Annotated in this window: 54 protein-coding genes (2 of these 54 cut by a window edge); 25 read left to right on the forward strand and 29 right to left on the reverse strand. The window is 62.9% G+C overall.

What is annotated here, in order from left to right:
- The 5 genes from IGS55_RS04440 to IGS55_RS04460 form a co-directional block, all read left to right on the forward strand.
- On the forward strand, positions 1-468 hold the 3' portion of the coding sequence (locus tag IGS55_RS04440) for an ATP-binding response regulator (RefSeq protein ID WP_230518537.1). The gene continues 1050 nt to the left of window position 1, outside the view; 468 of the gene's 1518 nt are visible here — the last part of the coding sequence; the start codon falls outside the window, past its left edge; the stop codon is at positions 466-468.
- 71 nt (positions 469-539) lie between these two features.
- Complete coding sequence (locus tag IGS55_RS04445) at positions 540-1661, forward strand: metallophosphoesterase (protein WP_230518538.1); 1122 nt, start codon at positions 540-542, stop codon at positions 1659-1661.
- Positions 1662-1829: 168 nt separating this feature from the next.
- Entirely contained in the window at positions 1830-2984 is a 1155-nt protein-coding gene (locus IGS55_RS04450; RefSeq protein WP_230518539.1) for an SIR2 family protein, read from the forward strand.
- Complete coding sequence (locus IGS55_RS04455; RefSeq protein WP_230518540.1) at positions 2981-4768, forward strand: ATP-binding protein; 1788 nt, start codon at positions 2981-2983, stop codon at positions 4766-4768. Before IGS55_RS04450 ends, IGS55_RS04455 begins: the two co-directional genes overlap by 4 nt.
- A gap of 26 nt (positions 4769-4794) precedes the next feature.
- Positions 4795-5727, forward strand: coding sequence for a hypothetical protein (locus IGS55_RS04460; protein WP_230518541.1), 933 nt, complete (start codon positions 4795-4797; stop codon positions 5725-5727).
- Positions 5728-5860: 133 nt separating this feature from the next.
- Here IGS55_RS04460 and IGS55_RS04465 read toward each other — a convergent pair whose 3' ends face one another.
- Positions 5861-6784 (reverse strand): LysR family transcriptional regulator, encoded by a 924-nt coding sequence (locus IGS55_RS04465; protein ID WP_230518542.1) that lies wholly within the window; start codon positions 6782-6784, stop codon positions 5861-5863.
- Between the two features lie 123 nt (positions 6785-6907).
- Here IGS55_RS04465 and IGS55_RS04470 point away from each other — a divergent pair, with 123 nt between their 5' ends.
- A complete protein-coding gene (locus tag IGS55_RS04470; protein ID WP_230518543.1) occupies positions 6908-7669 on the forward strand; it encodes an SDR family oxidoreductase in 762 nt (253 codons plus the stop codon).
- Here the strand turns inward: IGS55_RS04470 and IGS55_RS04475 are convergent.
- The 9 genes from IGS55_RS04475 to IGS55_RS04515 form a co-directional block, all read right to left on the reverse strand.
- Positions 7597-8586 carry an NAD(P)/FAD-dependent oxidoreductase gene (locus tag IGS55_RS04475; RefSeq protein WP_230518544.1) on the reverse strand — a complete coding sequence of 330 codons (990 nt, stop codon included), beginning with the start codon at positions 8584-8586 and terminating at the stop codon, positions 7597-7599. The two genes, IGS55_RS04470 and IGS55_RS04475, sit on opposite strands and share 73 nt — an antisense overlap.
- Positions 8573-9025, reverse strand: coding sequence for an RrF2 family transcriptional regulator (locus tag IGS55_RS04480; RefSeq protein WP_230518545.1), 453 nt, complete (start codon positions 9023-9025; stop codon positions 8573-8575). The genes IGS55_RS04475 and IGS55_RS04480 overlap by 14 nt, the downstream gene beginning before the upstream one ends.
- A gap of 113 nt (positions 9026-9138) precedes the next feature.
- A complete protein-coding gene (locus IGS55_RS04485) occupies positions 9139-10536 on the reverse strand; it encodes a c-type cytochrome (protein WP_230518546.1) in 1398 nt (465 codons plus the stop codon).
- The gene (locus IGS55_RS04490; RefSeq protein ID WP_230518547.1) at positions 10533-12143 is read right to left on the reverse strand and encodes a GMC family oxidoreductase; all 1611 of its coding nucleotides are present in this window, start codon (positions 12141-12143) and stop codon (positions 10533-10535) included. Before IGS55_RS04490 ends, IGS55_RS04485 begins: the two co-directional genes overlap by 4 nt.
- Positions 12144-12152: 9 nt before the next feature.
- Complete coding sequence (locus tag IGS55_RS04495) at positions 12153-12677, reverse strand: sorbitol dehydrogenase family protein (RefSeq protein WP_230518548.1); 525 nt, start codon at positions 12675-12677, stop codon at positions 12153-12155.
- Between the two features lie 28 nt (positions 12678-12705).
- Positions 12706-13872, reverse strand: a complete 1167-nt coding sequence (locus IGS55_RS04500) for a porin (RefSeq protein WP_230518549.1) — start codon at positions 13870-13872, stop codon at positions 12706-12708.
- 314 nt (positions 13873-14186) lie between these two features.
- A complete protein-coding gene (gene hpaR / locus IGS55_RS04505; protein WP_223278727.1) occupies positions 14187-14642 on the reverse strand; it encodes a homoprotocatechuate degradation operon regulator HpaR in 456 nt (151 codons plus the stop codon).
- Between the two features lie 102 nt (positions 14643-14744).
- Positions 14745-16553: a DUF885 domain-containing protein gene (locus IGS55_RS04510; RefSeq protein WP_230518550.1), complete on the reverse strand. Its 1809-nt coding sequence runs from the start codon at positions 16551-16553 to the stop codon at positions 14745-14747.
- A 66-nt stretch (positions 16554-16619) separates the two neighbouring features.
- The gene (locus IGS55_RS04515; RefSeq protein WP_230518551.1) at positions 16620-17669 is read right to left on the reverse strand and encodes a LacI family DNA-binding transcriptional regulator; all 1050 of its coding nucleotides are present in this window, start codon (positions 17667-17669) and stop codon (positions 16620-16622) included.
- A 103-nt stretch (positions 17670-17772) separates the two neighbouring features.
- Here IGS55_RS04515 and IGS55_RS04520 point away from each other — a divergent pair, with 103 nt between their 5' ends.
- The gene (locus IGS55_RS04520; RefSeq protein ID WP_230518552.1) at positions 17773-18960 is read left to right on the forward strand and encodes a phytanoyl-CoA dioxygenase family protein; all 1188 of its coding nucleotides are present in this window, start codon (positions 17773-17775) and stop codon (positions 18958-18960) included.
- A gap of 32 nt (positions 18961-18992) precedes the next feature.
- Positions 18993-20111: a Gfo/Idh/MocA family protein gene (locus tag IGS55_RS04525; protein ID WP_230518553.1), complete on the forward strand. Its 1119-nt coding sequence runs from the start codon at positions 18993-18995 to the stop codon at positions 20109-20111.
- Positions 20112-20118: 7 nt separating this feature from the next.
- On the opposite strand, the gene IGS55_RS04530 is transcribed toward IGS55_RS04525, so the two are convergent.
- Positions 20119-22125 carry a glycoside hydrolase family 3 protein gene (locus IGS55_RS04530; RefSeq protein ID WP_230518554.1) on the reverse strand — a complete coding sequence of 669 codons (2007 nt, stop codon included), beginning with the start codon at positions 22123-22125 and terminating at the stop codon, positions 20119-20121.
- Between the two features lie 217 nt (positions 22126-22342).
- Here IGS55_RS04530 and IGS55_RS04535 point away from each other — a divergent pair, with 217 nt between their 5' ends.
- On the forward strand, positions 22343-23380 hold the full coding sequence (locus IGS55_RS04535; protein WP_230518555.1) for a helix-turn-helix transcriptional regulator: 1038 nt from the start codon (positions 22343-22345) through the stop codon (positions 23378-23380).
- 185 nt (positions 23381-23565) lie between these two features.
- Here IGS55_RS04535 and IGS55_RS04540 read toward each other — a convergent pair whose 3' ends face one another.
- The 3 genes from IGS55_RS04540 to IGS55_RS04550 form a co-directional block, all read right to left on the reverse strand.
- Positions 23566-26628 (reverse strand): efflux RND transporter permease subunit, encoded by a 3063-nt coding sequence (locus tag IGS55_RS04540; RefSeq protein WP_230518556.1) that lies wholly within the window; start codon positions 26626-26628, stop codon positions 23566-23568.
- Positions 26625-27731 carry an efflux RND transporter periplasmic adaptor subunit gene (locus tag IGS55_RS04545; protein ID WP_230518557.1) on the reverse strand — a complete coding sequence of 369 codons (1107 nt, stop codon included), beginning with the start codon at positions 27729-27731 and terminating at the stop codon, positions 26625-26627. The genes IGS55_RS04540 and IGS55_RS04545 overlap by 4 nt, the downstream gene beginning before the upstream one ends.
- Before the next feature lie 83 nt (positions 27732-27814).
- Complete coding sequence (locus IGS55_RS04550) at positions 27815-28435, reverse strand: TetR/AcrR family transcriptional regulator (RefSeq protein WP_230518558.1); 621 nt, start codon at positions 28433-28435, stop codon at positions 27815-27817.
- 93 nt (positions 28436-28528) lie between these two features.
- Here IGS55_RS04550 and IGS55_RS04555 point away from each other — a divergent pair, with 93 nt between their 5' ends.
- Together IGS55_RS04555 and IGS55_RS04560 are read left to right on the forward strand one after the other, a co-directional pair.
- Entirely contained in the window at positions 28529-29998 is a 1470-nt protein-coding gene (locus IGS55_RS04555) for an efflux transporter outer membrane subunit (protein WP_230518559.1), read from the forward strand.
- Positions 29999-30112: 114 nt separating this feature from the next.
- Complete coding sequence (locus IGS55_RS04560) at positions 30113-30568, forward strand: GNAT family N-acetyltransferase (protein ID WP_230518560.1); 456 nt, start codon at positions 30113-30115, stop codon at positions 30566-30568.
- Here the strand turns inward: IGS55_RS04560 and IGS55_RS04565 are convergent.
- Entirely contained in the window at positions 30556-30960 is a 405-nt protein-coding gene (locus tag IGS55_RS04565; RefSeq protein ID WP_139090021.1) for a winged helix-turn-helix transcriptional regulator, read from the reverse strand. The two genes, IGS55_RS04560 and IGS55_RS04565, sit on opposite strands and share 13 nt — an antisense overlap.
- A 163-nt stretch (positions 30961-31123) precedes the next feature.
- Here IGS55_RS04565 and IGS55_RS04570 point away from each other — a divergent pair, with 163 nt between their 5' ends.
- The 3 genes from IGS55_RS04570 (at position 31124) to IGS55_RS04580 (ending at position 32743) form a co-directional block, all read left to right on the forward strand.
- On the forward strand, positions 31124-31696 hold the full coding sequence (locus tag IGS55_RS04570) for an FMN-dependent NADH-azoreductase (protein ID WP_230518561.1): 573 nt from the start codon (positions 31124-31126) through the stop codon (positions 31694-31696).
- Positions 31697-31804: 108 nt separating this feature from the next.
- Positions 31805-32092 (forward strand): putative quinol monooxygenase, encoded by a 288-nt coding sequence (locus tag IGS55_RS04575; protein ID WP_034755675.1) that lies wholly within the window; start codon positions 31805-31807, stop codon positions 32090-32092.
- Positions 32093-32170: 78 nt separating this feature from the next.
- Positions 32171-32743 carry a hypothetical protein gene (locus IGS55_RS04580; RefSeq protein WP_230518562.1) on the forward strand — a complete coding sequence of 191 codons (573 nt, stop codon included), beginning with the start codon at positions 32171-32173 and terminating at the stop codon, positions 32741-32743.
- A 71-nt stretch (positions 32744-32814) separates the two neighbouring features.
- Here the strand turns inward: IGS55_RS04580 and IGS55_RS04585 are convergent, their stop codons facing one another.
- Positions 32815-33060, reverse strand: a complete 246-nt coding sequence (locus IGS55_RS04585; protein WP_230518563.1) for a hypothetical protein — start codon at positions 33058-33060, stop codon at positions 32815-32817.
- A 73-nt stretch (positions 33061-33133) separates the two neighbouring features.
- The gene (locus tag IGS55_RS04590; RefSeq protein ID WP_329958187.1) at positions 33134-33376 is read right to left on the reverse strand and encodes a sigma-70 family RNA polymerase sigma factor; all 243 of its coding nucleotides are present in this window, start codon (positions 33374-33376) and stop codon (positions 33134-33136) included.
- Between the two features lie 767 nt (positions 33377-34143).
- On the opposite strand from IGS55_RS04590, the gene IGS55_RS04595 reads away from it, so the two are divergent.
- Entirely contained in the window at positions 34144-34314 is a 171-nt protein-coding gene (locus IGS55_RS04595) for a hypothetical protein (RefSeq protein ID WP_175444525.1), read from the forward strand.
- 78 nt (positions 34315-34392) lie between these two features.
- Here the strand turns inward: IGS55_RS04595 and IGS55_RS04600 are convergent, their stop codons facing one another.
- The 6 genes from IGS55_RS04600 to alkB form a co-directional block, all read right to left on the reverse strand.
- Positions 34393-36852, reverse strand: coding sequence for a penicillin-binding protein 1A (locus tag IGS55_RS04600; RefSeq protein ID WP_442908137.1), 2460 nt, complete (start codon positions 36850-36852; stop codon positions 34393-34395).
- A gap of 74 nt (positions 36853-36926) precedes the next feature.
- Positions 36927-37322: a hypothetical protein gene (locus IGS55_RS04605; RefSeq protein WP_230518566.1), complete on the reverse strand. Its 396-nt coding sequence runs from the start codon at positions 37320-37322 to the stop codon at positions 36927-36929.
- On the reverse strand, positions 37319-38137 hold the full coding sequence (blaOXA, locus tag IGS55_RS04610) for a class D beta-lactamase (RefSeq protein WP_230518567.1): 819 nt from the start codon (positions 38135-38137) through the stop codon (positions 37319-37321). Before blaOXA ends, IGS55_RS04605 begins: the two co-directional genes overlap by 4 nt.
- A gap of 87 nt (positions 38138-38224) precedes the next feature.
- Positions 38225-38392, reverse strand: a complete 168-nt coding sequence (locus IGS55_RS04615) for a hypothetical protein (protein ID WP_230518568.1) — start codon at positions 38390-38392, stop codon at positions 38225-38227.
- A 33-nt stretch (positions 38393-38425) separates the two neighbouring features.
- On the reverse strand, positions 38426-39337 hold the full coding sequence (gene folE2, locus IGS55_RS04620; RefSeq protein ID WP_230518569.1) for a GTP cyclohydrolase FolE2: 912 nt from the start codon (positions 39335-39337) through the stop codon (positions 38426-38428).
- A 91-nt stretch (positions 39338-39428) separates the two neighbouring features.
- The gene (gene alkB, locus IGS55_RS04625; protein ID WP_230518570.1) at positions 39429-40091 is read right to left on the reverse strand and encodes a DNA oxidative demethylase AlkB; all 663 of its coding nucleotides are present in this window, start codon (positions 40089-40091) and stop codon (positions 39429-39431) included.
- A gap of 83 nt (positions 40092-40174) precedes the next feature.
- Here alkB and IGS55_RS04630 point away from each other — a divergent pair, with 83 nt between their 5' ends.
- Positions 40175-40645, forward strand: coding sequence for a heme-degrading domain-containing protein (locus tag IGS55_RS04630; RefSeq protein WP_230518571.1), 471 nt, complete (start codon positions 40175-40177; stop codon positions 40643-40645).
- Here the strand turns inward: IGS55_RS04630 and IGS55_RS04635 are convergent.
- The 3 genes from IGS55_RS04635 to IGS55_RS04645 are packed head-to-tail and all read right to left on the reverse strand — an operon-like array spanning position 40642 to position 42804.
- The gene (locus IGS55_RS04635) at positions 40642-41334 is read right to left on the reverse strand and encodes an aspartate/glutamate racemase family protein (RefSeq protein ID WP_230518572.1); all 693 of its coding nucleotides are present in this window, start codon (positions 41332-41334) and stop codon (positions 40642-40644) included. The genes IGS55_RS04630 and IGS55_RS04635 overlap by 4 nt on opposite strands.
- Before the next feature lie 14 nt (positions 41335-41348).
- Positions 41349-42095, reverse strand: a complete 747-nt coding sequence (locus IGS55_RS04640) for an SDR family NAD(P)-dependent oxidoreductase (protein WP_230518573.1) — start codon at positions 42093-42095, stop codon at positions 41349-41351.
- Positions 42079-42804, reverse strand: a complete 726-nt coding sequence (locus IGS55_RS04645; protein ID WP_230518574.1) for a GntR family transcriptional regulator — start codon at positions 42802-42804, stop codon at positions 42079-42081. The genes IGS55_RS04640 and IGS55_RS04645 overlap by 17 nt, the downstream gene beginning before the upstream one ends.
- A gap of 134 nt (positions 42805-42938) precedes the next feature.
- Here IGS55_RS04645 and IGS55_RS04650 point away from each other — a divergent pair, with 134 nt between their 5' ends.
- Positions 42939-43394, forward strand: coding sequence for an acyl-CoA thioesterase (locus IGS55_RS04650; protein WP_230518575.1), 456 nt, complete (start codon positions 42939-42941; stop codon positions 43392-43394).
- A 139-nt stretch (positions 43395-43533) separates the two neighbouring features.
- Positions 43534-44898, forward strand: a complete 1365-nt coding sequence (locus IGS55_RS04655; protein ID WP_230518576.1) for an amino acid permease — start codon at positions 43534-43536, stop codon at positions 44896-44898.
- 78 nt (positions 44899-44976) lie between these two features.
- Here the strand turns inward: IGS55_RS04655 and IGS55_RS04660 are convergent, their stop codons facing one another.
- Positions 44977-46584, reverse strand: coding sequence for a hypothetical protein (locus IGS55_RS04660; RefSeq protein WP_230518577.1), 1608 nt, complete (start codon positions 46582-46584; stop codon positions 44977-44979).
- 410 nt (positions 46585-46994) lie between these two features.
- Between IGS55_RS04660 and IGS55_RS04665 the strand changes: the two genes are divergently transcribed.
- The 6 genes from IGS55_RS04665 to IGS55_RS04690 all read left to right on the forward strand — a co-directional run bounded on the left by IGS55_RS04665 (position 46995) and on the right by IGS55_RS04690 (position 52994).
- Positions 46995-48710 carry a methyl-accepting chemotaxis protein gene (locus tag IGS55_RS04665; RefSeq protein WP_230518578.1) on the forward strand — a complete coding sequence of 572 codons (1716 nt, stop codon included), beginning with the start codon at positions 46995-46997 and terminating at the stop codon, positions 48708-48710.
- Between the two features lie 24 nt (positions 48711-48734).
- Entirely contained in the window at positions 48735-49364 is a 630-nt protein-coding gene (gene cysC, locus IGS55_RS04670; RefSeq protein ID WP_230518579.1) for an adenylyl-sulfate kinase, read from the forward strand.
- 34 nt (positions 49365-49398) lie between these two features.
- Positions 49399-50514 carry a sulfotransferase family protein gene (locus IGS55_RS04675; RefSeq protein ID WP_230518580.1) on the forward strand — a complete coding sequence of 372 codons (1116 nt, stop codon included), beginning with the start codon at positions 49399-49401 and terminating at the stop codon, positions 50512-50514.
- Between the two features lie 193 nt (positions 50515-50707).
- Positions 50708-52048, forward strand: a complete 1341-nt coding sequence (locus IGS55_RS04680) for a sensor domain-containing protein (protein WP_230518581.1) — start codon at positions 50708-50710, stop codon at positions 52046-52048.
- Positions 52049-52095: 47 nt separating this feature from the next.
- Entirely contained in the window at positions 52096-52482 is a 387-nt protein-coding gene (locus IGS55_RS04685) for a hypothetical protein (RefSeq protein WP_230518582.1), read from the forward strand.
- A gap of 68 nt (positions 52483-52550) precedes the next feature.
- The gene (locus IGS55_RS04690) at positions 52551-52994 is read left to right on the forward strand and encodes a DUF411 domain-containing protein (protein WP_230518583.1); all 444 of its coding nucleotides are present in this window, start codon (positions 52551-52553) and stop codon (positions 52992-52994) included.
- Positions 52995-53086: 92 nt separating this feature from the next.
- Here the strand turns inward: IGS55_RS04690 and IGS55_RS04695 are convergent, their stop codons facing one another.
- Together IGS55_RS04695 and IGS55_RS04700 are read right to left on the reverse strand one after the other, a co-directional pair.
- Complete coding sequence (locus IGS55_RS04695; RefSeq protein WP_230518584.1) at positions 53087-55318, reverse strand: NADP-dependent isocitrate dehydrogenase; 2232 nt, start codon at positions 55316-55318, stop codon at positions 53087-53089.
- Positions 55319-55633: 315 nt separating this feature from the next.
- Positions 55634-55864, reverse strand: a complete 231-nt coding sequence (locus tag IGS55_RS04700; protein WP_128143027.1) for a hypothetical protein — start codon at positions 55862-55864, stop codon at positions 55634-55636.
- A 332-nt stretch (positions 55865-56196) separates the two neighbouring features.
- Here IGS55_RS04700 and IGS55_RS04705 point away from each other — a divergent pair, with 332 nt between their 5' ends.
- On the forward strand, positions 56197-56602 hold the 5' end (the start) of the coding sequence (locus IGS55_RS04705; protein WP_230518585.1) for an FAD-dependent oxidoreductase. Its footprint extends 902 nt past the window's final position; the window shows 406 of its 1308 coding nt (coding positions 1-406); its start codon is at positions 56197-56199; its stop codon lies off the right edge, out of view.

Here is a 56602-nt window from a genome sequence, read left to right on the forward strand (position 1 = left end):
AGCCCCGGCGTGGGGCTGGGCAGCACCTTCGAAGTGATCCTGCCCCTCGACGCCAACGTGCCAGCACCCGCCGCCGCGCCGGCGCCGGAGGCGGCCAGCGGCGGCAGCCAGCGCATCCTCGTCGTCGACGACAACTGCGATGCGGCCGACACCCTGGCCGAACTGCTGGAAATGTACGGCCACACGGTGCGCACTGCCTACACGGGGGCGCAGGCGACCGAGCGCACCCTGGAATTCAAGCCCGACATCGTCTTTCTCGACATCGGCCTGCCCGACATGAGCGGCTACGACGTGGCCGGTAAACTGCGCCAGCTGCCGATACCGCAGCAATTCCAGCTCGTGGCGCTGACCGGCTATGGCCAGGAACACGACCGCCAGGCGGCCCTGCAGGCCGGGTTCAACGAGCACTTCGCCAAGCCTGTCGATTTCGGCAAGCTGGCCATGCTGGGATTGCATATCGCACCGTGAGCGCGGTGGCGGCTGCGTGTTGCCAGGGGGTCCGCTATAATCGGCGGCCGCCTCACCTCTGGAACCATCACATGAAAACCCGCACGCCGCTGCTGCGCATCACCATGATACTGGGCGCCCTGCACGCCCTGCTGGGCTGGCTGCTGTTGCCTGCCCTGCCCGTCGGCCTGGCCGGCTGGCTGCTGGGCGGCGCCGTCTTGCTGGCCTCGACCATGCTCATGCCGATGACCATCTTCGCCCGCGCCGTCACCAACGATGCGCGCCTGGCCGACCGTTTGAGCTGGGCCGGCTCGCTGTGCATGGGCTTTTTTTCCTCGCTGTTCGTGCTCACCATGCTGCGCGAACTGCTGATGCTGGTTCCCGCCACCCGCCCGCATGCCCAGGCCTCGGCCGTGGCGGCGCTAGCCCTGGCCCTGCTGGCCACCGGCATCGGCTTCATCAACGCCCGCCGTGTGGCGCGCGTGCGCGAAGTGACTGTGCCGATTACCGGCCTGCCGGCCGCCTTGCACGGTTTGACCATCGTGCAGCTGAGCGACATTCACGTGGGCGCCACCATCAAGCGCGCCTACGTGGAAGCCATCGTCGCGCGCGCCAACGGCCTGCGGGCCGACCTCATAGCCATCACGGGCGACGTGGTCGACGGCACGGTGGCGCAGCTGGGCAGCCATACGGCGCCGCTGGGCGAGCTGCGCGCGCGCCATGGCGTCTTCCTCGTCACGGGCAACCACGAATACTATTCGGGCGCCACACCGTGGGTGGCGGAGTTCCGCCGCCTGGGCTTGCGCGTGCTGATGAACGAACATGCGGTGCTCGAACACGACGGCGCGCGCCTGGCGCTGGCCGGCGTCACCGATTTCAATGCCGGCGCCTTCGATCCCGATCAGCGCAGCGACCCGCAGGGCGCGATCGCCGGCGCACCGGCCGATATCCCGCGCATCCTGCTGGCACACCAGCCGCGCAGCGCGCCCGAGGCCGAAGCGGCCGGCTACGACCTGCAACTGTCGGGCCACACGCACGGGGGACAATTCTGGCCATGGAATCTGTTCGTGCCGCTGCAGCAGCCCTACGTGGCAGGCCTGCACCGGCGCGGCCGCCTGTGGATTTATGTCAGCCGCGGCACCGGGTACTGGGGGCCGCCCAAGCGCATCGGGGCGCCGGCGGAGATTACGAGATTGAGGCTGGTGGCGGCGTAGAACTTCAGGACAATACAGGGCGCACAGCTCTGCATCACCTGATTACAGCTGCCAAAAAATTCTCTGATGCTCTTGAGATGAAAGGATACGGCAGTTTTCAGTTACTTTGAGGATGATCCTGATGGTAATATAGGTTGCCATGATATCAACCTTAAAATCGATTACCCCATGACCTCATCGTTTAACTTTAGTGATCTTTGCGACCAGAATATCAATGTCTTGATTGGGTCCGGTGCCTCGTTTGGTTTATTCCCGACGTTGGAACTTGGAATTAAAGCAGATGATGGGACATATACTACGGTTGAATCTCTAGCGACCCTTTTCGCTGACCGATCAGACCCCCGATATTCAGCCCTCTTTATACACTACTACAAGACATGCATCGAACCCGTTCTCTCATTTGACTATTCAGGCGCAATGGGAACAGAGCCACAAGCTACCGTCTTGAAAAATTATCAAAAACTCCTCAGTTCGTTGCTCTTGCTGTTGAAGCGTAAGAAGTCAGATCAGCGCAAAGTATGCAACTTATTTACGACGAATTATGACGGATGCATTGCACACTCTGCGGAGGAACTCTGGAAGGAGCGCAAGCACGAGTTCTACCTTAATGATGGGACGACTGGTTTTAAGCGTCGCTATCTGGACGCCAGGAATTTCAGTACCGTAACGACACAAACCGGAGTATTTGGACGGCACCGCAATGAACTCCCCCAAGTCAACTTAATCCATTTACATGGTTCAAATTACTGGTTCAAAGATGCAGATCGCATACAAGTCAATTATCTGGCAAACAACGCGGATAGGTTGGTGACCTCAGGCGCGCTCACCAGATGCGATGATTTTTCAAACACACTACTCGATGCAACAAAGACGGTGAAAGACCTGCCAAATGTGAGATTTTTAGGAAAAGAAACTTCAGCATTTTGGTCAAAATACGATTTACTACCCATCGTAAATCCCACAAAGTGGAAGTTTCATGAAACTGTCTTTGAAGAACACTACTATCAGATGCTCCGATACCTGAGCTATGAACTTGAGAAGCCCCATGCTGTGTTGTTGACGTTCGGATTTTCATTTGCAGATGAACATATTCGTCAGTTGATTCGACGCTCATTATCGAATCCCTCACTTCAAGTTTATGTGTGCTGCTACAACGTGGGAGCAAAGGCCTCTATTGAAAAGCATTTTGGTGAGTTCCCGAACGTGCAAACTATCACTCTCGACGATCCGCTGGATTTCAGTGCATTCAATGATCAGGTATTTACTGCTTCGCCGCGCGTCGTTGGCGTAAAGGACGCATTGGCTGGAGTGGCTGCAGTATGACTATCCGCGTCGGAGAGGTCGTCGCTGTCGAAGGAACAAAAATTACAATTCGTATCTTCGAAGAATCGAATCGAGACACGCTTTTTTTGCATGGGGAAAAATATAAAGGCGTATCAATCCGGGAATATCTATCGATTCAACGTGGCTTCAAGGACATCATATGCTTAGTTCAAGGTGAATATCTGGATGAACGCCGATTCGAAGGTGACGGTAGTAGTTCGTACTTTGTCCGCCGAGTCGAAGTAAAACCAATCGGATATCTAGAAGAAGCTCGATTTAGAGAAGGAATAAAATTCCTTCCAATGATAAAAGACTCTGCTTTTCTCATGCAGGAGTCGGCTGTCAAGGCACTTTACGCATCAAAGGACGAGTCTAACGGTTTAATGATTGGACAGCTTCTTAAAGAAGAAATTCCAATAGCGATCCCATGGCAGCGCCTCTTCAATACGCACATTGGAATCTTTGGCAATACCGGCAGTGGAAAATCGAACACCCTCACCAAACTTTATACTGCATTGTTTGAAGCAAAATCACATAATTTCGCTGACAAAAGCAGATTTGTATTACTCGACTTCAACGGAGAATATACAAATAATCAGTTGATCGGCGCCGATCAAAAACGTGTTCTTTGTCTGCGGACTGGTGTTGACGGGGGAGACAAGATCACCATCAGCCAAGACGAATTTTGGCACACCGAAACGCTGTCGATTTTGTTTCAAGCAACCACTAACACGCAGCGACCATTTATCAATCGAGTCGTAACGAGCTGGGATAAACATCATAAACAAGTAAATAGTCTGGCACGCTTCTTTGCCTTTACTTGCAAATCAGTTTTCTCGTCGGCCGCTCCAAAGACTGAATGCCTGGACTTGCTACGGGTCGTATGCAAGTTAATTCAAGCCGAAGAATTGCAAGCGTTTCTTAGCACGGTCAATTGGCATAGTCAGCAGAGTAAGTTCTTTGTGGCAGGACCGCGGTTTTTCGACTCTGATGGGAATAGGTATGCTGCCTTACTGCAAGTATTAGTGAATGATGTGAACATAAATAATTTCAACGCATTCGATGAATTTTTGGTTCGTGCGCACCTTCATCTAACGCTTGACGTTTTAAGCGGCTTTGTTCAATTTGAACACATTCAGCCGTTACTCAAACGCAGTGAATCCGCGTTTACGAATCTAAGGCGGGTTGTCGATATTTCAGATGCATTACCCGACGCACGCATTCTGACAGTAATCTCGCTGCGCAATTGCAACCAAGATACTAAGAAAGTTCTCCCACTATTAGTGGCGAAGCACTATTACAACAGCCATCGTAGCAGCGTCGCGTCACCTCCCGATAGAACAATGCATTTGATCATTGATGAGGCCCACAACATTTTGTCGGAACAGTCATCAAGGGAGCACGAAATTTGGCGGGACTACCGCCTTGAGCTATTCGAAGAGATTATTAAAGAAGGACGCAAATTTGGCATGTTCTTGACTCTATCAAGCCAACGCCCGGCAGACATTTCTCCAACTATTGTCTCCCAACTTCACAATTTTTTTATTCATCGTTTAGTGAACGAGCGAGACCTATATTTGATCGACAACGCGATCAGCACGCTCGATCAGGTATCAAAATCACAGATTCCCAACCTGCCGAAGGGGTGCTGCATTGTGACTGGAACTTCATTTGACCTGCCGATGACTCTTCAAGTAGATCTTCTAGAGAGACATAAACAACCAGATAGCGAAGACGTGGATCTTGCTGATATCTGGTCCGAGAATATTAACGATCTAATTTAACTGTCGAAAAATCACGAGGAGCAAGAATGAGCGAGAATATCTATAACATTTTTTTGCTATTTGAGAACGACGTTTGTTCGGAACTAGCTTACAGAGTTCATCAATACGATGGAGCCGAAGAACATGCAATGGAATTCCTCAGGATTCAAGTTGAACAGGATTTTCGTTTGGCCACAAAATTCAAGCTGACTGGTCCATTCACACGGCAGCAATTTAACGCTCGTAGTCGCCTTGGGGACAGCCATTACCTAATCGAAGAATTTTTTGTACAGGGTGACGCTGGGCCCGCACCATTGCTCTGTATAACGCCTGTCAAGGATGGGAATTTCTTCTTTAACTATAGTTACTCGGGAGAATTAGATGTAAATGATGTGGCACAGACGCTTGGCGAGAGGGGCTATATGGACGATTGGCTCGTTAAGTACACGAACACATCAGGCATCAATCTTTCTTTGCTCATCCATGATGACTACTTCCTTGCTATAAAGCTCGTATTCAACAAACGGCTCTATGTATCGGCGATGAAATTATTGGTGTCGTGTATTGATAGCGTTGCGTATATCGAGTACGGTGACGTACCAGGGCAGCAGCCATTTATTCTATGGCTCGAGGCCTATGCTGATTTGGCGTCGCTCGGGATTACAGCCGCAGAGCTTTGGGAAATGCGCAATGGCATCTTGCACATGACGAGTATTAACTCGAAAAAAGTTCGCGCCAACAAGGTACGGCGCATCTCTTTTAGAGTTGGGGGATTAGGCAGCGCCGCGCAAAGCCCCTCTGGCGATGTCTATTATTTCGACTTCTACAGTTTAATCCAAGCCTTCGGTGCCGCTCAGGGACGATGGGTGGAGACTTACAATATCAACAGAGAAAAGTTTGCACAATTTGTCGAACGTTACGATGAAACAATTTCAGATAGTCGGCAAGCTATTTATACGACCAGTGAAAGTGGTCACTAATTAACCTATCGTCACAATCCGGTATTGCACCCACGTACGTCGTCAAGCTGCTGCCCACGCAGCTAAGTATGTGTATGCTGCTCCATTCACATTCAAAAGCAACCGGCAATATATATCTGGGAACTCTTGCTCATTAATCGGCCAGCATCAGCGCGGCGAAATCGCGCTGGCGGAATTGCTCCAGCAAAAAATCGACGAAGACGCGCGTCTTCGCCGGCAGCAGCTTCTTGCTCGGATAGTACACGGACAAAGGGCCGGAATCGGCATGCCAGCCGGGCAGCAGGCGGATCAACGCGCCGCTGCGCAAATGGGGCAGCGCATGCGGCATGGGCAGCAGCGCCACGCCAACGCCCAGGATGGCCGCCTGCGCCATCGCTTCCGGATCGTCGAAGATGGCGCGCGGACGGCATTCGGCCACGCCTTCGCCGCCCGAACCGTCGCGCAGTATCCAGCTGCGCAATCTGCCGCTGCCGGCCGAGCGGCGCGCCACGCCGTCGAAGTGCGCCAGGTCCGAAGGATGCGCGGGCATGGTTTTGCCCCGCATGAAGGCGGGCGACGCCGTGGCGACGATGTGGGCGTGGCCCAGTTCGCGCGCCACCACGCCCGGCGTCAATTCGATGCCACCGCCGATGGCCACGTCAAAACCTTCGCCGATCAAGTCCACTTGCCGGTTGTCGAAATGGCAGTCGGGGATGACGCCAGGGTGGCGCGCGATGAAGTCGCCCAGCAGGGGCACCACGTAGCTGCGCCCGAACGACGGCGCCATGCTGATTTTCAGTATGCCGGCCGGCTGGCCGCCCTCTTCGGCCACGCCGGCGATCGCTTCGCGCAAGGTGGACAGGGCGCCGCCTATCTGCTGCAGGAAACGTTCGCCCCCTTCCGTCAGGGTCAAACGGCGCGTGCTGCGCTGGAACAGCCGCACCCCCAAGCTCGCTTCCAGCCGCGCCACGTTCTTGCTGACGGCCGCCGGCGTCAGCCCCAGGCGGCGCGCGGCGGCCGAAAAGCTGCCCAGCTCGGCAGACAGCACAAACGATTGCAAGTGATTGAGGGCGTCCATGCCTGTATTCTACCCGCTCATTTGATACTCAAGGTTGAAAGTGATTGTAGCGATTCATGGCTAGCGCGGCAGGAATGAAAGGCAGATACTGAATTCCTCGACTCCCCACTTTGAAAGCTCATCATGCAAACCCAAGCCACCACTTCCCTGCCACTGCTGAACAAAATCGCCTTCGTCACCGGCGGCTCGCGCGGCATCGGCGCCGCCATCGTGCGCCGCCTGGCCAGCCAGGGCGCCAACGTCGTCTTCACCTATCAAAGTTCCGCCGCCGAAGCGCAGGCGCTGTCCGCCAAGGTGGAAGCGGCCGGCGGCAAGGCCCTGGGCGTGCAGGCCGATGCGGCCGACGCCGCCGCCCTGACGGCCGCCATCGCCAAGGTGGCGGCGCAGTTTGGCCGTGTCGACATCCTCGTCAACAATGCGGGCGTGTTCCTGCCCGGCGCCATCGACGACTTTTCGCTGGAAGACTTCGACAAGACCTTGAACGTCAACGTGCGCGCCGTCTTCGTCGCCATCAAGGCGGCCGTGGCGCACATGCCCACGGGCGGGCGCATCATCAATATCGGCAGCACGAATGCGCACCGCATGCCGTTCGGCGGCGCGGCCGCCTACGCCATGAGCAAGTCGGCGCTGAGCGGCCTGACGCAAGGCCTGTCGCGCGACCTGGGCCCGCGCGGCATCACCATCAACAATGTGGAACCGGGCCCCGTCGCCACGGACATGAACCCGCCCACGGGCGACTTCGCCGACCTGATGCACGGCCTGATGGCCCTGCCCCGCCACGGCACGGCCGATGAAATCGCCGGCATGGTCGCTTACCTGGCCAGCGCCGAGGCGGCGTTCGTCACGGGCGCCGGACTGAAGATCGATGGCGGTTTTGCCGCCTGATCGAGTCCGAACATCAGCGAACGGTGCGCCGCCACGCCGGCCATGGCGCCATCGGCCACCGCGAACGCCACGCTGCCCGCCATGCGGCCCGCGTCGCCGCAGCAAAAGACGCCGGGCACGCTGCTGGCCTTTTGCTCGTCGGTGCGCACGAACGGTCCCATGGGTCCCTCTTCCAGCAAGCAGCCCAATTCACCGGCCAGGGAACTGGCCAGGCGGGTGCGGGTCGCCACGAACAGGCCGGCCATCGCGTGGCGGCTGCCGTCCGCCATGACCACGTCGGCCACGCCGTCGATCCGCGCCACGGGCGTGCGCACCAGCTTGACGCCGCGCGCCTCCAGTTGCGCCAGCTGCGCCGCATCGGGCTCGAACGCGCCATTGAGGAAAAAAGTAACCGTACCCCAGTCGGGCAGCATCAAGGCATGGTGCATGGACAGGGGGCCGGTGGCCAGCACGCCGATGGCGCCCTGCTCCAGTTCATAGCCGTGGCAGTACGGGCAGTGAAAGACGCTGCCGCCCCAGCGCTCGGCCAGGCCGTCGACGGGCGGCAGTTCGTCGATCACGCCGGTGGCCAGCACGAGGCGGCGGCCGTGGACGACATGGCCGTCCGCCAGGGTCACGCCGAAGCCATCGCCATCGCTGCTGGCCGCCGCATGCACGGCCATGCCGTCCAGCCAGGTGACGGTGGCATACGCCATCAGCTGCGCCTTGCCCTCGGCCGCGATGGCGGCCGTGCCGCTGCCGTCCTGGGTCAGGAAACCGTGGGAATGGCTGGCGTAGCGGTTGCGCCGCTGGCCGCCGTCGATCACCAGCACGCGGCGGCGGGCGCGCGCCAGTTGCGTGGCGGCGGACAGGCCCGCGTAGCTGCCGCCGACGATGATGGCATCGAACGGAATGCCAGGCGATTCAGGAATGTGCATGCGGCGCTCCTTTGTGTGTGGCGTATTGTTGGCTGAAACGGTTGGCCAGGTCGGCCAGGGTGACGGCGCCAAGGCGCCGGATCAGCAGCGCCTCGGCTTCGCCGAAGGCGCCGGCCAGCGACTGGTTGACCACCTGCTCGACCAGACAGCCCGGCTGGTCGACGCGGTTGCCCATGGCGAAGATGGTGGGCGCCCCCACAGCCACGTAGATGTCTTGCAGGGTCACCTTGTGCAGGTCGCAGACGATGCGCCAGCCGCCGCCATGGCCCTTGTCCGACGCCACGTAGCCGCGCTCGCGCAAGCCGGCCATCACGCGCCGCACCAGCACGGGGTTGGTGTCCAGGTAGCCGGAGAGTTCCTCGGACGTCATCGGGCGTCCCGCATGGGCCATGTGCAGCAGCACATGGAGGATCGATGATAGTTTGCTGTCGCGTCTCATGTAACTAATGATAGTACATAATTTCCTCTTATGCAAACCAGTTGCAATTTCATGGCATAAAAAAAGGGCCAAGACTTTCCAGTCTGGCCCCAGCCTATGCTATCTGTTCAAGCTTACGCCGACTTGCGTCTGCGTCCCCGCCACCACAGCAGCAAGGCCAGCAGTACCAGCACGCCGACGATGATGCCCGCGCGGGCCAGGCCGATCAGGTTCGACGGTGCGCCGCCATTGCGCAAGGTCGTCACCTGCTCCGCCGTCACCTTGATGGCGGGATTGCCGTACATCCGCTGCACGTAGTTGCCGAGGGTGACGATCTGCTCGTCCGACAGGGTCTGGCGAAACGCGGGCATCAGGTGGCCGGCATGGCTACCCTTGCCATCCTGCCGCTCCACGCCATCGAGGATGGCCATCACCAGGTTGTTGCTGTTGCTGCGGCCCGTCGCCGAATTGTGGAACAGGGGCGGCAAGCTGCCGTCGAAACTGCCCTCGCCCTTCGCCTGGTGGCAGCTGGCGCACTGCGCATCGTAGAGCTGCGCACCCGACATCCTGTTTAGGTTCTGCGGCAGCGGCACGCCGCGGATGCTGCTCAACTCGTCGCCAGCCTGGCCCCATTGCGTCACCGCTTTCACGTCCGCCTTGTCGCGGATGGCGGGCACGCTCTTGATGTAGTGCGCGATGGCGCTCAGGTCCGCGTCGCTCAGGTGCTTCAGGCTATGGTCGATGGCTTCGGCCATCGGTCCGGCCGCCTGCCCCCGGTGCGCGGCGCGGCCCGTGCGCAGGTAGCCGGCCAGGTCTTGCTGGCTCCAGCTGCCGATGCCGCTGTTGACGTCCGACGTGATGTTCGGCGCGTACCAGGTGCCCAGATCAAAGCCGCCCAGCTCCTTCGACAGCTGCTCCGCCATCAGGGCATTGCGCGGCGTGTGGCACGTGGTGCAGTGGGCCAGGCCTTGCGCCAGGTAGGCGCCACGGTTCCACTCCATGCTTTTCGACGTATCGGCCACGAACGGTTTTTTATCGAGGAAGAGCAGATTCCAGCCCGCCATCGACAAACGGATATTGAACGGGAACGGCAAGTCCGTCTGCTTCGCCGGCGCCGTGTCCACCGCCGCCACGCCATGCATGAAGTAGGCGTACAGGGCGGCCGTGTCGTCATCCGTCACCTTGGCGTAGGCCGTATAGGGCATGGCCGGGTACAGGTGTGCGCCATCGGCCCGCACGCCATGGCGCACGGCGGCGGAAAACTGCGCCAGCGTGTAGTTGCCGATGCCATGCGTTGTCGACGGCGTGATGTTGGTGGCGACGATGGCGCCCAGCGGCGTGGCCAGGGCCAGGCCGCCCGCCATCGGCTTGCCGCCAGGCACGCTGTGGCAGGCGATGCAGTCGCCGGCCGTGGCCAGGTAGCGGCCACGTTCGATCGATTGCACGTCCGCGCCCGGCGCTTGCGCCGCCAGCACGGGCAAGGCCAGTGCCAGCAAGGCGGCGCCGGCCGCCATTCTGAAGGTCGCCATCATGCCGTGCCTCCCTGTTGTTCGTCGAGGATATGCTTGACGGTGCGCAGTGCCACGGCCAGGCCGTTTTCCGTCGAATTGCAGGTGCCCGACGTGGGCAGCACGCCGGTGCTGCACAGGAACAGGTTGGCATGGTCGAAGGTGCGGCCCCACTGGTCGCACACGGCCTTGGCCGGGTCGGACCCCATCGACAGGGTGCCGCAGATGTGCTGGTTGTTGGCGAACACGCCTTCCTTGCTGTGGCGCAGATTGGTGCCGCCCATCAGTTTGGCGATGCGCTCGAAATCCTGCTTCGAGCGCTCGTGGCCCCGCTTGGTGTACTCGTCGATCGCATAGTGCGCCTGCGGCTTGGGGATGCCCATGGCATCCTTCTCGCGGCTGAGGGCGATGCGGTTTTCCCGGTTCGGCAGTACTTCCAGCACGTTTTTCAAGCTCATCTCACGCGCCGAGCGGAAACGCAGCTGCTGTTCGAATGCTTCGCCAAACACGCCCTTGCCGATCAACTCCCTGGTCGCACCATCGACGCGCGAAATGTTCGTGAAATCGAGGCGGTACGGCGAATGCTGGCTGCGGAAGTCGCCGTCGCGCATGGTGTTGATGGAATTGGGGCTTTGCGGGCCCCGGCCCAGCCACAGGTCTTCATCGGCGTCGAAGGTGATCGACGTGCTCGGGTGGTCCATCAGGTTGCGGCCCACCATGTCGCTGCTGTTGGCCAGGCCGTTCGGGTACTTGTCCGTGGCGGAAACGAGCAGCAAACGGGGGCTTTCGATGCCGTTGGCGGCCAGGATGAAGGTCTTGGCCGTCACGCGGTGGCTCTTTTTATCCACGTCGTAGTACAGGGCGGCCGTGATGCGGCCCTGCGCGTCGTGTTCCAGCTTGTAGACGTTGGCGTTGCAGACGATTTTGACGCCCGCCGCTTCCGCCTGCAGCGCGGCGATGCCGCCATGGTATTGCGCGTCGATGGGACAGATCGGCTGGCAGCTGTTGTTGCCGCAACAGGCCGGACGGCCATCGTAGCTGACGCTGTTGCGCGCCACCGTGTTGCCGACCACTTTATATGAGGGGTCGAGGCGTTCGCGGATGCGGCGCATGGCGTACGGTTCCGTCACGGCATCCATCGGGAATGGCTGCTTGCGCGGCGAACCCGTGTTCTCGGCACCCGAGACGCCCATGATCTCTTCCGCTTCCTGGTAGAACGGCTCCAGGTCTTCATAGCTGATGGGCCAGTCGACGCCCACGCCATACAGGGTATGGATGCGGAAATCGTTCGGCACGTTGCGCCAGGCCTGCGCTGCCCAGTGCCACGAGGTGCCGCCGAACTGGCGGATGTATTCGGCCGGGTATGGATACGGTCCGGCCTGCACCAGGTAACCGTTGTCCTTCGGCTGGTAGATCGGGTGCGGCGCCGTGGCGACGGACGGATACGGCGACATCCAGTCGCTGCGGCGCGTCGTGTTGCGGAAACGGGCGACGATTTCGCCGCGCGACACGCGCGGACCCGCTTCGAGGATCAGCACCGAGGCGCCCGCCAGCGCCAGCTTGCGCGCGGCCAGGGAACCGATGATGCCGGAGCCGATGACAAGGTAATCGGCGGAGAGTTCTTCAGCCATGATGACTCCTTAAATTGGTTTTCTGGCCCAGCTGCCGTAGGCGCCGTAGGAATACGTGGGAGGTTTGAGCACGTCGGCGACGACGGCCGCGTTCAGCGCCTGCTCGTAGGCGACGCAGACGGCCGCCTCGCCCGTGCCGACGATGCCCAGGTACCAGGCGCTGGCGATCTGGCGCGGCAAGGCAGCCAGCGGCGACTGGGCCGGGTCCGGTGCGTCGAGCGCTTCCTGCAGGCCGGCAGCCTGCAAGCCCTGCGCATTGATCAGCGCCAGCAGCGCACGCACCTTCGCGGGGAAGGCGGCGTCCTGCGCCACCAGCGCGTCATACAGGCGCGTGGCCAGCACGGGGTCGAGCACTTGCCGTCCCACCAGCATGGCCGACACGCCGAGGAAGGCGCCCTGCTCCGCATTGGCGACCGGTTCGGCCAGCGCCCAGGGAATCAGCGCCGCGGCCGAAGCCGACAGCAGGCCGGCCAGCACCATGCGGCGGCCGGGATTCAGAGGGCCGCGGCCCTCCTTATTATGTGTAGCGTCCAATTGAAGCTCCCGTGAGTTCAGCAACCGTTCAGAAAGAATGCTTGAGACCGACCATCACCACCGTCTGCCCGCCGTTCGACGACGGCGTGCCGTTTTGCGAATCGCCGATCGAGGCGACGGCGTTGACGATGGCACCGTCCTGCCCCAGGGTCTGGCCGCGCGCCAGCTGGCGCGCTTCGATCAGGTAGATCGCCGTGCGCTTCGACAGCGCGTAATTCTGCTCGAACGACAGCTGGCGGTAGCGCGCGCGGTCGGCGATGCCGTTGGCGTGGCTGGCGAAGGTATCGCTGTAGCCGGCGGACAGGAACCACTGCGGCGTCCACTGGTAGCTGGCGATCAGGCCGGCCGTGTTGAAGATGGCCGTGTCGCGGAAGGCCGAGCGGCTGCCCGCCTGGTACTGCACGTTGCTGGCATTGGCGCCCACCATCCACTTGCCCATGGTGTAGCGCGCGCTGGCGGCGATGAATGCGATGCTTTCGGCCGAGGCGTAGCCCTGGTTGAGGGCGGAAATGCCGAAGCTGCCCGAAGCATTGTCGCTCCAGCCGGCGCCGTTCTGCCCATTTTTCAGTTTCAGGTAGCCGAGCGCGAATTCGGCTGGCGACGTGCTGTACTTGACGGCGGCGCTGAAGCTGCTGCCCACGGCATTGCCGTCGGCCGCTTCGCCAAAGCCGTATTGCGCGCTGGCCTGCAGGCCGCGCCATGCGGGCATGCTGTAGGTGACGGAATTGCTGATGCGCACGGTCGTATCGAGGCCGTCGATGTCGCCCGGGTGGGCGCCGGTGGCGCCCGTCAAGACGTTGCTCGATGCCAGGGAACCCACGAGCAGGTAGTACGGCGTGTACTGGCGACCCGCCGTCACGGTGCCGTAGGCTGCCGATTGCAAGCCCACATAGGCCTGGCGGTTGAACAGGGAGCTGGCCGAACTTTGCGCGCCTGTATCGCTTTCAAAGCCGTTTTCCAGCAGGAACAGCGCCTTCAGGTCGCCGCCCAGGTCTTCCACGCCCTGGAAACCGATCTTGCTGGCGGACAAGCTGCCGCTGCGCATATAGGTATTCGACTTGCCGCCCTGGTTGCTCGCGTACGCGGTGGCCGCGTCGACCACGCCGTAAATGGTGGCATTGCTCTGAGCGCAAACGTTTGCGCCGATGAGCGTGGAGACAGCCAGCGCCGCGGCGCGCATGCATGGTGTGTTCATTTTTTTCCTGACTTTCCTGTTTTATCTGGCGAAATACGGGCGTGGCGCCGCGTTGCAGTCCCCTCCCGCGAGAGCGGGCGTCCGCTGTTCTTCTTGATTTGGATCAAGTGAAGCAAATTATACGCTTATTTACTCACATATAAGTGATTGACTGTAAGGCTTAGTCTTATAGCAAATCCGGCAGGCGTGCGGGCGCACGCCCCGCAGCACGGGGAAGTCACAGGGACAGGCATGGGAAAAGCAACGGCGGCGCATGCTGAAAAACACGCGCCCGATGGCGTTAGGAACGGGGGAGATGGGAGCGGGGTTGCCGCTCAGCGCAGGATGGCGGGCGCCACCGGCAGGGTTTCAAGAGCAATAAACGCTTCCAGGGCGCGGCGCATGTCTTCGAACACTTGCTTGCCGTAAGCCGCTTCCAGGTGGGCATACTGCAGGTCGATCAGCTTGCCCATCTGCATCAGCAAACTGGCGCCCGCTTCGGACAGGTGCACCTTGCGGCGGCGCTGGTCGCCTTCGAACTTGCTGCGCCCGATCAGGCCGATCTCTTCCATGCGCGCCAGGATGCCGCTCATGCTGGGGCTCGAAATCTGGCAGATCTCGCACAGCTCGCGCGGCTCCAGGGTCGGGCTTTCATTCAGCGCGCGCATGATGCGCCACTGCTGCTCCGTCACGCCGAAGTGATTGAGGATGGGGCGGAAATGCTGGAGCAGGCTGTCGCGGGCCTTCAGCAGCAGTTGCGGCATGTTCGGATAACGGATCGGTAGCTGCAAGTGGAACTCCAGGGTGGGCCAGCACAATGAGCGTCATTATACGACTGGCCCGGGGACAATAGCGGCAAAATTCCCCTTCCCTGCCGCTCCCGTGCCATGGCGTCAGCTTTTGGTTTTTCTCTGCTCGGGGATGAAGTGTTCGCGCACGGCCTTGGCCAGCAGCTCCGGTGGCAGCAAGCCCTGCCCGAGCAGGAAGTTGTTGAACGCCAGGCGGTCGAATTTCTCGCCCAGCGCCAGCTCCGTTTCGGCGCGCAGCTGCAGGATGCGCGTATAGCCATAGAAATAGCTGCCCGCCTGGCCCGGCATGTTGAAGGTGTAGCGGTCCAGCTCCTGGCGCGCCATCGGTTTCGACAGCATCACTTCATCCGTCAGGATGCGCCCCGCTTCCTCGCGCGTGACCTGCCCCAGGTTCAGCATCGGGTCGAGCATGGCGCGCGCCGCGCGCAGCATGCGGAACTGCAGCGCGATGAACTGGCCCTCGGCCGGCTCGTACGGAATCATCTCCGCTTCCGCGTACAGCGCCCAGCCTTCCACGTTGACGCTGTTGAACGCGTACAGGCTGCGCGCCTGCGACACGCCACGCTCCACCATGGCGCTGAACTGCAGCTCGTGGCCTGGGCGGCCCTCGTGCGCGCTCAGGGTCCAGGCGGCGCCCGCGAAATTGAAATCGTCATACGCTTCGCCCTTGCCGCTGGCGGCCGGATTGCTGACGGGGAGGACGAACTGGCCGTGCTCGCCCGTATTACCGATCAGCGGAGGCGGACGCATATGCGGCGCCGGCTGGGCCGCCGATTCGGCGGCGGACGCCAGGCGCATGGTCATGGCGCGCGCAGGAATATCGACCACGCGCTGCCGGGCGATGCGCTGTTCCAGCTGCGTATTGACGCCCTTGTAGTGCGCTTCGAGCTGCTCATTGGGGATGGAATCGCTCTTCAGCGCGCGCATCACCTGGCGGTAGTCCGTGCCGTCGACGCCCTTCAAGGCCAGCTTGGCCGCCACCACGGGCGCCAGCGCCTGCATGGCGGCGCGCGTTTCCAGGTAAGCCACCTGAGCCCGTTCGACCAGCGCGCGCGGCTCGATATCGATGCCCACCTGTTTCAGGCGGAACGCATACAGCTCGGGCGCCATGCGGAAATCCGTGCGCGACAAGGGCAGCACCACCTGCTTTTCCCACGCCGCATACTCGTTCAACTGCTGCTCCATGGCGGCCAGCGCGGGTTCGGCGCCCGCGATCTTCATGTCGGCAAACAGCTTGCGGATGCCGGCGATATACGTGGGCACGTTTTCCAGCGACTGCTCCACCTGCAGGCGCACGGGTCCCGCCAGGCCGGGCTGGCCGATCTTTTCCGTGAAGCGCGCCTTGGCCTGCTGCGTGATCGGCGTGCTGCCCGGGAACTGGCCCACGTAGCGCTGCAGGCGTTCGAGCGCCCTGGCGCGGCGCGCGGCCGGACGCTGCTCCTGCAGCAGGCTTTGCATGCTGCCAAAGACCATTTGCGGCACATCGACCCACGGCAGGGTGTATTTGGCTTCCAGCTGCGTGCCCATGATTTCCTGGCCGACGGCGCCGATCAGGATTTCCAGGTCCTGGCGTATGCGCTCGTCGCGTTCCAGTTCCAGCTTTTGCTGCAATTGCGCGCGCGCCTTCCGCATGGCCGCCACATGGCGCTCGGTGATGTTCGGCCCCAGGTCGGCGGCCAGGCCGTCGTACTGGGCCAGGCCCGTATCGGAGGCGTCTTCGGGCGAGAACTGCGCCTGCGCCGCCAGCACGATGGCCGCGTTGCGGTTGCTCGCTTCAACCCAGGCCGATGAAGCGCCGGCAGTTGCAGGAACGGCGGTCATGGCGGGCATGGTAAACGCGATGGAGAGTGCGGCTACCAGCACGGTCTTGCACAATTGCGGAGTGACGGACATCGGGGGATTCCTTCCTGAGGTGAACGATGAGCGAAGCGGCGAGTATCGGCCAGCCCCGGGTAACTGTCAATTCAGCCCGGTCAGCGCGGGCAGGTTCCACGGCGTGACGATCTGGATCGCGGACAAGGGCAGCGCGTGCGCCAGGGCAGGCAGCGCGCCCTGCGCCCGCAGTATCTCTTGGCAGGCGCGGCGCATGTCCTGGCCCAGGTCATGGTGCAGCACGGCCTGGATGGCGCCCGACTTGAGCAGCGCCACGTTGTCCGCATCGAGGTCGTGGCCGATGAAGACCTGGCAAGGCCGGCCGGCCTGCGCGAATGCCTGCACGATGGCGGCATTGCCGCCGCCGATCGAATACACGCCGGCGATACCTGGATGCGTAGCCAGTGCTTCACGCACCAGCGCGCCCGTGGCGCCGTCGATGCCGTGGCCCTCGCTCACTTCGACGATGGATAAATGGCGGTGCCGTTCGCGCAACGCGCGGCGAAAGCCGATCTCGCGCTCTTCCTCGCCATGAAAACGGTTGCTGCTCAGGGTGACCAGCACTTGCTGCTTCCTGGGCCGCTGGCCCGCGCCCAGCCACTGGCCGATCAGGCATGCGGCCGTCTCGCCGGCCGCGCGGTTATCCATGCCCACGTAGCCGCGGCGCGCGGAAGCTGGCAAGTCCGTCACCAGGGTCACCACGGGAATGCCCGCCGCCGCCAGCCGGTCCACCGCCTCGGCCACCGGCGGCAAGTCCGGCGCTTTCAGCAGCACGCCGTGGCTGCCGTTCTTGCGGATGCGTTCCAGCTGGTCAACGATGCCGTCCACGTCCAGGGTTTCATGCAGGTGAAAGCGCGAGCGCAGCACGGCCGGATGCAAGGATGGCAGTTCCGCTTCCAGCGCGGCGCGCACGGCGTCCGTAAAGCGGCGCGGCGCCACCATCAGCATGTCGAGCATGAATTTTCTGCCGGCCAGGCCCACCTGCGTGCTTTGCCGCGCCAGTTCATCGAGCGCCTGCATCACGCGGCGCACGGTATTCGCGTGCACGCCCCCACGCTGCTTGATCACGCGGTCGACGGTCGCCACGCTGACGCCCGCCTGCAGCGCCACAACCTTGACGGGAAACGGATGCGTCATGCCATGCCCATTCCATTGATGGTTTTTTGATGGATTTCCTGATGAAAAATGCGGATTTTCATCCCTATACTGATTCTACAACGTAAAACTCAGGAGACACCGCATGATCACCCAAGACGCCGCGCCGCCCGCCCCCTTCTGGCTGTCGCGGCAAGATTGCCGGCTCGATGATTTCATCCGCACCGTCAGCCAATGCACGGTGCTGGCCGACTATCCCCACGCCGCTGCGGTGGAAGATGATATTCTCGTCTACGATTGCGACCAGGTGCGTGCGCTGGCCGCCAGCGCGGCGTCGCTGCGCGCGCTGCAGGCCGAATGGGGCAAGGCGCTGATGGATGGCCCCGGCGTCATCGTGCTCCGGCACGCCGTCGACGACACGGCTACCCTGGATCAGGTCAGCGGCGTGTTTCGCGCGCTGATCGCCGAGCAGCATGCGAGCGGCCAGGCGGGCGGCGACCATTTCGCCAGACCGGGCGCGAATGACCGCATCTGGAACGCCCAGCAAAAACTGTGTCTGCGCGCACCCGAAGCGTTCGCGCGCTACTACGCCAATCCCGTGTTTGCGTGGATCGCCGAGGCGTGGCTGGGACCCGCCTACCAGATGACGGCGCAGGTGAACGTCGTCAACCCGGGCGGCGCGGCCCAGGCGCCGCACCGCGACTATCACCTGGGCTTCCAGAGCGCCGCCGCCTGCACTTCCTACCCGGCGCCCGTGCACCAGATGTCGATCCTCTTGACCTTGCAAGGTGCCGTCGCCCATTGCGACATGCCGGTCGAATCCGGCCCCACCCTGTACCTGCCGTATTCGCAGCGCTACCAGGCCGGCTTTATGGCCTGGCAGCAGGCACCCTTCCGCGATTATTTCGCCCGGCATTGCGTGCAGCTGCCGCTCTCCCAAGGCGACGCCGTCTTCTTCAACCCCGCCCTGTTGCATGCCGCGGGCCATAACCGTTCGTCCGACATCCGCCGCATGGCGAATCTGCTGCAAGTGTCGTCGCCGTTCGGGCGCGCGATGGAAGCGCTGGACCGCCGCGCCATGAGCGCCGCCCTGTATCCGGCGCTGCAGACCTTGCGCGCGCAGGGCGTCCTGTCCGCCGATGGCATTGCTCACGCGATTGCCGCCTGCGCCGAAGGCTATGCCTTCCCCAGCAACCTCGATCGCGACCAGCCCATCGACGGCATGGCGCCGCCCACGCAGCAGCAGCTCATGCACGAAGCGCTGGCGCAAGAGTGGCCTGCCGCCCGCTTCCTCGACGCCCTGGACAGCCAGGCCTGGCGCCGGCAAGCCTGAATCCCCTACCGCGACAACCTCGGAGACTCCCTATGCAAGACATCAACATCGGTCTGATCGGCGCTGGCTACATGGGCAAGGCCCACACCATCGCCTACAAGACCGTGCGCAGCATTTTTCCCACCGCCCTCAATCCAGTATGCGAATGCATCAGCACCAGCAGTGCGGAAGGCGCGGCCCGCAGCGCGCAGGAACTGGGCTGGAACCGCTCCACGGGCGACTGGCGCGCGCTGGTCAATGATCGCGCCATCGACGCCATCATCGTCGCCACGCCACCGGCCACGCACAAGGACATCGTGCTGGCCGCGCTGGCCCTGGGCAAACCCGTGTTTTGCGAAAAGCCGCTGGGCATGACGGCCGCCGAATCCTTGCAGCTGGCGCAGGCGGCGGAAGCGGCGGGCGTGGCCAACATGGTCGGCTACAACTACATCCGCACGCCGGCCAGCCAGCTGGCGCGGCAGATCATCGAATCGGGCGAAATCGGCGGGATCATCCACATCGCCGCCGAACACGTGGAAGACTATTTGCACGACCCGCGCGCGCCCGCTTCGTGGCGCACGCGCGAAGCGACGGCAACGCGGGCCGGCGCGCTGGCCGACGTGGGTTCGCACCTGCTCAACCTGGCCCTGCGCCTGGGCGGCCCCGTCGACTCGCTGGTAGCGGACATGAATACCGTGCACGCGCAGCGTCAAGGGCCCACTGGCATGGAAGCGGTGGAGAATGACGACCAGGGGAATGTGATGCTGCGCTTTGCCAGCGGCGCGCTGGGCGCCCTGACCTTCAGCCGCGTGGCGGCCGGGCGCAAGATGGGTTACACCTACCGCATCACGGGGACGAAAGGCGCGCTCGCCTTCGACCAGGAAAACCAGAACGAATTATGGCTGTACGACGCCGGCCGCCCCGCGCAGCGCCAGGGTTTCCAGCGCCTGCTGATGGGCCCCGCCCACCCCGACTACCTGGCGTTCAGCCAGGGCGCCGGGCACGGCACCGGTTACAACGAGCAGATCGTCATCGAAGCGCGTGATTTTCTGCAGGCGATCGCTGGCGGCCAGCCGGTCTGGCCCACCTTCCGCGATGGCTACGAGGTGGACCGGCTGATAGCCGCCGCGCTGCGCTCCGTGCAGGAGCGCAGCTGGATTTCCCTGCGTTGAACGGCGTTTAGTAGGCCAGTCCGTAACCGAACTTGTACAGCGGATGGGCCGTGTCATACGGCACGTCCGATTTCTGCACCTGCACTTCGGCCATCGACGACGGCAGCTCGAACGGCAGCTTGCCCTGCGGCTTGGCCTTGCCCGTCAGGACATCGAACAGCGCGCCGTCGCTCACGCCGAAGTTGGCGACGATGGCGCTGGCCTTGTCCTGCACGTTGCCGAGGATGGCCGGGCGGTCCAGGTACACGGTGACCACCGTCTTCGGCGCGTATTTGGCCGCGTTCTTGATCGCCTCGTAGTCGGCGTCGCCGTCGACATAGTTCAGGCGCCCTTCATGCTGCATGCTGCCGAAGATGTAGTTCGGGTGCAGTATTTCATACGGCGCGGCCACGCGCAGCAGGGCCACGTCCGCTTCCTGCGGCGTGGCGACCACCGTGTAGCCGTACTGCTTGGCCACGGCCGCATCGATGCCGTACAGGTAGAGCTTCTTGACGGTGGCCGCCAGCGGCAAGACCTTGTCCTTGTTTTCCAGCAGGACCAGCGAGCGGCGCTGCGCGTCCAGGCCAGCCTCGATGAAGTCCGCCTTGCCCACCGTGGTGGCCGCATTGGCCGCATCGACGAACGGATGCTCGAACAGGCCCTGCTTGAATTTCTGGATCAGGATGCGCCGCGCCGACGCGTTGATGCGCGCCTCCGTCAGCTGGCCGCGCTGCACGGCTTGCGTCAGGTACGGCGCTTCCGTCACGCCGCCAAACTGGTCCATCCCCGCCGTCACGGCCTTCACGTAGCGCTCGGCCTTGGTGGCGTCTTCCATGCCCCACGGCGTGCCAAAGCCCATGAAGGAAGGCGCGACGCCAGGCGCCGTGCCGTTGCGGCAGTTGGCGTCGCAGTCGGAGGTGATGCCCCAGTCGGACAGGATCACGCCCTCGAAGCCGTATTTGCCGCGCAGCAGATCCGTCAGCATGGTCTTGCTGAAGCCGGCCGCCACCTGTTCCAGGGTGATGCCGTCGATGGTGATATTGCCGTCCGGCAGAGCGTAGGTGGGCATGACGGAAGCCGCCTTCGCCGTGAAGGCGCCTTCGAACGGTTTCACGTGGTAGGCGAAGTTGTTGCCCGGGTAGGTCATGTAGCGGCCATAGTAATTGTGGCCATCGTATCCTTCCTTCGTGGCGCCGTAGCCGACCCAGTGCTTGACGACGGCCACCACGCTGCCGTCATGCAGGCCCGTGTTCCCATCCTGGAAGCCCTCGATATAGTGCCGCACCATGCGCCTGGCCAGGTCCGCGTCTTCACCGAAGGTGCCGTTGATGCGCGACCAGCGCGGCTCGGTGGCCAGGTCGGCCTGCGGCGACAGCGCCTGCGTGATGCCGACGGCCAGGTATTCCTGGCGCGCGATGTCGCCGAAGCGGCGTACCAGCGCATCGTCGCCGATGGCGGCCAGGCCCAGGGTTTCAGGCCATTGCGAGAAGCCCTTGGTGCCGGCGCTGGCGCCCACCGTGTACTGGAAATGGTGGCGCGGGTCCGTGCTGATGGACACCGGGATGCCGTGGCGCGACGTTTCGCTCAGGGCCTGCACCTTGTTGTACTGGGCCGCCATGTTGGCCGAGTCGCCCGCCATGCGGGTGATGAAGGTGTTGACGTACTGCTTGACGATCAGGTCTTGCAGGGCCGTCAAATCGTACGCCCCGCCCTGGCCGATGCCGGTGGGGTCGGCCACGGTGGGCGCCGTACCGTGCATCATCAGCCCCGCTTTTTCATCGAGGCTCATGTGCGACAACAAATCGTCGGCGCGCACCTCGGCCGGCAGGCGCCAGTCTTCGTATCGATCGATCTTGCCGTTGCGGTTCATATCCTTGAAGGCATAGCCGTCGACCTGGATCTGGCTGTAGGTGGTGGCGCCGAACACGGGCTGCTTGTATTCCACGCTGCCGTTATTGCCGCAGGCGGCCAGGGCAAGCGTGGCGACGCAGCCGGCGACCAGGCGGGCCATCGGTTTCAAAGTGCAATTCATCATTATCTCCAAGACTGTTTTTGTAGGTATCAAGGCGCGGCAGCAAGGCCGGCCGAAAACAATATAGCGTGAGAATGCGTGAGTTTCTTGACCGCGCAGCACGCGTTTTATACCCGCGAGAACAATTTTTGGTTAGATGGCACAACAACCAACAATCTCCTACAAAGTGCTAATATTTGTGAAAAATTACTACAACAAGCAGGATAAGCAGGAGACAGCCTTGCACAAACCCGACACGCGCACGGTTTCGAACCGGATCGCGCAGCAATGCGCGCGCGCCATGCAGGCCGATGGCCACGACCCCGCCGAGTTTTTTCAGCGCACGGGCATCACGCCGGCGCAGCTGGACGAGCCGGGCGGCCGCATCAACGCCGAGCGGCACCGCCGCATGACGGCCTACGCCCAGCAACTGCCGCGGCACCGCGGCCTGCTCGACCTCGACGTGACACACTGGTTCGCGCATTATTCGGGCATCGCCCACGTCTGCTTCAACCGCCCCACCCTGCGCAGCGCGCTGCACGAGCTGCTGCACTTGCGGGGCCTGATCGGCGAATTCGATTTCATGCTGATGAGCGAAAACGGCACGCGCATCGAGATCGAATACCTGTCGGAGTTCTGCCCGGCGGGCGGCGCCATGCAGGCGCTGGCCAATTTCCGCATGCTGTCGCTGGTGGCGCGCGCCTACGACGATGGCGCGCCCACCGCCTTCCGTGCCGGCTTCCAGGGCAAGGCGCCATGGTTCGCGCCGGCCATTGCCGAGTGCTTCGGCGCCGCCGCCACCTTTGGCCAGGCGCGCAATACATTGACGTTCGACGCACCGGCGCTGGACCGGCCCTTCGCCCAGTTCAACGCCATGCTGGCGCCGCACGCGCTGCGGCACGCGCAGGGGCAATTGCAGCAGTTGCAGGGGGCGCAGCTGTTTTCGGCCCGCGTGGAGCAAGCCATCATTGATCTGCTGGGCCGGCAAGGCGCGGGCGACGCCGATAGCGCCTCGCTGCTGCCGGCCCTGTGCGACGGCCTGGCGATGAACCGCTGGACCCTGCAGCGCCAGCTGCAGCAGGAGCAGACCTCGTTCCGCGCACTGGAACTGCGCGCCAAGAGCCGCGAATCGCGCCGTTTGCTGCGCGAAACGAGCCTGAGCGTGGCGGAAATCGGCGACCGCCTGGGCTTTTCCTCGCAAAGCGCGTTCACCCGCTTCTTCAAGAACCAGTTCGAACTGCCGCCGGCACGCTACCGGCAGGATGCAACAGGCGCCTAGACAAAGACACAAGCAAACCGGCAACCCACGAGACGGCCCAAGTCAAGGAGACAGGCTCCCCGGGCCAAGCGGGCCTGAAAAATGTCGAGAGCAAGGCGCAGCGACGCAGACAGTACGCAAGTACGGCAAGGAGCTGCAACGCCGCCATCGGCATTTTCTCAGGCCCGCGTCTCCGGCCCGCTGTTTTAATCTCTACCCGGCCGTATCCGGAACCAGATCGCATACATCGCCGGTAGAAAGACCAAGGTCAGCACCGTGCCGGCAAACGTGCCGCCGATCAGGGTATAGGCCAAGGTCCCCCAGAAAACCGAATGGGTCAGCGGAATAAACGCCAGGATGGCCGCCAGCGCCGTGAGGATCACGGGGCGCGCGCGCTGCACGGTCGCCTCCACCACGGCGTCGAACGGCGCCAGTCCGGCCGCCTCGTTCTGATGGATCTGGCCGATCAGGATCAGGGTATTGCGCATCAAAATGCCCGACAGCGCGATCAGGCCGACCAGCGCATTGATGCCGAACGGCTGCTGGAACAGCAGCAAGGTAGGCACCACGCCGATCAGGCCCAATGGACTGGTCAGGAACACCATCACCATCGCCGAGATCGAACGCACCTGCAGGATAATCATCAGCAAGGTCAATGCCAGCATGATGGGGAACAGCGGCAGCATGGCTTGCGTGGCCTTGGCCGATTCCTCGATGGAGCCGGCCTGCTCGATGCGGTAGCCGGCCGGCAGCTTGTCGATGACCGTTTGCAGCTGCGCCGCGATGGCGCCCGAGACGTCGGGCGGCTGCAGGCCGTCGGCGATGTCGCCGCGTACGGTAATCGTCGGCTGGCGGTCGCGCCGGCGCATCACCGGGTCTTCCGAGCGCACCTCGACGCTGCCCACCTGCGACAGCGCGATGCGTTCGCCATTCGCGCCGGCCAGGGTCAGGTCGGCGATGCGCGCCGGGTCGAGCCGCACGTCGCCGGCCGCGCGCGCCACCACCTGCACCGTGCGGATATCTTCGCGCACGGCCGTAACGGGCACGCCGCTGAGCAAAAACTGCAGTTGCTGCGCCACCGCTGCCGACGTCAAGCCCATCGCCTGCAAGCGCTCCTGCTGCAGGCTGAAATGCAGGGTCGGCGTGCGCGTGCCCCAGTCCGTGTTCACGGTACGCATCAAGGGGCTGGCCTGCATCACCTGCTGCACCTGGCCGGCGACGCCGCGCAACACCTCGGGATCGGGGCCGCTGACCCGGTAAGCGACGGGGAACGGCGAATACGGGCCGAACACCAGTTGCGTGACGCGCACGCGCGCCTCCGGCGCCAGGCCGGCGGCGACGGCCACGCGCAAGCGCTGCTTGAGGCTGTCGCGCGCCTGCTGGCTGTCGGTGCGCACGACGATCTTGGCAAACGAGGGATCGGGCAACTCCGGTCCCATCGCCAGGTAAAAGCGCGGCGCACCCTGGCCCACATAGGCCGTGACGATCTTCGCCTCGCTCTGGCGCGCCAGCCATGCTTCCACCTTGGCCGCCGCGCCGCTGGTCTGCCCGATCGCGCTGCCGTAGGGCAGCTGCACTTCGATCAGCACTTCAGGGCGGTCCGAAATCGGAAAAAACTGCTTCTTGACGACGGCCATGCCCAGCACGGCCAGCACGAACAGGCCGATCACGGTGCAGAACACCAGCCATTTGCGGGCGATCACGCGCCCCAGCAGCCGGCGAAAACGGTGGTAGCGCGGCGTGTCGTACAGCGCATCATGGCCGCCGGCGACGTGTTTGAGTTCAGGCAGCAGTTTCACGCCCAAGTAGGGAGTAAACACCACCGCCACCACCCACGACGCGATCAGGGCGATGCCGACGATCCAGAACATATTGCTCGTGTATTCGCCGGCGCTGGAACGGGCAAAACCATTCGGCATGAAGCCCACGGCCGTCACCAGGGTGCCGGCCAGCATGGGCGCGGCCGTGTGGCTCCAGGCATAGGCGGAGGCGGCGATGCGGCTGTAGCCCTCTTCCATTTTCACCACCATCATTTCGATGGCGATGATCGCGTCGTCCACGAGCAGGCCCAGGCCCAGGATCAATGAACCCAAGGTGATGCGGTCGAAGTTCTTGCCAGTCGCCGCCATCACGATGAACACCACGGCCAACGTCAATGGCACGGCGGCGGCCACCACGATGCCGACCCGCCAGCCCATGCTGATAAAGCACACCAGCATCACCACCAGCAATGCGGCGAGGAACTTGAGCATGAATTCGTCGACGGCCGCGCCGATATTGACTGCCTGGTCGGTGACCTTGGCCAAGCTCATCCCCAGCGGCATGGCGGCGCCGATGGCCGTCACTTCCCCGTCCAGTGCCTTGCCCAGGTCCAGCCCGTTCCAGCCGTCGCGCATGACCACGCCCAAGAGCAGCGCGGGCTCGCCGCCATTGCGCACCATGAAACTGGCCGGGTCTTCCTGGCCACGGCGCACGGTGGCGATATCGGACAGCGTCAAGGTGCGCCCCTGCGCCGCCACAGGCGTATCGCGGATCTTTTGCAGCGCGTCGAGCGCGCCGTCGAGGCGGATGAATACTTGCGGCCCGCGCGTCTCAACGGAACCGGCCGGGCTCAAGGCATTCTGGCCGTTCAGCGCGGCAAACACATCCTGCGCCCGCACGCCCAGGGTGGCCAGGCGCTCCTGCGAAAACTCCACGTAGATGCGTTCGGCCTGCTCGCCGATGATATTGACCTTTTTCACGCCCGGCACGTGCAGCAGCCGCTGGCGCAGGGTTTCCGCCTCGCGCACCAGCAGCCGCTGCGGCTCGCCCTTGGCCTTCAGCGCATACAGGGCAAAGGTGACGTCGGCGTATTCGTCATTGATCATGGGACCGATCACGCCGGCCGGCAAATTGGCCGCCTCGTCGCCGGCCTTCTTGCGCGCCTGGTAAAACTCGGCCTGCACCTGCTCGGGCGGCGTGCCGTCGAGCAGGGTCAGGGTGGTGAAGGCCAGGCCCGGCGTGGTATAGGTCTCGGCCCGTTCGTACCAGCGCAGCTCCTGCAGGCGCTTTTCGATCTTCTCGGCCACCTGGTCCTGCATTTCGCGCGCGCTGGCGCCGGGCCAGGCGGTGACGATGGTCATCACCTTGACCGTAAAGGCAGGGTCTTCCGCGCGCCCCAGCTTGAAGAACGACAGCAGACCGGCCAGCGAAATGAGGCAGATCAGGAACAGGGTGACGGAACGTTCGCGCACGGCCAGCGCCGACAGGTTGAAGCCGGCCGCGCTCATGGACGCGCTCCCGCGGCGGCTGCCACCGGTGCCTGTTCGACCCTGACCTGCTCTCCCTGGTGCAGCAGATGGGCGCCCAGCGCGACGATGCGTTCGCCCGCCTTCAGGCCATTCACGTCGGCGCCGTCATCGTGCAGACCTTGCACCTTCACGTGCCGCCAGCTCACTTGCGCCGGCGCACCGGCGATCACCCACACGCCCTGCCCCTTGCCCGCATCATGCAGGGCCGCCAGCGGCACTTGCACGGTGCCGCCGGCCGCTTGCGCGCCGGGCAGGCGCAAGGTGACGGTGGCGCCCAGCGGTGCGTTCGACAGCGCCGCGTCGAGCACATAGCGCGCCTCAAAGGTGCGCGTTTGCCGGTCCGCCGTCTGCGACAACTGGCGCAAGGTGGCCGGCACGCTGGCGCCCGGCCTGCCGAACAGGGTGGCCTTGCCCGTGGAGCCGAGCGCGGGGCGCAAGGTTTCCGGCAGCTGGATCGCCGCTTCGCGCCGTCCGTCATGGGCCAGCCGCACCACCACCTGCCCGGCCGCGACCACCTGGCCCGGTTCGGCCAGGGTATCCATCACGACGCCGTCGGCATCGGCCAGCAGCACCGCGTACTGCAGCGCATTGCGCGCCACCCCGGCCTGGGCTTCGGACGCCTTGAGCTGGGCGCCGGCCGCGTCAGCCGCCGCCTTCACCTGGTCGTAGCTGGATGCCGAGATGGCGCCCGTGCCGCGCAAGTCGCGGTAGCGCGCTTCCTCATCCGCCGCCTGACGCGCGCGGGCGCGGTCAGCCGTGACGGCGTCCTGCCGGGCCTGGAATAGCAGTTGCAGGTCGTCGGCGTCGAGGCGCATCAATGGCTGGCCACGGCGCACGGCCTGGCCGGCGTCGACCAGCCGTTCGCGCACCTTGCCGGCCACGCGAAAACCGAGATCGCCCTGCACGCGCGGCGCGACCACGCCCGTGAAGCTGCGCGTGCCCGCTTCGGCGCCCTGCACCGTGACGGCGCGCACCAGCGGCGTGGCCGTGCGCGGATCGGCCTGCGCCTTGTCGGCGCAGGCGCTCAACACCAGGGGTAAAGTTGAAATGACAGCAGATGAAGCGAGGCGGCGCCAGCGCATAGGAATTCCATGAATGAGTGATCAGAGCGCTCATTCTGGTACTGGTGACCAATTAAGTCAATAGTCACTTATCATCGAAGCGGCTATGGCGACAAACTGCGCAACACCAGACTGGACAGCTGCACCACGGCCGTTTCGCTGCTGTCGACGCTGTGTTGCAGCAGCAAGGGATTGACGTAGGGGCGCATCACCAGGTAGATCGCGCTGGCCGTTTCGTCGAGCGGCGTCTTGCGTTCAAAGTCGCCCGTTTTGCGCCCCTGTTGCAAGATATCCTGCAGCAGGGCGCCCATCGCCAGCTCGTAGGCCTGCACGGCCGGCCAGCGCCCGGTGGCGGCCGAAGCGGCGATGTCGTACAGCTTGCGGTCCTGGAAAAACAGCCGCAAGCTGGCCTCGACGCTGGCCTTGAACATGCGCCGCAGCTGCTCTGGCGGCCGCCCGGCCGCCTCAACGGCCGCCTTCACTTCGGTCTCGATCTGGCGCAGGCAGTTGCCGCAGATATGCTCGCCGATGGCTTGCTTCGATTCGAAGAACTTGTAGATATAGGCCTTGGAAAAGCCGATCGCCCTGGCCAGATCGGAGACGGTCGTCTTTTCATAGCCGTAGCGGCTGAAGTAATCGGTGGCGGCGGCAACGATCTGGTCGCGCACGTCGTGGCCGGCGGGGCCGCGTGCAGGGCTGGGAGTGTCGGGTGTGGTGGAATTCATGGCGACAGCTTAACGCGCCGCGCCGGAATGCACAATAAGTGACCGAAATGTATTATAGTCACACATTATTCTCATTTGAACTGGAAGACCACCATGCCACTGCCGCGCCTGCGCCTCCCCTTTTTGCTGATCGCCGCCGGTCTGGCCGCCACCGGCTGCGCCGTCGGCAACGATTACCGCCGGCCCGAACTGCCGCAAGCGGCCCAGTACCTGCACCAAGCTGCGCTCGGCGCGCGCCAGGACGCAGACGCTGCCGAACTGCGGCATTGGTGGACGGCCTTCGGCGATCCGCGCCTGACCCGTCTGGTGACGGTGGCGCTGGCGCAAAACCTCGACCTGGCGCAAGCGCAGGCCAGGGTCAGCCAGGCGCGCGCGGCCATCGGTGCGGCCGATGCCGCGCTGCTGCCGTCGGCCAGCCTTGGCGGCCAGGCGGCGCGCGCCTACCAGTCCGTGCAAACGCCGCTGGGCCAGGTCTTGAACACCACGCCAGGCTATGAACGTACCGGCAGCGCGCGCGAATTGAACCTGCAAGCGTCGTGGGAACTCGACCTGTTTGGCGGCCTGCGCCGCGAACGCGAAGCGGCGCGCGCCGACTACGAAGCCAGCGAAGCGGGATGGGCCGCCACGCGGCTGGCCGTGGCGGCGCAAACGGCCGACCTGTACCTGACGATCCAGGGGCTGCAGGCGCGGCTCGAGCTGGCGCGCCGGCAGGTCGGCACGGACGCGGCGCTGCTGGAACTGGCCACGCTGTTATATGACAAGGGATTGGCGAACGAGCCGGCGCTGCGGCAGGCCGAAGCGTCGCTGGCGCAGGCGCGCGCCGTCGTGCCGGGCCTGGACACGGCACGCGAAGTGGCGCTGCATGCGCTCGACGTGATGCTGGGCGCGGCGCCCGGCACCTATGGTGATGACATGGCCGCCGCCGGCGTGATGGCGCGCGCGCCGCGCATCGCGGCCGGCGGCTCGCCGGGCGAACTGCTGCGGCGCCGGCCCGACCTGATCGCCGCCGAACGGCGCCTGGCCGCCGCCAGCGCGCGCACCGGCGCGGCCGTCGCCGGGTACTACCCGAAACTGAGCCTGGGTGCCCTGCTGGGCAGCGCCACGGCAGGCGGCGCCTTGTTCGGCAGCGGCTCCGGCCAGGCCGCCGGCATGCTGGGCCTGCGCTGGCGCCTGTTCGATTTCGGCCGCATCGACGCGCAGATCGAAGCTTCCCGTGGCCGGGAAGCCGAACTGCTGGCGGCCTACCGGCTCGCCGCGCTGCACGCCGCCGAAGACGTGGAAAACGCCGGCTCGGCCCTGCAGCGCCACGAAGAACAGGCCGCATTGCTGGCGCAAGGCGTGCAATCGCTCGAGCGCGCCCGCGCCGCCGCGCTGGCCGCCTACGAGAAAGGCGTGGTCAGCCGCCTTGACGTGCTGCAGGCCGACTCCCGGCTGCTACGCGCGGCGGACGCGCGCGAACAGGCGCAAACGGCATCGGCGCGCGCTGCCGTCGCCACCTACCGGGCGCTGGGCGGCGGCTGGCAGGCGCCGCAGGCGGGGACGGAGGCGGTGGCAGTCCGGTAAATGCCGATGGCAGCAATTGTTCCACCGCTGTCTGGCGCAGGTGGTGGAACAACATTGCCTTTTGAGTAAGTTTTCCGCATACTCGTATGCCCTACCTTTTCATTGCCTTTGAACATGACCATCAGCCTGCGCCCCGTCACGGCCGACAATTTCGACATCATCAGCGAACTGCCCCTGCTGCCCCAGCAGCGCGACTATCTGGCCAGCAACGACTATTCGATCGCGCAGGCCAGCTTTTACCCCGCCACCATGCATACGCGCGCCGTGTATTGCGCCGAGGAGGTGATCGGTTTCCTGATGTTCGTCTCGCCCGATGCCGACGATCCGCCCGGCCACTATCAGATATGGCGCTTCATGGTCGACCACCGGCGTCAGGGGCAAGGCCATGGGAGGGCCGCGCTCGCTCTGGCGCTGGCGGAAATCCGCGCCCGACCGGATGCGCGCAGCATTGAAATTTGCTACAAGCCCGGCAATGCCAACGCTAAAAAATTCTATGCCAGCATGGGCTTCGTGGAAAAAGGCATGGATGCCGATGGCAACGACATGCTGGCCGTGATTCAGCTGGCCTGACGGTCTGGCGCCGCGTTCGCATCGGCCCTGGCATCGAACGCCAGCCGCGCCGCATCGATGGCGTCGCGGTGGCCATGGGCCCAGGCGCCCAGCGCGCTGATGGGGATCAGCAGCGAGCGGCCCAGGTCCGTCAAGGCGTAGTCGACGCGCGGCGGCACGGTGGGAAACACGGTGCGCGTCACGAGGCCGTCGCGCTCGAGCCCGCGCAATGTCAGGGTCAGCATGCGCTGCGAAATGCCGCCGATCAGGCGGCGCATTTCATTGAAGCGCTTGGTGCCATTGCCCAGCAAGATCACCACCATCACGCTCCATTTGTCGCCCACGCGCGTGAGGATGTCCGTGATGGGACGGCAGGAAGCGGCCACGCCCGCATGGCCGCCCTCGTCACGCATGCGCCGTTCCAGCTCCGCCCCTTGCGCGGCGGCGTCGCCAATAGTCACATCCGTGTGCCCCAGTGTGGAAAAAGTGCCTTCTTGTGCGTTCATTTGATAGTCACTATATTTACCTCGGTTACAAAAACATACCACCCGATCATACCACCCAAGAAGGCCCCATATGAACATCCTGCACATCGATTCCAGCGTCCTCGGCGAGCATTCCATCAGCCGCCGATTGTCCACCGCCATCGTGGCCCGCCTGCAAGCGGCCGCGCCTGGCGCCGCCGTCCAGTACCGCGACCTGGCCGCGCAACCGTTGCCGCAATTTACGGTAGCCCCCAGCGACGCCGACGGCGCAGCACTGGCCGGCGCGCTGGAACAAGTGCTGGCCGCCGACATCATCGTCATCGGTGCGCCCATGTACAACTTCGCCATCCCCAGCCAGCTCAAATCGTGGCTCGACGCGCTGGCCGTGCCCGGCAAAACCTTCCAGTATGGCGCCAACGGTCCCGAAGGTTTGCTGGGCAGCAAGCGCGTAATCATCGCCTCGACGCGCGGCGGCTACTACGGCGCCGACACGCCGATGGCCAGCCTCGAACACCAGGAAAGCCATCTGCGCGCCTTCCTCGGTTTCCTCGGCATCAAGCAGATCGAGATCGTGCGCGCCGAAGGCGTCAAGGTCAGCGACGCGGCCAGGGCGCAGGCATTGACGGGCGCTTTCGAGCAGATCGGCGCGCTGCAAGCGGCCTAATGAGTGCCAACTGCGCCGCACGCCGTTGCGGCGCAGCCCCATGGTGGCCGGCAGGCAAGGAAGCGCCAGATGCGCTAAGCTGCCGGAACCCCAACCACAAGGACCACCATGACCCTGATCATCGTCGCCACCATCGATGCCCAAGCCCAACATATCGACGCCGTGCGCGCCGCCCTGGAAGCCGTCGTACCGCCCAGCCGCGCGGAAAGCGCCTGCCTGCGCTACGAACTGCACCTCGACAACAAGATTCCTACCCGCTTCATCATGCTGGAAGAATGGGCCGACAAGGCAGGCCACACGGCGCATGAAGCGACGCCGCACTTCAAGACGCTGGTCGCCGCCGTGGGCGACAAGGTCGTCAAGATCGATATCGCGGAATTGAGCAAGCTGAAGTAAGGCCGGCGCGCCGCGCTAGCGCGTGGCCGTATTAGAAAGTTGTCATCTATAATATGGCAACTTTTCTTTATGGCCATCATGACTCCATTTTCCAAGATACAAGGCGCCCTTGCGGCCGCCGCCTGGACGCTCTGCATCAGCGCGTCGGCGCAAGCTCCCCTTCCTCTGACCAAGCTGGTGGGCGAATACAATCTTGCCTCGTCGGCGACCGTGCCGGCCAGCACCTGGGGCTATTCCAAGGGACGCATTTTGGTCAAGCAACTCGATGAGCGGCATCTGCTGATCGTGCTGTCCTGCGAGTGGAAACGCGAACCGAAAGCCGTCTGCGGCGATTATTTCTATGCCCAGCAGCGCGACGACGGCCTGTATCTGCAGGACATGAATACCTTCGCCATGCGCCTGTACTTCGATCCCGCCACGCGCAAGCTCACCATCATTTCGCGCGGCGCCGACGCGAAACAGAGCGTGCGGCACGACGTGTTCGCCGCCACCACCGCGCCGCTCACGGACCCCGCCCTCGTGCGACGCATGAAGCGCGAACTGTCGAATGCCGACAGCAAGGAAAACCGGCGCGTGTTCGGCCCCTACACCAAGTGGGACTACCAGGAAAATCGCATCGAATTCCAGCGCCAGGACGTGACGGCGCCGTGATGGCGCGCCCGGTCGAGCTTGAAGCACGATACGGTCTGGCACGCAGTGAGCCTGGGGGGGCGACAATGGGCCTACCGTTTTTCAATTCCGATCATTTTTGGCGGCGATGGATCTTTTCTGCGCTCGCATACCAATACGCGCAATGCGACAGATAGCGACACGCCATTTGTGTGCAAGTATTTCGCTGCCACAGCGGTGCCAAGCATTTCCTGGAAGATAATCGCCACATCTATTTTTTGCGCTGTCAATGCATCGATCCGTCTGGGATGATCAAGCTCCACTTCGACGAGGCCACCGATGTAGTTTTTATTTACCATATGAATTTATGTCAAGTATGGGACAAGCACCGTATCCTGCCGCTGCGGACTACCGCAATGCGGCAGGCCGCATTCATTGATCCTTTTCCAGTATCTTGCGTATCTCCGCCCTTGCTCTGTGGATACGGCTTCGCACTGTTCCCATCGGGCATTCCATCTTTATTGCAATCTCGTCATAACTCATACCTTCCTCCTCGCGCAACAATAATGCCTTTTTCAAAGGAGGCGATAAATTGGCGACAAATCGAACAACTTCCATTCCCGTTTCCATTGCACTGCATATCTCTTCCGGACTATCTTCACGAACCAAGTCCAATGCATCAACGGCATTATCTGCGCCATCAATCTAATCAAGTGACACTGATTTAACTTCCTCATTACAATAATAATGATATTTTATACTGCACACGGCCATTAAATATAACTTCGGATAAAACATCGAATACCCACATCCTCTTTTAAATCATAGAAAAACATTGAGAAATATAAGCCGAACCATATCATCAATATCTTCCTCGCGATGAATGGACTGACTTACCAAATTTCTTATACGGATACGATATCTGATATACAGCGCATGAATGCCGATGCAGTATCCACACAATTAATTTCTACTGAGAAATTTTCATTTCCATCGGACATGCATCACTCACTGTAGCCAAGGTTGATCTCATATCCTAGCAGCAAGAATATGTCCTCAAGTTAACACCAAAAGGAACATTGATTTATATCAATACCAGTAATACACGATATTTAATTTTATAAAAAAGTAAATATACATTCTTTCAAGAAATAATTAACCTGGAAATGTTTTTTATGCACGTAAAAATAACACCGTTCCAGACTTAATTAAATCTATTGAGGTAATTAATGCTTCCCTATGGGAATTTTATATTGATAGCTTATTGACGTGTTTGCCTTCGTGCGCAAGGGTAAATTTTTATGTAGTAATATTGAAAAAAATATTCAAAGCATTTTGGGTGAGCATTCCTGATGATAAAAAAAACAAGCACTTCATACGTCATCGAATTTACGCAGCGAACGACACGGGTATTACGGTCGCTCGATGTGGAGTCCGGACGAATGAAGATTGATATCAAAGACACGGCGATGCCGTTCGACACGCGGATAGTCGATGCCTGGGTCAGCATCGAAGACGGCATCCTGTGGCTGGAACATGAAACGGGAGATGAATATACGGTGAGAATCAGGCTTGCCACAGTGCTGCGCTGGTCACGTCAACCCAAATGGTAGCAAGATTGCCGGCGTCACCCGGCAAGATGGCTTCGACTCTCAGTCGAAGCCAATGAAACGCAACAAGCAGTCCAGCGGTCAGCCTTGTGGCGCTGGCACCGGCTGTGGTGCCGGGGCAGGACTTGGTGCCGCTTCGGGCACCGCCTTCCCATGCGACTCCTGCCCGCCATCGCCTTCGGCCGGCATGGCCAGCGGCGCCGGCGGCACGCCTTCCTGCAGCAAGTCACCCGGCTCTTCCACCGGTTCGTCCTCTGGTTCCTCGACCGGCTCCACGTGGCGCAGCGGCGGTGGCGGCTTGCCGCCGGGGAAGATGGCGTCGCGCGACAGCTTGCCCGTGTCGAGCGCCGTCTTGAAGAAGTCGCCCACCACCAGCACGGCGTTGTGGCCGCCCTGGCCCCAGTAGTTGCTGCGCATGGTGACCCTGGCGTCATTGAAACCGACCCAGGCGCCGCCCACCAGTTCCGGATGCATCAGGATGAACCAGCCGTCCGCATTGTTTTGCGTGGTGCCGCTCTTGCCTGCCACGTCGGAACGGATGCCGAAGCGGCTGCGGATGGCCGTGCCCGTGCCGCGGTCGATGACGCCGCGCATCATGTCCGTCAGGGTGGCGGCCGATTCGGCCTGCATGGCGCGCTTGGGCTTGTCTTCGCCGAAACGGGCGATGACCTTGCCTTCGCGGTCGGTGATGTGCGTGACGACGAACGGCAGGCGCGCCTCGCCCTGGGCGGCGATGCTGGCGTAGGCGTTGACCATTTCCAGCAAGGTGACTGGGCTGGTGCCCAGCGCCAGCGACGGCACTTTTTCCAGCTTGCTGTCGCGGATACCGAGCGAGCGCGCCAGCTTGATGATCGGCGGCAAACCGACGTCCTGCATCACTTGCGCCGTGATCGTGTTTTTCGAATACACGAGGCCGTCGCGCATGGTCATGTCGCGCCCCGTCGTGCCGCTCATGTCCGTCGGACGCCATTTCGTGCCGTCGGCCGCCTTGATATCCATCACGGCATCGCGGTAGACGTGCTCGGGGCTCAAGCCCTTTTCCAGCGCCGCGCCATACACGATGGGTTTGAAGGTGGAACCGGGCTGGCGCGCCGCCTGCGATACGTGGTCGAACTGTTCGCGCGCAAAGTCGCGGCTGCCCACCCAGGCGCGCACGGCGCCCGTGGCCGGGTCCATGGCCGTAAAGCCCGCTTCCAGGCGCGTCTTCGACTTGCGCAGGGTTGCCATGAAGGCCCGGTCGCCCTTCAGTTGCGCCAGCGCCGCTTCGGGCGTGCCGCCGGCGGCCGTCAGCTTGCGGTAGTCGCCCGACTCGCGTACGAATGCGTCGAGCAGGGCCGGGTGCGACTTCCAGAAATAATCGAAGGCCACACTGCCGCCCTGCATGCCCGCGTACATGCCCGTCGAGGTGGACGACGGCACGCCGGCGCGGCTCCATTCCACATCGGCGATGGCCTGCAAGGCATTCGCCTGGCGCTCGACGGCGCGCTCCGCCGCCTGCTGCAAATCGTAATCAAGCGTGGTGTGCACCACGAGAGCATCGAGTTCCAGGTTGTAATCGTTTTCGTCAGCCCACTCGATCAGCCACTTGCGCACGTAGGCCGTGAAGTGGCTATCCGATTGCGCCCGCTCGCTCTGGCGCTCGAAATGCAGGCGCAGCGGCCGCTTCACCAGTTGCTTGTAGCGCGCCTCGTCGATGATGTCGTGCTTGCGCATCTGCCCCAGTACCACGTTGCGGCGCTGCAGCGAGCGTTCCGGATTGCCGACAGGATTGTAGTAATTCGTGCCCTTGAGCATACCGACCAGGGTGGCGCTTTCCAGGATATCGAGGCGCGACGCGGGTTTGTCGAAATAGGTGCGGGCCGCCATCTCGATGCCGTAGGTGTTGTACAGGAAAGGCACCGTATTCAAATACGCTTCGAGGATTTCCGTCTTGCTGTAGGTGGCCTCGATCTTGAGGGCCGTGATCAGCTCCTTCAGCTTGCGGTTCAGGTTGCGCGAGCGGCCGATTTCTTCGGGGAACATATTGCGCGCGAGCTGCTGCGTGATGGTGGAACCGCCCTGGGGGTTGCCGCTCGCCGTGTGCAGGATGGCGCCCGCCGTGCGCGTGAAATCGACGCCGTGGTGGTCGTAGAAACGGTGGTCTTCCGTCGAGATCAAGGCGCTGATCACGTTCGGCGAAATCTGTTTTAACGTGACCCGTTCCTGCAAGCCCTGGTCGAAGCGGGCCAGTTCCTTGCCGTCGGCGCTGACCATGGTGCTCGGCGCGGCCGCGCGCGCCTGGCGCAAGTCGTGGATGCTCGGCGTCAGGGGGATCAGCAGCAGCATGTAGAAGGTCAGCAGCGCGAGCACGGCCAGGAAAGACCAAAGCCCCAGCACCAGCGCGCGCCGCACGGGCGGCAAGGTCATCAAGTGTGCGTGGCCACGCCGGTACAAGGCCACCGCCCTCGCCCACGCCGCACTTCCCACGCGCAATGCCTGCGCGCGTGACCATGTCCATGCCTGCCTTGCTTTTTCCTGAAACCGCTCCATGCCTGATGCCATGCCTGTAACCTTGTCTGATGCCGGAAAATCCGTTTCAGCAAGTATATAGGGCGGGCAACAAAGCGGGCCGGAATTTACGCCAGGCAAGCATCGAGGCGCGCCAGCGTGACGCCGACATACGCGCCCACGCAGCGCACGTCATGCGTTGTAAACGGGTTTTCCAGCTGCAGCAGGCCGCAATCGCAGATGACGGGATCAACCTGGGTCACGACGCCCAGCGCCAGGTAGCGCCAGCCGTCAAGCCGGCGCAGCCCCTGCTCCCGGCCCGGATTGGCGCGGAAGATGGCGTTCCAGTCGTCACGCTCGCTGGGCATGGGCCACAGTTCGAGCTGCACGTGCGTGCCGGCGGCCATCTGCCCACCGCCGAACTCGTCCATCACGTGCAGGCGCTGGCCGCCCACCTCGATGACGGCCTCCAGATAGTCGCCGTCGGAAGCGATGAAGGTGGCAGCGACGATGCTGGTCGTCACTTTTGCGCCTGCTCCAGCAGGGCCGGCAATTCTTTCAGCATCGCGTCGCGCGTGCGCAAGCCTGCGGACTGCTCGCCCTTCTGCTCGTCCTGCGCCAGGCGCGCGAAGACGATGCTGCGTTCGCCCTTGCTGGCCCAGCCCACGAACCAGCCGTAGCCATGCGCTTCATCGAAGCTGCCGTCGGCCTTGCGCGGAAAGGCCGCGCCCGTCTTGCCGTGCACTTGCCAGCCGTCCACGTCGGCCAGGCGCGTCAGGCGCCGCGTCTGTTCCATCGCCTGTTTGGACACGGGCAATTGATCGTTGACCAGCTTGCGCAGGAAACCCAGCTGCTCGAGCGGAGAGATTTTCAGGGAAGAGCTGATCCACGAGCGTTCCAGGCTGTTGTCCTTGCCCTTGTCGCCCGACACGTCCGCATTGCCATAACGCAAAGCCTTGGCGTATTTCTGGAAGCGCTCGGCGCCCAGCGCCTGCGTGATCTGCTGCGAGTACCAGACGACGGAATACTGCATCCAGCGCGACGGGTCCGTATCCTGGCGCCAGGCGTCGCCGCCCCAGTCCACATAGCCCTGGCGGTATGGCAGGCTGGGCTTGTGCTCGTCCTTGAGAAAGCCGGCGTCATAGCCCATCAGGCTGAGCGCGATCTTGAACGTGGATGCGGGCGTGACTCTGTCGAGGCAATTACCCTCCTGCAGCAGGACGGCGCCCGTTTTGGCGTCGGCCATGGCCGTGCAGATGGTGGCGGCCTGGGCTTGCGTGGCGGCCAGTACGGCGCCTGTCAGGCCGAGGATGAACGGGAAGAATGCGCGATATTTCATGGGCCTCCGGGGTTGGGGGAGCAGGACAAAGCGAAATTGTACCGGGCGGCGCGGCGCGATGCCAGCGCTGATAACATTGTCTGGACGCTAGCGCCCTGCCGCTGCGCCCGGCTGGCGTTCCCGCTTCAGCCGCTCCTCTTCCAGCTCGTCCATGCCCAGCTTTTCCTCGTCGATCAGCGCATGCTCGCGCCGTTCGCGTTCCACTTCCTCTTCCAGGCTGTCATCGTCGACTTCCCGTTCGATTTTCTCCGGCATGCGGTCTACCTCCACGGTGATTGAGTGAAAAGCTCAGGCAAGCTTGCCCGCCTGCGCCACGGCATCGTGCGGATGCAGGCTTTCCATATGCCGTACGGTAACACGCGCCTGCGCATGATGTTGCGCCAGCGCCGCCTGCACGCGGCGGGCCGCGTCTTCCACATACATCAGGTTAGCACCATTGAGGCGCGCGAACGCCTGCTCGTCCGCCCGTTTCACGGCCGTCTGCAGCGGCGTCGCCAGCGCCGCTTCCACCAGGTCGATCAGGGGAAACAGGTCCAGTTCCGCCTGCTCCGTCAACGGCACGGTGACCGTCGCCGTGCTGCGCTGGCTGTGCGGCGTGGCCAGGCTCGCGTGTTCCTGCAGCCAGGCGCGCGCGGCCGCGCCGTCGATGCCGCCCGCGCCGAACCGCGCCGCAAACGCATCGGCCAGCAGTTGGCGCGCCAGCGCCGCCGAGCACGGACAGGTCGACGAGTAGCCTATCTCCACCGTCAAGGACAGGGCAAAACCCTGCGGCGAGCAACTGGCCTGCAGGCGCACGGGATACGATTTCCAGCCTGACAGCCCCGCCGTCAGCAGCGCCGGCTGGCGCCGCAGCACGGGAAACGCCAGCGCCAGGCGCGCCTGCGTGCTGCCGCAATCGGCGTGGCTGTCCACCATGCGCCGCAGCACGGCGGCCAGCGCGCCCGCATCGAGCGGCTGCGCGGCGGCAAACGCGTCGAGCAGCAGATACAGGCGTGACATATGGATGCCCTTGACTGTCGGATCGGGCAAATCGACGTGCACGTCGGCCCAGGCATGCACTTGCTGCGCCTGCCCGCCCTCTTCCAGCCACAAGGGCAAGGCAATGCCCTGCATGCCGACACACTCGAGCGGCAAGGGGTTGCCCAGGTGGGGGCCGGCCGCCACGTCGGGCAGGGGCGAGGAAATCGAATCGCGCTTCATGGTGATGGCTCCATATGCAAACAAGTTGCATATCATGGAGAAAAGCCGCCACATTTGCAAGTATCTTGCATTAACAGGGTGTATCGACAGATCAGCTGGCCTTGCGAAACGTCAAATTGATGCGCTGCGCGCCCAGTACCGCATGTTCGCCTTCCTTCAGCGGCGCCACGCCGTGGAAGCGCAGGCGGTCTATGCCGCCCCACACCGCCACGTCGCCATGCAGCAGGCCGATGCGCGCCGCCTTGTCACTACGCTCTGCGCCGCCGAACAGGAAGGTGGCGGGTAAACCGAATGAGACGGAGACGATGGGCGCGTTGAAATCGCATTCATCGCGGTCCTGGTGCAGGGCCATGCGCGCGCCAGGCGCATAGCGGTTGACCAGGCAAGCGTCGGGAACAAAACCCGGATAGCCGGCGGCCAGCGCCGCCTCCTGCGCGAGGCGCAGGAACACGGGCGGCATCGGCGGCCAAGGGAGGCCGCTGGCCGGATCGAGGCGCGCGTAGCGGTAGCCGCGCCCATCCGTGACCCAGCCCAGGGGGCCGCAATTGCTCATGGCGACCGACATGCGCAAGCCGCCCGGCGTGGCCATGTGGCGCAGGGGCGCGGCCAGCACGATGGCGTCCAGCGCCGGCAGCACCTCGTCCAGATAAGGCAGCGCAAAACCGCGCAGCAGGACGGATGCGGACGAGCCCGGCACCAGCGGCGCGGGGCCGGCCGGGACTTGTTCTTCATCGGCGAACAGGGACAGGTTCATGTTGCCTATTTTAACCGCAGTACACAAAAAGCCCCCATGGTGCGCTACAGTAGCGCTTCCAGCCACTACCGCCCGCCCCTACGATGGATCATTACGCCGATTTGCTGCAAACCCTGGCGCAGCAGGAAGAATCCCTGCAATTCGACCGCTTCGACAACGATGCCGCGCTGGCCGTGGGCCTGTGGATCGTCGAAGAAGTGCGCAAGCGGGGCAAGGCCGTCACCGTCAACATCACGCGCAATGGCCAGGTGCTGTTCCACCACGCCATGACGGGCGCCACGGCCGACCAGGCGGACTGGATACGCCGCAAGAACAACACGGTGCGGCGCTTTTGCCGCAGCTCCTACTACATGGGCATCTCGTATAAAAGCCGGGGCAGCACCTTCGAAGACGTGAAATACCTCGACGACATCGAGTACGCGGGCCACGGCGGCGCTTTCCCCCTGCTGATACGCGGCGTGGGACTGGTGGGCACGGTGACCGTGTCCGGCCTGGCGCAGGCGGACGACCACGCGCTCGTGGTGGCTGCCCTGCAGACGCAGCTGGAACGCTAGATTTCCAGCGCCCGGCGCAAGGCCGCGCGCGCCAGCAGCCTTGTGGAATCGAGGGTCGGCAGCGGCGAATTGGCGTCGCCGATGATCAACGGGATTTCCGTGCAGCCGAGGATGACGGCATCGCAGCCCTGCTCGCGCAAGCCGCCGATGATGGACTGGAAGCGCGCCACGCTGTCCGGCTTGACCACACCCGGCACCAACTCCTCCATGATGATGCGGTCGATCTCGCTGCGTTCGTCCTCGCCGGGCCGCACGCACGCGATGCCGCGCGCGGCCAGCTTGTCCGGATACACGGCGCTGTCGACCAGCCAGCGCGTGCCCGTCAAGCCCACTCTTTGAAAACCACGCGCGGCCGCCTCGCCGGCCACCACGTCAGCGATATGCAGCCACGGCAGCGGCGAACGGGGCGCCATCAGCTCGAACGCCTGGTGGATGGTGTTGTCGGGGCAGATCAGGAACTCCGCGCCGGCCGCGTGCAGCTTGTGCGCCGACGCCAGCATCAGCTCGGCCACGCCGGCCAGGTCGCCCCTGTTCAGGCAAGCCACGTAGCGCGCCAGCGGCGGCGTGTGCATCGATACTTCCGGGTGTTCATACGCTCCCAGCGCATGTGCGCCCTCTTCGCAAATCGTGCGGTAGCACAGGGCCGCGCCTTCGGCCGAACAGCCGACGACGCCGATATGTTTGCTCATGCTCTTCCCCTTGACTAAATGCGCTGGCCGCCGTCGATGGGAATTTCCGCGCCCGTGATGTACGAGGCGCGCTCGCTGCACAGGAACTCCACCAAATCCGCCACTTCGGCCGTCGTGCCCAGGCGGCGCAGGGGGATTTGCGTGTCGACGATGTGCGAGGTGCCCGGCGACAGGATGGCCGTGTCGATCTCGCCCGGCGCGATGGCATTGACGCGCACGTTCAACGGCGCCATGTCGTTGGCCATTTCGCGCGTCAGCGACGCCAGCGCCGCCTTCGAACTGGCGTAAGCGGAACCGGCAAACGGGTGCACGCGGTAGCCGGCGATCGAACACAGGTTCACGACGGAGCCATGCGCGTTCGACAATTCCTGCGCAAAGCCGCGCGTGAGCGCCAGCGGCGCAAAGAAATTCGTGTTGTACATTTCCTGCCACGTCTGCATGTCGGTGGTCAGCGAATTGACGCGCGAACCGCCCGACCCTTTCGGCGACACGCCCGCATTGTTTACCAGCGCGTGCAATTTGGAGTCGCCCAGCATGGGGCGCAGGGTGTCGACCATCTGCCCGATCTGGCTCAGGTCCGACAAATCCATGCACACATGCGTGTTGTGCTCCTGGCTGCGCGGGCAGCCGCCGGGAATCGGGCTGCGCGAGACGGTGATGACCCGCCAGCCCAGACTGCGGAAGCGTTCCGCGACGGCGTGGCCGATGCCGCGGCTGGCGCCCGTGACGATGGCGGTTTTCTGTTCAGTCGTGTGCTTCATGTTCTTCCTCGTCCTTTTCTTTCTGTGTTGCCCCGGCGTGCATGCGTTCCTGCCGCATCACATACGCCAGCATCTGCGTGCCGCCGTCGAGAATGTCCTGTTCGATCGCGCGCCGCGCGGCCGCGCCGTCGCGCTGGCGCAGCGCGGCTAGGATGGCGTGGTGGTGGCCGACCCGCATGTCGGGCGAAAAGCTCGCGTAGCCGGCGGCGATCAGGGGCGCCGTCTGCATCCACAGGTGGTCGACGAAGCGTTTCAATGTCGGCATGCCGGCCGCCTGCGCCAGGCCCAGGTGAAACGCCTGGTTGCATTGCAGGGCCGCCGGCAAGTCGTGGCGCGCGATGGCCTCTTCGTTCCCCTGCAGCAGGCGCTCGAGGTCGGCCAGGGTGGCGTCGTCGATGCGCCGCGCCGCCTCGAACGCGCCCAAGCCTTCCAGTTCCAGGCGCAGCGCGCGGATTTCCAGGTAGCGCGCCACGCTGAGCACGGGCACGCGAAAGTCGCGCGGCGAGCGCAGCACCAGCGCCTCTTCCTGCACCAGTTGCAGCATGGCGTCGCGCACGGGCGTCACGCTCGTGCCCAGCTGCAGCGCCAGCTCGCGGATGCGCAGCCGGTCGTTCGGCTGGAAGCGTCCAGCCGCCAGCGCGTCGCGCAGCGTCGCATACACGGACTTGCCCAGATTGACGTGCACCAGGCTGTCCAGGGGATGGTTCATAGTGGTTTTCAGATTCGAATAATTATGATGCATCATACATCAAGGGATAAAACAGCGTTTTCCATGCGTGCGCCGCAGACAGGGCGCAGCGCAAGCACGTACAATCAGCCGCCACCGTATCGAAAGGAGCACACTTGAACTGGGATTATCCGCACGCCCACACCCTGCCCGTCACGCCGGAACCGGGCGACATCGACGGCTTGCAGCACACCAACAACGCCGTCTACGTGCGCTGGTGCGAGCATATCGCCTGGCACCATTCGGCCACCCTGGGGCTGGACCTCGACGATTACCGGCGCCTGGACCGGGCCATGGCGATACGCCGCGGCGAATACGACTACCTGCTGCCGACGCGGGCCGGCGAGGCGCTGACCCTGGCCACCTGGCTGTGCGCCAGCGATGGCCGCTCCAGCATGGAACGGCGCTTCCAGCTGGTGCGCGACAGCGACGGCGCCACCGTCGTGCGCGGATGCTGGGACTTGATCTGCATCGAATTGAGCAGCGGCCGCGCGCGCCGCCTGCCGCCCGAGTTTTTGGCCGTGTACGAACCGGCCATCGTCGCGGCCGGCGCGCTGCGCGCAGACGACTAGGCCACCGTTTTGCGCGCCGTTCGGCGAAGATGCGGGGCTTTTCTTGCGCCCCCGCAGTGCAACATGCATTTCGCTCCTGCTTTGCCCGTCCATGCTTTAGAATCAGCGACCTCAGCCCCGTAAAAACAGGATAAAACATATGACGGCAGTCGGGAATACCGAACCACAAGAGCTCAAACGCGGCCTGAAAAGCCGCCACATCCAGCTCATCGCCCTGGGCGGCGCCATCGGCACCGGCCTGTTTCTGGGCATCGCGCAAACCATCAAGATGGCCGGACCTTCCGTGCTGCTCGGCTATGGCATCGCCGGCGTCATCGCCTTCATGATCATGCGCCAGCTGGGCGAGATGGTGGTCGACGAACCCGTCGCCGGCTCCTTCAGCTATTTCGCCGACAAATACTGCGGCCACCTGCCCGGCTTTCTGTCTGGCTGGAATTACTGGGTGCTGTATGTGCTCGTCAGCATGGCCGAACTGACGGCCGTCGGCATCTACGTGCAGTACTGGTGGCCGGGCGTGCCGACCTGGGTCTCGGCCCTGGTCTTCTTTTGCGCCATCAACGCCATCAGCCTGCTCAATGTGAAGGCCTTCGGCGAGATGGAATTCTGGTTCGCCATCATCAAGGTGGTCGCCATCATCGGCATGATCGTCTTCGGCGCGTATTTGCTCGCTTCCGGCGACGCGGGCCCGCAGGCGTCGGTGGCCAACTTGTGGCAGCACGGCGGCTTCTTCCCGAATGGCTGGCAGGGACTGGTGATGGCCATGGCCGTCATCATGTTCTCGTTCGGCGGCCTGGAACTGGTGGGCATCACGGCGGCCGAGGCGGATGACCCGAGCACGACGATCCCGCGCGCCACCAACCAGGCCATCTACCGCATCCTGATTTTCTACATCGGCGCGCTGGGCATTTTGCTGTCGCTGTACCCATGGCAAAACGTCGTCACCGGCGGCAGCCCGTTTGTCCTGATCTTCCATGCGCTCGATAGCAACCTCGTGGCCACGGCCCTGAACGTGGTGGTGCTGACGGCCGCCCTGTCCGTGTATAACAGCGGCGTGTACTGCAACACGCGCATGCTGTTCGGCCTGGCCAAGCAAGGCAATGCGCCGCGCGCGCTGCTGCACCTGAACCGCCGCGGCGTGCCACTGGCGGCACTGGGCGTGTCCGCGCTGGCCACGGGCGCCTGCGTGGTGGTCAATTACTTCATGCCGGGCGAAGCGTTCGAAGTGCTGATGGGCCTCGTGGTCTCGGCGCTGATCATCAACTGGGCCATGATCAGCTGGATCCATTTGCGCTTCCGCGCGCAGAAGAAGGCCGAGGGCAAGACGACCCTGTTCCAGAGCCTGGGCTACCCGTTCACCAACTACCTGTGCCTGGTGTTCCTGGCCGGCATCCTCGTGATCATGTATTTGACGCCGGGCCTGCGCATCTCCGTCTACCTGATCCCCGTGTGGCTCGCCGCGCTGGGCATCGGCTACTGGATCAAGCAAAACAAGGCCAAGGCATAGGCTTGCGCTGTATTCTGCAATCGGCAAACAAAAAGCCCGTCTTCGCAGACGGGCTTTTCGCATTGGAGGCTGCCGTTTCTAAGCGGCGGCGGCCCCGCCCTCTTCCGGCGACACATCGGCACGCCACGTACTGATGGTCTGGCCCGCATACGATTGCAGCAGGACATCGTCGCTCAAGGTCAGCATCGCCTGCTGGCGCTGCTCCGCCTTTTTCTCGGGAGTCATGCCCAGCTCGCCCGTCTTGTACGGACCCAGCACAGGCAGCAGGTCGCGCAGCACGGAATAGTTACCTGGCGTGGTCTTGTCCGATTCCAGCTTGCCCAGGAAATACTTCATGACATGCTCGGACTGGTTGCCCTCTTGCCGCAAGCTCGCCTTGACCATCTTGCCATCCTTGTAGGCCACCTGCGCGTCGCTGCTGGCCGTATCTTCGATCTGGTGATAGGTATAGTTCTGCGATTCCGTATTGTCCAGCAAGCGCAGCGGCACGCCGGGGACGAGCGTCTCATGGAAACTGGCGCTCAGCTTCGATTGCTGCTGCTGCCTGACCGAACGCTCATCCTGGCTGGCGCCGGCCTGCAGCGTCTTTTGCGACACGTCATAATTGAAGCCATCCTTTTCCGAACTGCGCATGGGATTGCTGAATTTCACGGTCTGCGACACGGAGGCGCTGAAATCGGCCAGCCCCGTCAGGATGGATTTGTCTTCGGCCGCCAGGCGCCACTTGTCCGTCTCGGGCGTGTCCGTGGCCACCTGCGGCGCGGCGGTATTGCTGTGCAATGCTGTAAAGCTATCCTTGAGCATGGCCACCAGGCCCGCGTCGCCATGGCCGCGCGACGCCGCCTGGTCGAACTGCTTCATGTAGCTGCCCAGCGCCTTCGCCTGCTTTTCCTTGCTGCCCAGGGTATTGAGCGCGCTGGCGTCGACCTTCAGCTCCAGGCTGCCGGCCTCGCCGCTGAAGCTGACCTTGCGCTGCGCGCCATCGGCCAGGAAGTCCAGGGTTTGAATACTTTCCGGCTCGCCGCGCACCTTGACTTCCGCATGCAGTTTCACCGACGCCAGCACTTGCTGGTCGAACTGCATCAAGCCTTCCAGCTTGATTTTCGGCGTACTTTGCCCCATGCCGTCGATGGCTTCCTGGAAGCCCTTCGCCAGGTCACCCAGCGCGCCCGCTTCAGCGTCGCTGAGGTCGCCACTGGTCGTCATCCTCACGGCCAGGCCGTCGCCCTGGCTGTCGAGCGACAGCTTGACTTCCACGCCGCTCCTGGTCGTGATGCTGAGGGACACCCTGTCTTCGCCATTGCCATGCAGGCTGCCCGGCGCGATGCCGGACGCCGCATAGACATTCGGCGTGGTGCTCGGCGGCGGCTGCCGCATCGCCTGCGAGAAGTTGTAGTTTCCCAGCTTGGCCTGGCCCAGCATGGCCGCGCCCAGGCCGCTGAAGCGGCCGCCAAACGCATAGGACGAAAAACTCTTCGTCATCGCCTCGCCGACCTTGTCGCGCGTCGCGCTTTCCCACACCATCGGCGAAGGCACGAGAGAGGACACGGCCGGCGGGCCGCCGAAAGCGACGATGGCGGAAGGGATCGGCGCTGGCGATGAGGGCGTGTCCGCCCTGCTTGCCGTAGCGGCAGGCGCGCGGGACGGACTTGGATTCCAGCTCGGGATCGGGGAGACGGAGGTCATGGTCGTCATGCCTTGCTAAACGAGTCGTGGTGTATGGGTGAGATATTCATAACTTTCAGTTTTTGATAACAATCAACCGTCAAGCTAGCCCACTTTCAGCCAGACGTGGGATACACGCCGCTTCAGGTGCCAGGCAGACACAGCTATAACGACGTGAAATATGAAATCATGAGCACAATGTGGCATGAAAATTTTTCATTCTTGATACAAGTCACGCTCCGCCCCAGCGGCGGCGCCAGCGAGGGCGCAATTAGAACTGGTGCCGCAAGTAAATTCATACTGTTGCTCAAATGATGAAAGTGACTATGTGTGACTTTTCACCTACCAGCAATCTCTATGATCGCTGAGTACTTCGTGATAAATCCGCATTTGCTTATTCGGAACAGGAAGCACGGCCTTAAGGAGGCAGTATGAAATTTATGAACTTAACCATAGCCAAGCGGCTCGGCCTGGGCTTTGGCCTGGTCGCCATGTTCCTGTTGCTGGTCATCACGCTGGGGCTGACCAGCATGCGGCAAATCCAGGGCCGCATGGATGAGACCACCAAGGTCAACAACGTCGAAACCAGCTTGGCCCAAACCATGGATTTGACGGTCACCGAGCGGGCGCTGGCGCTGCGCAATCTGATTTTGCTGAAAGATGAGAAGGAAGTCCAGATCGAGGTCGCGCGCATCGCGGAGCAGGAAAAGAAATACACCGCCGCCCAGCAAAAGCTGGGAGCCATGTTCGCCAGGCGGGAAGGCACCTCGAGCGAAGAAAAAAACCTGCTCGAACAAATCCGCACACAAAGCGACCTGGCGGCGCCCTTCATTCAGCGGGCCGCCGCGCTGGCGCTGGACCAGAAGCAGGACGATGCCTACAAGCTGCTGCGCTATGAATTCCGCCCCGTGCAAAAGCGCTGGTGGGAATTGCTGCGCACCTTGATCGCCGTCGAGGAAAAGCAGAATAACGAGGCATCCAGCGTCGCCGAGGCGGCCTACAGCCAGGCCCGCCTGGTGATGCTGAGCATCGGCTCGCTGGCCCTGATCACCAGCCTGCTGGCCGCCGTGCTGATCACGCGCAGCGTAACGCGCCAACTCGGTTGCGAGCCCGACGAAGCGGCGGCGATCGCCGGGCAGATTGCCAGCGGCAACTTGGCCGTGCCCATCCATACCCGCCCCGGCGATACGCACAGCCTGCTGTACGCCATGCAATCGATGCGCGACAGCCTGGCGCAGATCGTCCAGCAAGTTCACGCCAGCACCGAGACCATCGCCACGGCGGCAAGCCAGATCGCCATGGGCAACCTGGATTTGTCTTCGCGCACGGAACAGCAGGCCAGTACGCTGGAGCAAACCGCTTCATCCATGGAAGAACTGACCAGCACCGTGCGCATCAACACTGACCATGCGCGCCAGGCCAACGGGCTGGTCGAATCGGCCTCCGATGTCGCCACCAAGGGCGGCGCCGTGGTGGCGCAGGTGGTCGACACCATGGCGGCCATCGATGTCTCGGCGCGCAAGATCGTCGACATCATCGCCGTCATCGACGGCATCGCCTTTCAGACGAATATCCTGGCGCTGAACGCGGCGGTCGAGGCGGCCCGTGCCGGAGAACAGGGGCGCGGCTTTGCCGTGGTGGCCACCGAGGTGCGCAATCTGGCGCAGCGCTCGGCCGCCGCGGCCAAGGAAATCAAGGACCTGATCGGCGACTCGGTCGACAAGGTCCAGGCCGGCAACCGGCTGGTCGAACAGGCAGGATCGACCATGCACGAGGTGGTCGCCAGCGTCAAGCGCGTCACCGGCATCATGTCTGAAATGATGTCCGCCAGCCAGGAACAATCAGCTGGCATCGAGCAAATCAATATGGCCGTGACGCAAATGGACAATGTGACGCAGCAAAATGCGGCACTGGTCGAAGAAGCCGCCGCCGCAGCGCAAGCGATGCAGGAACAGGTCAACAGCCTGAACGATGTGGTCAGCGTCTTCCGCGTGGGCAACATCGCTGGCGGTCGCGATGCGGGGCTGCGCGTGGTCAGCCGTCCGCCACCGCCACCGCCGCTGGCGGTGCGGCGCGCGCCCGCCACGGCAAAGCCGGCCCGCCCGGCCATCGCCAAGCCCAGCGAAATCGAGTGGGAACAGTTTTGAGCCGGCAACGGGGGAGTGGCACACGTGGGTAAACTGGAACAGATCGCCGCTGCGGGCGACGTGGTGGCGACGCACATCTTCCCGCATGCAAGCCATGTCGGCAAGGAACAACGGGGCCTGCTGGCCGGCCAGCAAGGCGCGACGCTGTGGCTGACCGGCCTGAGCGGCGCAGGCAAGTCGACGCTGGCGTACGCGCTGGAAAGGCGGCTGCTGGCAGAGGGCCACCTGAGCTGCGTGCTCGACGGCGACAATATGCGGCACCACCTGAATGGAGACCTGGGTTTCTCTCCCCGCGATCGCCAGGAAAACATCCGCCGCAGCGCCGTCGTGGCCAGGCTGATGAACGATGCCGGCATGATGGTCATCTGCGCCTTCATCTCGCCGCTGCGCAGCGACCGCGAGATGGCGCGCCAGATCATCGGCAGCGACAATTTTATCGAAGCTTACATCAGCACGCCGAGCGCGCTATGCGAGCAACGCGACCCCAAGGGACTGTACAAAAAAGCGCGAGCCGGACTGATCCCTGCTTTTACGGGCGTCTCCGCGCCCTACGAGGCACCGCTGGCGCCGGCGCTTATGCTGGACACTGGCGTGCTGTCGCTGGAACAGGCCTGCGAGCGGCTGTTCCAGCAACTGTGCCCACGCTTCATCTGATGCCGCGCGGCCGCCTTTTTTGAGGAATGATGAGATGAGCAGCAACCACCATCCCGGCCACAGCGCCCGCCCGCGCCCCGTCATGATGATCCCCTTGCGCCGCTGCGGCAGCCATGCCCTGCGCCTGCGCCTGAACCTGTCGCCGCAATTTTATTCACCGTATCCACTGCACCTGGTCGATATGATGCCGCTGCTGCCCCTGTACGGCGACTTGCGCGACGACCGCGCCTACTTTCGCCTGGTGGTCGATGTGGTGGGCCTGGCGGCGGCCAGCATGGTCAAGTGGCCGGGGATCGTCTTCGATCCGGTGGAAGTGTTCGAGACGCTGCGCGGCCAGCCGCGCAGCATCCACCGCGTGGCATGGGAGCTGCTGCTGCGCGCGGGCGAACGCCGCCAGGCGCAGGTGGTGATGGACAAGTCGCTCGACAGCGTGCACTACGCCGACGACATCGTGCGGCTATATCCGGACATGCTGTTCCTGAACGTGGTGCGCGATCCGCGCGCGCAAGTGGCGTCGATGAACCGCGCCATCATTCACGATTTCGACACGCTGCTCAATGCCAGGACCTGGCTGGCCGCCCATGCGGCAGTCGACCATGTCGCGCAGCGCTATCCCCGGCGCGTGCTGACGATACGCTATGAAGATTTCCTGTCGCGGCAACAAGAGACGCTGGAAACGGTATGTGACTTTCTCGGCATCGATTTCCTGCCGCAAATGCTGGACGTGGCCGCGTCGGCGGAGGCGCGGCAAATCGCGCAGTTGTCATCGCTCTGGTCGGCCAACTGCTATGCGCCGATCGCGAGCAACATCGACAAATTCAGGCGGCAACTGTCGGACGATGACATCAACCTCATCGAAACGCTCACCGGCCCGTATATGGACCGCTACGGCTACGCGCGCCTGAGCCGCGGCGACGTCGACATCACGCCAGCGCTGATCGAGCTGGCCGGCATGCGCTCGGCGCAAGGACGCGAACGCGCCTGGCACGCCCTGGAACAGGATAACTTCCGCGATTACGTGCTGCGCCGCTGCCGCGCCGACTATCTGGCCCAGCTGCATGCGCGGCTCAGCCAGGCCAGCGGCGCGCTGGGCAGCAGCATCGTCACGCTGGATCAACTCGATCAGGGCGCGTTTGTCGTCAACGACTAAAGCGCCTGGCCATCGCCTGCCCCAGGCTGCGCTCCTGCGCCTGAATGCGACTTTTTGACCGGATACCTCCCCCCCATCGACAAGCATCAGCATGCCGCCGCTGCCGGCCCGGCAAGCCATGATCAATGCTCTTTGTTTTCTAAAAACAACAACTTCAATATCGACCGGCAATGTCCACTAGAATGGTGGACATATGAAACATATGATTAGCGCGCCGGTCGCCAGTTTCACCGATTTGCTGCTCGATGCCGTGTGCATGGTGGATGTGGACGGGCGCTTCGTCTTCGTCAGCGCCGCCTGCGAGCGCATCTTCGGCTACACGCAGCAGGAAATGGTCGGCAAGCAGATGCTCGACCTGGTCGCTCCCGCCGACCGCGCCCGTACCCTGGCCGCCGCGCGTGCCATCATGGATGGCCATGCGCAGACGCATTTTGAAAACCGCTACCTGCGCAAGGATGGCAGCCTGGCGCACATCATGTGGACGGCCCGCTGGTCCGCCGCCGACCAGTTGCGCGTGGCGGTGGCGCGCGACATTACCCTGCTGAAACAGGCGCAGGCAAAGCAGGCCGCGCTGTACGCCATTTCCGAAGCCATGCAGGCAACGCAAGACTTGCCCGCCTTGTTGCACCGCATCCAGCACATCATCGGCGAACACTTGTCCACGCGCAGCCTGACCTTGCTGCTGCATGACGAACACGGCGCCCAGCCCCCGATGACCTGCCATGCCGGCGACAGCGCGCCGCAGCCGACGTCTTCGCTGGCCAGCCTGCTGTGCGATGAAGTGCTGCGCAGCGGCCGCCCCCTGCTGCTGCAAGCGGGACAACTGGCCGGCCTGCCGCCGGCGCTGCAAACGGCGGCTGGCGCCCTGTCCTCGTGCTGGCTTGCCGTACCGCTGTATTCGTCCATGGGCAGCATCGGCGCGCTGGCCTTGCAAGGCGGCCAGGATGCCGTCATCGGTACGGCGCAGGACCAGGATCTGCTGCAATTTGTCGCCAAGCAACTAGCGACCGCCATCGAGCGCCGGCAGTTGCAGACGCAAATGCAGTTCATGGCCATGCATGATGAACTGACCCGTTTGCCGAACCGCCGCCTGTTCCACGACCGCCTGCACACGGCGTTCGCGCGCGCGCACCGCCAGGAAGGCCGGCTGTCGCTGCTGTTCCTGGACTTGAACAACTTCAAGCGCGTCAACGATGACCACGGCCATGCCTGTGGCGACCTGCTGCTGCAAACGGTGGCGAATCGCCTGCGCGATTGCATGCGCGAAACCGACACCCTGGCCAGGATGGGCGGCGATGAATTCGTCGTGCTTCTGGAAAGCAATGTCACACCGGCCGATGTCAGCCTGATCGTGCAAAAGATCCACGCGGCCCTGGCCGTGCCGCTACACTTGGGCAACGGACAGCAATTGCAGATCGCCGTCAGCATCGGCGTGGCCCACTATCCGGAAGACGGCGATACCATGCAACTGCTGCTGCGCCATGCGGACCGGGCCATGTACGCGTCGAAGGTGCTGGCCGCCGCCTCGCGCTAGCGGATGCCGCTCCTGGCGACAGTGCGCCCATGCTATACTTTCCCGCGATGCTGAGACTCTTCAAAACATGGCTGATCCTGCTGCTGATCGCGGCGGTGCCGCTGCAGGCGGCCGCTGCGGGCGCCACGCGGCTGTGCGCGCCGCTCGCTGCCTCGCCTGCCGCCGTCATGACGGCCGCCTGCCAGCATCACGATGCGCAATCATCCACCGTCCCGGACAGCGCCAGCACGCCACAAGACAGCAAGTCCCCTGCCAAGCACCCCGCGTGCGGCGCCTGTTCCAGCTTTTGCCTGGGCGCGCTGATGCCGCCCTGTTTCCCCCTGCCTGCCGCCGTGCTCAACGGCGCGGAGCACGCCGCCGTAGCCAATGCCACCCTGCTGACAGGATTCATTCCCGACGGCTTGCGCCGGCCGCCGCGACCGCTTTCCGCTTAAATTCCAAGCTCGTCCCAAGCAGGCCACTCAGGTGGCCACGATAGACCTACTTCGTCTGAAAGCAACACATGATCAAACATTTATTAGTGCGCGGCGCCTTCGCCGCCATGCTGGGCCTGCCCACGTTCGCCACGGCGGCCCTGCCCGTCATTGAAGTCTACAAGAGCGCCTCGTGCGGCTGCTGTTCCGCATGGATCAAGCACCTGGAGGCGAACGGCTTTACGGTGCGGGCGAAAAATGTCGAGATGCCGGCGCAATACCGCAAGCTGGCAGGCATTCCCGACGCGCTCGGCTCCTGCCATACGGGCCTCGTCAACGGCTACGCCATCGAAGGCCATGTGCCGGCCAGCGAGATCAAGCAGCTGCTGCGCGAGAAACCCAAGGCGAAAGGCCTGGCCGTGCCGGCAATGCCGATGGGTTCGCCTGGCATGGAAGGACCGCGCAAGGATGCGTATGACGTCTTGCTGGTCAAAAGCAATGGCAGCACCGAGGTCTACAAGCACTACAAATAGACACTGAGGAGAAATGAAAAACGCCGCCGAAATCGCTTCCGGCGGCGTTTTTTTATCAGGCAGCAAAGAATCTGCTGCCTGTCAGGACTGCATCAGATGCTGTCCAATACCGCATTCAGGCTGGCGCTAGGACGCATGACCGCTTCCGTCTTCGCCGGATCTGGCAGGTAGTAGCCGCCGATATCCGTTTCCTTGCCTTGTACTGCTTTCAGCTCGGCAACGATCTTTTCTTCGTTGTCGGCCAGGGCTTTGGCCACTGGCGCAAAATGCGCTGCCAGTTCCGCATCGTCCTTCTGCGCCGCCAGGGCTTGCGCCCAGTACATGGCCAGGTAGAAATGGCTGCCGCGGTTGTCCAGCTCGCCGGTACGTGGCGATGGCGATTTGTTGTTGTCCAGCAGCTTGCCAGTGGCTTCATCGAGGGTTTTCGCGAGGATTTTGGCCTTCGCATTGCCCGTCTTGATGCCCATGTCTTCCAGCGACACGGCCAGCGCCAGGAACTCGCCCAGCGAATCCCAGCGCAGATGGTTTTCTTCCACCAGCTGCTTGACGTGTTTCGGTGCCGAACCGCCGGCGCCCGTTTCGTACATGCCGCCACCGGCCATCAAAGGCACGATCGACAGCATCTTGGCGGACGTGCCCAGTTCCAGGATCGGGAACAGATCGGTCAGGTAGTCGCGCAGGATGTTGCCGGTCACGGAAATGGTGTCCAGGCCGCGGAAGGCGCGTTCCAGGGTGTAGCGCATAGCGCGCGTTTGCGACATGATCTGGATGTCCAGGCCCTTGGTGTCGTGCTCCTTCAGGTAAACCTGTACCTTCTTGATGACTTCGTTCTCGTGCGGACGGTAGGAATCGAGCCAGAACACGGCAGGCATGCCCGAGTTGCGCGCGCGCGTGACGGCCAGCTTGACCCAGTCGCGGATCGGCGCGTCCTTGACCTGGCACATGCGCCAGATATCGCCCTCTTCCACCGTTTGCGTCAGCAGCACTTCGCCCGTTTCCAGGTCGGTGATGTTGGCGATGCCGCCTTCAGGCACTTCAAACGTCTTGTCGTGCGAACCGTATTCTTCCGCTTGCTGCGCCATCAGGCCCACGTTCGGCACGGTGCCCATGGTCTTCGGATCGAAGTTGCCATGCCATTTGCAGAAGCCAATCATTTCCTGGTAGATGCGCGCGAAAGTCGATTCCGGCATGACTGCCTTGACGTCTTTCGGACGGCCGTCGGCGCCCCACATCTTGCCGCCGATACGGATCATGGCCGGCATCGACGCGTCGACGATGATGTCGTTCGGCGAATGGAAGTTGGTGATGCCCTTGGCCGAATCGACCATGGCCAGTTCCGGACGGTGGGCGTGGCAGGCGTGCAGGTCCTTGAGGATTTCATCCTTTTGCGACGCTGGCAGGGTGTCGATCTTGTCGTACAGGTTGCTCATGCCATTGTTGACATTCACGCCCAGCTTGTCGAACAGCTCGGCGTGCTTGGCGAACGCGTCCTTGTAGAAAATGCGCACGCAGTGGCCGAAGACGATCGGGTGCGACACCTTCATCATGGTGGCCTTGACGTGCAGCGAGAACATCACGCCCGTCTTGAACGCGTCGTCGATTTCCTTCTCGTAGAACTCCAGCAGCGCTTTCTTGCTCATGAACATGCTGTCGATGATTTCGCCCGCTTGCAGGGAAACCTTGGGTTTCAGCACGATGGTCTTGCCCGAGGCCGTGACCAGTTCCATCTTGACGTCGCGCGCCTTTTCCAGGGTCAGCGATTTTTCGCCATGGTAGAAGTCGCCATGGTGCATGTGCGACACGTGGGTTTGCGACGATTGGCTCCACTCGCCCATCGAGTGCGGGTGCTTGCGCGCATACTCTTTGACGGCCTTCGGTGCGCGGCGGTCGGAATTGCCTTCACGCAGGACCGGGTTGACGGAGCTGCCGATGCACTTGCCGTAACGGGCCTTCAAGGCTTTTTCTTCGTCCGTCTTCGCGTCTTCCGGGTAGTCCGGCAGCTTGTAGCCGCGGCCTTGCAATTCGCGCACGCAAGCGATCAGCTGACCTTGGGAAGCGCTGATGTTCGGCAGCTTGATGATGTTGGTGTCCGGATTCTGGGTCAATTTGCCCAGTTCAGCCAGGGTATTCGGGACTTTTTGCGCGTCCGTCAGGAATTCGGGGAATTCGGCCAGTACACGTGCCGCCACCGAAATATCGCTGGACACCACGTCCACGCCGGCCGGCGCGGTGAATTTTTTGATGATTGGCAGCAGGGAATACGTCGCGAGCAGCGGCGCCTCGTCAGTCAGCGTGTAGATGATTTTGGATTTTTGTGTTGCCATGTTCATTCCCTTGTATGCGGTGATGCCTGGTGGTTAACTTTCTTCATTCCAAACACAGGACGGTTAGCCTTGCTTTGGACGGCTAGTGTGCCGGCGGTGACGCCGTGCTTGCCCACCACGTATTTTAGACTGTCCTGCCGCTGTTTGTGTATCCGATGGTGTCGAATCTTATATAAGACAGCAAATATCTGAAGCAGACGGGAGAATATGGCGGTTTTCCGCAAGGAAATAGATGCAAGCAGGCCCGCAAGCCATGTATACACTCATAGAAACAAATATGTAAACAGAAATATATTTGAGCAAATCGTCTCGCGCTTACTCGTTTTTGACGATGCCGCGCACGTTTGTCAAGGCCAGGCAGACGTTCAGGATGATCAGGGCCCAGGCCCCGTCATGCCATCCCCAGCAGACCCACAGCACATTGCTGAACAGGAAAACCCAGAAGCCGGCAAAGCGCCGCGCGGCCGCGCGCGACCCCACGAGCCAGGCTGCCAGCAGCGAAGCGGCCATGGCGGGCCATTGCAACAGTTCGATGAAGTCGGACATGGTGCCTCCCGTTTGCGAGGAGCGTAGCAACATTTCCGCGATATCAGCGCACGCTTGGCAGACGGCAAATACATTGATATTTATCAAATTGAGTGCCTGATACCTGGGCTAATGTCGGTGCCATCTTTGATCTGAAACAGAAACTCTGCTGCCAAGAATCGACCATTCCAGACACAACGCCAGTTTTCGCCAGGCTCTTCATTCCCCAGCTGATAACGCTCGCCAAGTGCCGTAACACGCAGCGTCCCCGTCCCTTGCCAACACGTGCAGGGGGAACTTTTGCTAGCGATTTTGCAGCTTTTTGATTAATGAACGTTAAAAAGGAATTTCGTATGAGCACGTATTCTGACATTTGCATCGTTGGCGCCGGCATAGGCGGCTTGACTTGCGCCAACCGCCTGATCGGCGCCGCCGCCGACAGGAAGCTGCGCATCCGGGTATTCGACCTGAATGCCACCGTGGGCGGCCGCATCCAGTCGCGAAAAATAGATGATGAGGAAATCGCCGAACTGGGCGCCGCCCGCTATTCACCGCAGCTGCATCCGCATTTCCAGCAACTGATGCAGGGCAGCGGTCTGCCGCATGCGGTCTACCCGTTCACCGAGGTCATCTCCCACGATAGCGTGCTGGACGAGCTGAAGGCGACGCTGGATGAGCTGAGCCCGAGGCTGGCAGAGCATCCGAACCTCTCCTTCCTCGATTTCGTCAGCCATTACCTGGGCGCCGCCAAGGCCAGCC

It is taken from the genome of Janthinobacterium sp. EB271-G4-3-2 (assembly GCF_020858035.1).
Classification (GTDB): domain Bacteria; phylum Pseudomonadota; class Gammaproteobacteria; order Burkholderiales; family Burkholderiaceae_D; genus Janthinobacterium; species Janthinobacterium aestuarii.

Excerpts from the sequence above, each read along its gene's own strand:
- IGS55_RS04575 (WP_034755675.1), top strand. The coding sequence starts at position 31,805 with ATGACCCTGATCATCGTCGCCACCATCGATGCCCAAGCCCAACATATC.
- IGS55_RS04550 (WP_230518558.1), bottom strand. The coding sequence starts at position 28,435 with ATGAATTCCACCACACCCGACACTCCCAGCCCTGCACGCGGCCCCGCC.
- IGS55_RS04540 (WP_230518556.1), bottom strand. The coding sequence starts at position 26,628 with ATGAGCGCGGCCGGCTTCAACCTGTCGGCGCTGGCCGTGCGCGAACGT.
- alkB (WP_230518570.1), bottom strand. The coding sequence starts at position 40,091 with ATGAACCTGTCCCTGTTCGCCGATGAAGAACAAGTCCCGGCCGGCCCC.
- IGS55_RS04515 (WP_230518551.1), bottom strand. The coding sequence starts at position 17,669 with ATGACGCATCCGTTTCCCGTCAAGGTTGTGGCGCTGCAGGCGGGCGTC.
- IGS55_RS04630 (WP_230518571.1), top strand. The coding sequence starts at position 40,175 with ATGGATCATTACGCCGATTTGCTGCAAACCCTGGCGCAGCAGGAAGAA.
- IGS55_RS04615 (WP_230518568.1), bottom strand. The coding sequence starts at position 38,392 with ATGCCGGAGAAAATCGAACGGGAAGTCGACGATGACAGCCTGGAAGAG.
- IGS55_RS04475 (WP_230518544.1), bottom strand. The coding sequence starts at position 8,586 with ATGCACATTCCTGAATCGCCTGGCATTCCGTTCGATGCCATCATCGTC.
- IGS55_RS04450 (WP_230518539.1), top strand. The coding sequence starts at position 1,830 with ATGACCTCATCGTTTAACTTTAGTGATCTTTGCGACCAGAATATCAAT.
- IGS55_RS04470 (WP_230518543.1), top strand. The coding sequence starts at position 6,908 with ATGCAAACCCAAGCCACCACTTCCCTGCCACTGCTGAACAAAATCGCC.
- IGS55_RS04565 (WP_139090021.1), bottom strand. The coding sequence starts at position 30,960 with ATGCGTGACGAGGGCGGCCATGCGGGCGTGGCCGCTTCCTGCCGTCCC.
- IGS55_RS04635 (WP_230518572.1), bottom strand. The coding sequence starts at position 41,334 with ATGAGCAAACATATCGGCGTCGTCGGCTGTTCGGCCGAAGGCGCGGCC.
- IGS55_RS04660 (WP_230518577.1), bottom strand. The coding sequence starts at position 46,584 with ATGACCTCCGTCTCCCCGATCCCGAGCTGGAATCCAAGTCCGTCCCGC.
- IGS55_RS04595 (WP_175444525.1), top strand. The coding sequence starts at position 34,144 with ATGAAGATTGATATCAAAGACACGGCGATGCCGTTCGACACGCGGATA.
- blaOXA (WP_230518567.1), bottom strand. The coding sequence starts at position 38,137 with ATGAAATATCGCGCATTCTTCCCGTTCATCCTCGGCCTGACAGGCGCC.
- IGS55_RS04555 (WP_230518559.1), top strand. The coding sequence starts at position 28,529 with ATGCCACTGCCGCGCCTGCGCCTCCCCTTTTTGCTGATCGCCGCCGGT.
- IGS55_RS04685 (WP_230518582.1), top strand. The coding sequence starts at position 52,096 with ATGCTGAGACTCTTCAAAACATGGCTGATCCTGCTGCTGATCGCGGCG.
- IGS55_RS04570 (WP_230518561.1), top strand. The coding sequence starts at position 31,124 with ATGAACATCCTGCACATCGATTCCAGCGTCCTCGGCGAGCATTCCATC.
- IGS55_RS04645 (WP_230518574.1), bottom strand. The coding sequence starts at position 42,804 with ATGAACCATCCCCTGGACAGCCTGGTGCACGTCAATCTGGGCAAGTCC.
- folE2 (WP_230518569.1), bottom strand. The coding sequence starts at position 39,337 with ATGAAGCGCGATTCGATTTCCTCGCCCCTGCCCGACGTGGCGGCCGGC.
- IGS55_RS04655 (WP_230518576.1), top strand. The coding sequence starts at position 43,534 with ATGACGGCAGTCGGGAATACCGAACCACAAGAGCTCAAACGCGGCCTG.
- IGS55_RS04700 (WP_128143027.1), bottom strand. The coding sequence starts at position 55,864 with ATGTCCGACTTCATCGAACTGTTGCAATGGCCCGCCATGGCCGCTTCG.
- IGS55_RS04490 (WP_230518547.1), bottom strand. The coding sequence starts at position 12,143 with ATGGCTGAAGAACTCTCCGCCGATTACCTTGTCATCGGCTCCGGCATC.
- IGS55_RS04485 (WP_230518546.1), bottom strand. The coding sequence starts at position 10,536 with ATGATGGCGACCTTCAGAATGGCGGCCGGCGCCGCCTTGCTGGCACTG.
- IGS55_RS04465 (WP_230518542.1), bottom strand. The coding sequence starts at position 6,784 with ATGGACGCCCTCAATCACTTGCAATCGTTTGTGCTGTCTGCCGAGCTG.
- IGS55_RS04445 (WP_230518538.1), top strand. The coding sequence starts at position 540 with ATGAAAACCCGCACGCCGCTGCTGCGCATCACCATGATACTGGGCGCC.
- IGS55_RS04640 (WP_230518573.1), bottom strand. The coding sequence starts at position 42,095 with ATGAAGCACACGACTGAACAGAAAACCGCCATCGTCACGGGCGCCAGC.
- IGS55_RS04455 (WP_230518540.1), top strand. The coding sequence starts at position 2,981 with ATGACTATCCGCGTCGGAGAGGTCGTCGCTGTCGAAGGAACAAAAATT.
- IGS55_RS04690 (WP_230518583.1), top strand. The coding sequence starts at position 52,551 with ATGATCAAACATTTATTAGTGCGCGGCGCCTTCGCCGCCATGCTGGGC.
- IGS55_RS04675 (WP_230518580.1), top strand. The coding sequence starts at position 49,399 with ATGAGCAGCAACCACCATCCCGGCCACAGCGCCCGCCCGCGCCCCGTC.
- IGS55_RS04585 (WP_230518563.1), bottom strand. The coding sequence starts at position 33,060 with ATGGTAAATAAAAACTACATCGGTGGCCTCGTCGAAGTGGAGCTTGAT.
- IGS55_RS04560 (WP_230518560.1), top strand. The coding sequence starts at position 30,113 with ATGACCATCAGCCTGCGCCCCGTCACGGCCGACAATTTCGACATCATC.
- IGS55_RS04525 (WP_230518553.1), top strand. The coding sequence starts at position 18,993 with ATGCAAGACATCAACATCGGTCTGATCGGCGCTGGCTACATGGGCAAG.
- IGS55_RS04520 (WP_230518552.1), top strand. The coding sequence starts at position 17,773 with ATGATCACCCAAGACGCCGCGCCGCCCGCCCCCTTCTGGCTGTCGCGG.
- IGS55_RS04460 (WP_230518541.1), top strand. The coding sequence starts at position 4,795 with ATGAGCGAGAATATCTATAACATTTTTTTGCTATTTGAGAACGACGTT.
- IGS55_RS04665 (WP_230518578.1), top strand. The coding sequence starts at position 46,995 with ATGAAATTTATGAACTTAACCATAGCCAAGCGGCTCGGCCTGGGCTTT.
- IGS55_RS04530 (WP_230518554.1), bottom strand. The coding sequence starts at position 22,125 with ATGATGAATTGCACTTTGAAACCGATGGCCCGCCTGGTCGCCGGCTGC.
- IGS55_RS04510 (WP_230518550.1), bottom strand. The coding sequence starts at position 16,553 with ATGTCCGTCACTCCGCAATTGTGCAAGACCGTGCTGGTAGCCGCACTC.
- IGS55_RS04545 (WP_230518557.1), bottom strand. The coding sequence starts at position 27,731 with ATGCGCTGGCGCCGCCTCGCTTCATCTGCTGTCATTTCAACTTTACCC.
- IGS55_RS04500 (WP_230518549.1), bottom strand. The coding sequence starts at position 13,872 with ATGAACACACCATGCATGCGCGCCGCGGCGCTGGCTGTCTCCACGCTC.
- IGS55_RS04600 (WP_442908137.1), bottom strand. The coding sequence starts at position 36,852 with ATGGCATCAGGCATGGAGCGGTTTCAGGAAAAAGCAAGGCAGGCATGG.
- IGS55_RS04695 (WP_230518584.1), bottom strand. The coding sequence starts at position 55,318 with ATGGCAACACAAAAATCCAAAATCATCTACACGCTGACTGACGAGGCG.
- IGS55_RS04480 (WP_230518545.1), bottom strand. The coding sequence starts at position 9,025 with ATGAGACGCGACAGCAAACTATCATCGATCCTCCATGTGCTGCTGCAC.
- IGS55_RS04680 (WP_230518581.1), top strand. The coding sequence starts at position 50,708 with ATGAAACATATGATTAGCGCGCCGGTCGCCAGTTTCACCGATTTGCTG.
- IGS55_RS04580 (WP_230518562.1), top strand. The coding sequence starts at position 32,171 with ATGACTCCATTTTCCAAGATACAAGGCGCCCTTGCGGCCGCCGCCTGG.